Source organism: Hymenobacter sp. (genome assembly GCF_035709525.1).
Classification (GTDB): Bacteria; Bacteroidota; Bacteroidia; order Cytophagales; family Hymenobacteraceae; genus Hymenobacter.
Genome location: NZ_DASTEP010000019.1, coordinates 1 through 56,892 on the forward strand (window position 1 = coordinate 1; position 56,892 = coordinate 56,892).

Below are 56,892 nucleotides of genomic sequence, written 5' to 3' on the forward strand. Positions count from 1 at the left end.
CCCTCTCCCGGAGGGGAGGGGGCCGGGGGGTGGGGTAAGGCGGTCGGGCTCACTCCACCCGCAATTCCGGCGTATCCACGTAATTCTTCATCTCCGAAATCACGACCTCCTCTCCTACCGCCAAGCCACTGAGCACCTGCACGTAGTCGGCATTGCTGTCGCCGAAGCGCACCACGCGGCGCACGGCCCGGCCGCCGCTGAGCACGAATACCGGCTGCTCTTGCCCGCCCTGGTAGAAGGGGCCGTTGCGGAGGCGCGGCACGGCGCGGTGGGCCCGGGTGAGCACGAAGACATCGGCCCGCAGATTGGCGCGCAGCGCCGGGTGGTGGTCATTATTCAGAGTTGCGTAGAAGGTCACGGTGCCCTTGTCCACGGCGGGGCTGATGCTGGCTACCGTGCCGGGCAGGTCGGTGCCGGGGCCGAGGCGCACGCGCACGGCATCGCCGGGGTGCAGCTGGTCGGCGTAGGTGTCGGCCAGGGTGGCGCGCACCCGGTAGCGGCTGAGGTCGGCCACGCGGGCCAGCGCATCGCCGGCCTGCACAGTAGTGCCCAGGTTATCATTCACCCAGGTCAGCACGCCTGGCTGCTGGCTGCTGATGTCGGCCTGCCGCAGCTTGGCGGCCTGCTCCAGGATGGCGCGCTGCTGCATCGACACCGTGAAGCCCAACTCGCGGCGGTCGGCCTGGCTGGCCTGGCGCTGGTTGGCAAGCTGCTGGCGCAGGCGCTGGGCTTCGAGGCGGGCGGTGCGCAGGTTTAGCTCGGCCTGGCGCACGGCCTCGGCGGTGCCGCCGCCCACTTCGAGCAGGTGCTGCTCGTCGCGCAGCGCCGATTGCAGGCTACTGACTTTTAAATCCTGGGTTTGCTGCTGGGCTTGCAGGTCGGTGAGGCTGCGCGTCAGGGTTAGCCCCAGCTGGGCGTTTTTGTTCTGGTTGCGCAGTTGCTCATCGTCGAGCTTGGCCAGGGCCGAGGCAGCGAGGTCTTTATCGAGTTCCAGAATGGTTTGACCGGGCTGCACCCGCGCGCCCACCGCCAGCACCACCCGCCGGATGGTACTCTGAATAGGGCTCGTCAGCACTGCCTCGCGGGCCGGAATGACGGTGCCCGCCGCCGTGAGGGTAGCGTCCACGTCGCCGGTTTCGACGCGCGCCGTGAGCAGGTCGGCCCGGCGCAGACTGGGTTGTAGCACCGTACGCAAGCCCACGGCGGCGGCCAGCGCGGCGGCCAGGGCCCCCAGGCCCAGCAGCCAGGCGCGCAGCCGGCGGCGATGTTGCGTAGGGGTTGAAATGGCTCTGTCCATGAGTGGGCAGGTAGTAATGTGGTTCCTACTACCTAGGCCAAGCGACGTGCCATTTTTATAAATTATTTAAAATCAAATATTTATAGCCAAAATTCATTTAACCGCTATCACAAAAACTGTCCATTGCCGGACAGGGTGTTCGCTGGTGGACACCCACCGCACGCTTACAGCCTGCACACAGCAAGCTCCAGCCCACCGCCTGAAAATCTATGTGGTAAAGTAGTCACGAAGCGGCGAGATGTTGGTAGCAGCTAATGACAGCCCGCTAATTCGAGCCGCAAAGCGGCGGCACCCTCCTGGCTGGTGCCGCCACTTTGCGGCGCTATGCTTTCACAAGCTATTTGGCTACCAACATGCCGCTGCTTCGCGGCTGTGCCTCTAATCGCGGACTTTCAGTTTGCGCTACTGCCCGCTGCCGCGAAAAGGCGGCATCGTAGCCTCACCCGCTGCCGCCACGCCGCGCCGGCCCAGCACGCGCCCGGCCGTGCGCCAGAGAATGCGCAGGTCGAGCCAGAGGCTTTCGTGGTCGACGTACCAGTTATCGAGCTCAAATTTTTCTTCCCAACTAATGGCGTTGCGCCCGTTCACCTGCGCCCAGCCGGTGAGGCCGGGGCGCACCAGGTGGCGGCGCGCCTGCCGGGGCGAGTACAGCGGCAGATACTGCGGCAGCAGCGGGCGCGGCCCCACCAGGCTCATGTCGCCGCGCACGATGTTCCAGAGCTGGGGCAGCTCGTCGAGCGAAGTACTTCGGAGCCAGCGGCCCACGGCCGGCAGGCGCTGGGCATCGGGTAGTAGCCGGCCGGTGGCGGGGTCGCGGGCCGAGGTCATGGTTTGCAGCTTGTAGAGCGTAAACAGCCGCCCGCCCAGCCCCGGCCGCACCTGCTGGAATAGCCAGGGGCCGCCGTTTTGCCAGGCGGCCAGGGCTGCGCCCAGCACCAGCAGCGGCAGCGTAGCCACCGCCAGCGGTAAGGCCACGGCCAGGTCGAGCAGGCGCTTGCCAGGGTACATATTGGGAAGTTTTGAGTTTTAAGTGCTGAGTTTTGAGTTGGGGCCGGCCGCGCTGGCCGGGCCAGCCCGCATCGGTCAGCCCTTTTCTTTGTGCGAAGTAAGGAGCAGGTAGTTGAATGTGCTGGCAAGTCTGGCCCGACTCAAAACTCAAAACTCAAAACTCAAAACTCCCTTTGCTCATCTTTCCCAACGCCAAGCTCAACCTGGGCCTGTACGTGACGGCCAAGCGGCCCGACGGCTACCACGCGCTCGAAACCGTGTTCCTACCCCTGCCCTGGGCCGACGCGCTCGAAGTACTACCCGCGCCCAAAGGCCAGGCCGCGCCCAGCCTCACGCTCACGGGCCGCCCCATTCCCGGCGATGTGGCTACCAACTTGTGCCTCAAAGCTTATGAGCTACTAAAAGCCGATTTTCCGCAGCTACCAGCCGTGCAGATGCAGCTGCACAAAATCGTGCCCACCGGGGCGGGCCTGGGCGGCGGCTCGGCCGACGCGGCGTTTGCGCTGCGGGCGCTCAACGACTTGTTTGCCTTGCATTTGACGGTAGCGCAGCTCGAAAGCTACGCCCGCCGCCTGGGGGCCGACTGCGCCTTTTTCATCGAAAACCAGCCCCGCCTGGCCTTGGAGCGCGGCGACATATTCGAGCCCATCGGCGTGGATTTGCGCGGCACGGCCTGCGTGGTGGTGTATCCGGGGCTGCACATCAGCACGGCACAGGCGTTTGCGGGCATCGTGCCGCAGGCCCCTGCCGTGCCGCTGCGCGAGGCGCTGGCGCAGCCGCTGGCCACCTGGCGCGACACGGTTTTCAATGATTTTGAGAAATCGCTGGCGCCTACCTACCCGGTTTTGGCCGACATCAAGCAGCAGCTCTACGCGGCGGGCGCGGCCTACGCCAGCCTCTCGGGCTCGGGCTCGGCGGTGTATGGGCTGTTTCCGGGCGCGGCCGAGGCCCCGGCGCTGCCCTGGCCCGGCGAGTACCTGGTGTGGCGCGGGCAGTTGTAATTTCTGTCCTTGCGAGCGCGTAGCGAAGCAATCGCACCAAAATGGCGCGGCTCAACAGGTGCGATTGCTTCGCTGCGCTCGCAATGACAACCGTTACACTACCGCGTCGGCGGCCGCCTGCTTGCGCGCCCGACGCTGGTTCCATTGGTCGAGCACGGGGTGCACGAGCACGCTGGCTAGTATCAGCACGGTGCCCAGGTAAAAGCCGCCCGACATTTTTTCCTGCCCGAAACCCGGCACGCCCAGCACAAACAGCGCCTGCGCCAGCACGATGCCGTAGACCGGCTCCAGGTTGATGGTGAGGTTGACGACGAAGGCCGAAAGCCGCTTCATCAGCTCGACCGAAACCGAAAAGGCAAACACCGTGCACACGCCGGCCAGCAGCAGCAGCCACAGCCAGTCGAGGCCGTGCCAGGTTAGGCGCACGCCCTGCCCCTGCGTGAAGTAGCGGCCGTAGACGGGCATAAACAGCGCGATGCTCAGGCAGGCCCCCGACATCTCGTAAAACGTGAGCCGCATGGGCGCGTGGCGCTTGACCAACTGCGAGTTGAGCACGCTGAACAGCGCCGACAGCCCCGCCGAGCCCACCGCCACCAGCAGCCCGGTGAGCTGCGTAAACTCGGCCTGCGAAATGAGGTACAAGCCCGCCATCGCCAGCAAGCCCAGGCCCACCTCATAGGGCCGCACGCGCCGCCACAGCACCAGCGGCTCCAGCAGCGAGGTCCACAAGGCCAGCGTGGCCATGCCGGCCAGGCACACGCTCACCGACGACAAGCGGGCGGCCAGGAAAAACGTAATCCAGTGCGCGGCTACTATCGCGCCCACGCCCAGCAGCCGCAGGGCTTCGGCGGGGGCCACGCGCCAAGCCGCACGCCGCGCCAGTAGCAGCCCCGCCAGCCCCACGCTGGCCAGCCCCGTGCGCCAAAACACCAGCTCGACCGGCGGCACTGTGAGCAGCTTGCCCAAGATGGCTGTGAAGCCCCACAGCAGCACGATAAAATGAAGTTTGAGGTAGTCTTTTAACATAGTGCTTAGTGCATAGGATTTGGTGCTTAGGTTGGTATTTACAGACTTACCTGCACGCTACACATAGAACCCAGGCACCAAGCACTATGCACGAGGCACTAAAAACTACTTGGGCACCACCCGGTACAGCCCCAGGCCGATGGCTGTGAACACCAGCCCCGGAAACCAGGCCGCCAGCAGCGGCGGCATACTGCCCACCTGCGCCAGGTTGCGGCTCAGCATCACGAAAATGATGAAAATGAAGGCCAGCACGAAGCCCAGCGCGATTTGGCCGCCCACGCCGGCGCGGCTTTTACGGGCGCTCAGCACCACCCCGATAAAGGTGAGAATGAGGATGTCGAAGGGGTAGGCAAAGCGCTCGTATTTCACGCTCGTGTACTGGTCGGTGTCGTCTGCCCCGCGCAGGATTTTATTGTCAATCAGCGCGTCGAGCTCGGGCGAGGTCAGGGTTTCGGCCAGGCGATAGGTGTTGGCGAAGTCCTTGGGGTAGAGGTTCATCGTGGTGTCGCGGGCGGGCAGGCTTTTCAGCGTCTCGTCTTTGGTGCCCACGAAGGTGCGCACGAGCTGCGGCGACATGTGCCAGGCGTGCTTGGTGCTGTCCCAGGCCAGGTTGTCGGCCGTCATGCGGCGGCGCAGCACGGTGCCGTCGAAGGTTTCGAGCGCGAAGTGAAAGCCCGTGTTGTTGCCGCTGCTGTAGCTCTCCAGGTACACGTAGCTCTTGGGCGAGATTTTCATGTGCACGTTGCGCCCCTCGAAGCGAAACGGCTCCTTCACTACCACCGACTCAAACGCTACTATCTTCTTGGTACCCTTCGGAATAACCCAGCCCACCAGGTAAAACGTGAACGCCCCAATAATGGTGGCCCCCATCAGGTAGGGCACCAGCAGTCGCCGAAAGCTCACGCCGCTGGCCAGAATGGCCACTATCTCGGTGCGCGCCGCCAGCTTGGCCGTCACAAACACCACCGCCAGAAAAATGGTAATCGGCGAGAGCAGGTTGGCGAAGTACGGAAACAGGTACACGTAGTAGTGCGTGAAGACGTATCCAATCGACAGATTATGGTGAATAAAATCGTCGTTTTTCTCGGTGTAGTCAATCACGCAAATCACCGATACCAGCATCACCACCGTGAAGAAAAACGCGGTGAGAAATTTGGTAATGATGTACTTGTCTAAGAGCTTCATGAATAGTTAGTCGTGTCTGTCATGCTGAGCGCAGCGCAGCGCAGTCGAAGCATCTCTATCGGTGAACTAACCTTTTCGTCAGCAACGAAGCGGTAGAGATGCTTCGGCTCCGCTACGCTGCGCTCAGCATGACAGGCGTTTTTCCAGTTACAGGCGACGCATCAGTTTTTCGACCATGCCCGGCTTCCAGGCGCTAAACGTGCCGGCCACGATTTGCTTGCGTGCTTCCTTCACCAGCCACAGATAAAAGGTGAGGTTGTGCATCGAGGCGATTTGCGCACCCAGAATTTCCTTGGCTTGCAGCAAGTGCCGCAAATACGCCTTGGTGTAAAACGTGCTGGCGTAGCCGCCGAGTTCGGCGTCGATGGGCGAAAAATCGTCGGCCCACTTCTTATTGGTCACGTTGATAATGCCCTGGGTGGTGAACAGCATGCCGTTGCGGGCGTTGCGGGTGGGCAGCACGCAGTCAAACATATCGACGCCCAACGCAATGTTTTCCAAGATATTGGCCGGTGTACCCACGCCCATGAGGTAGCGCGGCTTGTCCTGCGGCAGGATGTCGCAGACGAGCTCCGTCATCTCGTACATCAGCTCGGCGGGCTCGCCCACGCTGAGGCCGCCGATGGCATTACCGGCCCGGCCCTGCTCGGCGATAAACTCGGCCGACTGCCGGCGCAAGTCTTTGAAGGTGCTACCCTGCACTATCGGGAACAGCGTCTGCTCGTAGCCGTAGAGCGGCTCGGTAGTGTCGAGGCGCTGGATGCAGCGCTTCAGCCAGCGGTGCGTCATGTCGAGCGAGCGGCGGGCGTAATCGTACTCGCAGGGCCAGGGCGTGCATTCGTCGAAGGCCATGATGATGTCGGCCCCGATGCGGCGCTGAATATCCATCACGCCCTCGGGTGAGAAGAGGTGCTTCGAGCCGTCGATGTGCGAGCGGAAGGTCACGCCCTCTTCCTTAATCTTGCGCGTGCCACTAAGCGAAAACACCTGGTAGCCACCACTATCGGTGAGAATGGGCCGGTCCCAGCCGTTGAATTTGTGCAGGCCGCCGGCGGCCTCCAGCACCTCCAGGCCGGGGCGCAGGTAGAGGTGGTAGGTATTGCCGAGGATAATCTGGGCCTGCACGTCGTCTTTCAGCTCGCGCTGGCCCACGCCCTTCACCGTGCCGGCCGTGCCGACGGGCATAAAAATGGGCGTTTCGATGGTGCCGTGCGCCGTGGTGAGCAGCCCGGCGCGGGCTTTGGTGCCCGGGTCTTGGGCTAGTAGGTCAAAAGTCATAGCTGGCATTGACGGGCAAAGTTACGGCCGGGGGTGCGCCGTAAGGGAGTGTGCCGTAAGCTTTAGCTTGCGAGCGAGCGCAGCGAGCAGTTGCGCTCCCAAAAGTCCGCTTACCCCCTGCTCGCTGCGCTCGCTCGCAAGCTGAAGCTTACGCTACAGTACCTTTGCGGCTTAGTCCCGTGTTGTTGCCCGCCTTACCACCTTTGCCCCCCGCCCTCTTGCTGCTGCCGCTGCTGCTCGTGCAGCTTTGGTACTGGGCGCGCTATTTTGGGCCCTTTGCCCGCCGCCCGCCCGAGGCCCCGGCCACCGAGCCCGGCCCCGACGCCGAGCCCGTTTCCATCATCCTCTGCGCCCGCAACGAGCTCGACAATCTGCGCGAGCTGGTGCCGCTGCTGCTAAGCCAAGACTACCCGGCCGGCTTCGAGCTGGTGCTCATCAACGACCGCAGCCATGACGAAACCGAGCTCTACGCCCAGCAGCTGGGCCAGTACTACCCCGGCCGCTTCCGGCTGGTGTCGGTGTCGCACACGCCGGCCGGCTTCGCGCCCAAGAAGTACGCCCTCACGCTCGGCATCAAGGCTGCCCGCCACGAGCGCCTGCTGTTTACCGACGCCGACTGCCGTCCTGTCAGTGCCGACTGGCTGCGCCTGATGCAACGCGGCTTTGCCCAAAAAAACGGGGCCGACCTCGTGCTAGGCTTTTCGGGCTACGCCGAGCGGCCGGGGTTGTTAAATAAACTCATCCGGTATGAAACCTTGCTCACGGCCGCGCAGTACTTAGGCCTGGCCTGGGCCGGCAAGCCCTACATGGGCGTGGGCCGCAACCTGGCCTACACCCGCGCTACCTTTCACAAAACCAAGGGCTTTGCCAGCCACATGCGCCGCCTCTCGGGCGACGACGACCTACTGGTGCAGGACGCCGTGGCGCGCGGCGCCCGCGCCGCCGTGGTGGCCGACCCGCCCGCCCAAACCACCAGCGAGCCCGCCGAAACCTGGGCCACCTGGTGGCACCAAAAGCGGCGGCACCTCTCGGCTGGCAGCCGCTACCGGCCCGCCGACCGCTGGCGGCTGGCTATATTTATGGGCTCCAATTTGTTTTTTTATTTACTTACGCCCGTACTTTTGGCAGTATCATTATCCCCCGAGAATTTAATATCTTTGGGAGTAATCTGGTTGGCGCGAACATTGTTGCTACTGGCAGCTTATATACCATTGGCCCGCCGCCTGGGCCAGGCACTGCCGCCGGCGGCCCTGCCCTTTCTCGATTTTCTGTACCTAGTTTTTTACAGCGCCTGGGGCCTTTCGCTCCTGGTGCGCCGCCCGCTCCAATGGAAGTAAACTCCGCTGATATCCAGAAACAGTTTTCGTCGAAAGCCCGGCACGATTTCAAGCTGATTCGGGCCGCCGTGGACAATGACGACCAGGGCGCGTACGCCGAGCTGATGCAGATTTACAAGAAGCCGGTGTTTCACGTGGTGCTCAAGATGGTGCGCAACCCCGATGATGCCGAAGACCTTACCATCGAGGCCTTCGCCAAGGCGTTCAAAAACCTGCACAAGTTCAACCCCGAGTTTGCGTTCAGCACCTGGCTATTCCGCATCGCTACCAACAACTGCATCGATTTTATTCGCAAGAATAAAATCAAGACGATGAGCATCGACTCGGCGGTGAAAATGGGCGACGGCGACGAAATTCAGCTGGAGTTCCGCGACAACGACCTGAACCCGGCCGACACGACCATCAAGAATCAGAAAATCGAGATAATGCGCCACGTAGTGTCGCTGCTGCCCGACAAGTATCAGCGCCTCGTGAGCCTCCGCTACTTCGACGAGCTGAGCTACGAGGAAATCGCCACCGAGCTCAAAGCCCCGCTCGGCACCGTGAAAGCCCAGCTGCACCGCGCCCGCGAGCTGCTCTTCGACATGGTGAAGGACAAGAAGGAGTTTATTTAATTGTTATTAGCACGACAGGATAACGTTGTCATGCTGAACGCAGTGAAGCATCTCTACCGCACCGTTGGACAAACCCAAACGGTGCGGTAGAGATGCTTCACTGCGTTCAGCATGACACACTTGCATCACACTTCACTCTTCTGATGAGCCTCCTCACCAAATATTTCCCCCAGCTCACCCCGCAGCAAATCAAGCAGTTTGCCCTGCTCGAAACCGAGTTTAAAGCTTGGAACGCGCAGATAAACCTGGTGGCCCGCACCGACACCGACAACCTCGTGGAGCGGCACATTCTACACTCGCTGGGCATTGCCAAGGTGGTGCAGTTTCCGGCAGGTAGCGCGGTGCTCGACGTGGGCACGGGCGGCGGCCTGCCGGGCTTGCCGCTGGCCATTATGTTCCCGGAGGTAAAATTTCACCTGGTCGATAGCATTGGTAAGAAGATTAAGGCCGTGCAGTTTATGGCCGGCGCGCTGGGCCTCAGCAACGTCACGGCAGAGCAAACCCGCGCCGAGCAGGTGCGCGAAAAATTCGACTTCGTGGTGAGCCGCGCCGTGGCCCGCCTCGCTACCTTCCACCCCTGGATACTGCACAGCTACAAAAAGCACCCCGCGCCGGGAGCTGGGCTCTACTACCTAAAGGGCGGCGACCTGACCGAGGAAATCGCCGAAAGCGGCCTGGTAGCGCGGGTAGTTGACCTGCCGGAGTTTTTTGAGGAAGCGTTTTTTGAAACCAAAAAGGTGGTCGTGGTGCCCGTGTAAGGCGAGGTGAGCGGTCCCTGGCGGCAGTCTTAGCCGCGCAGCGGCGCGACTGCCAGCCACAACGACGAGTGCAGTCTCCAGACTGCCGGAGTAGCACGCTTCATAACGTATCTAATCCGGTAGTCTGGAGACTGCACTCGTTTGTCGGCCAGCAGTTGCGCGCTGCGCGCTAAACTGCGGCCAGCGTCCCAGCACCTAGCCGCTTGGCTTACGCTGCCTTTTCTTCGCTGGCAAAAAACTGCTGAAGCTTCTCCATCAGGCGGTTGCGCTCAGCATCTTCCTGGCCAGGCTGGGTATAGGCGCGGAACGCAACCGTGAGGCTGCCACCCGGCTTTAGCGACACAATATTGACTTGCGGGGCGGGCACATCAAGGGTTTGCTCTTCTTGTTCTAGCATGGGTAGGGCGCGCCGGCGCAGGGCCGCGAGGTCGGTGTCGGCGGGCAGTTCCAATTGTATTTCAACCAGCGCGCGCTTGGGGTGAGCCTTGTTGACGATGACGCCGTTGGAGGTCGCGCCGTTGGGCAGAATGACGGTATCACCTTGCGAAGTGAGGAGCAAAGTATTGAAAATCTGGATGGCCTGCACGGTACCGGTGCGGCCCTGGCTTTCAATGACATCGCCCACGGTAAAGGGCTTGAAGGCCAGTATCAGCACCCCGCCCGCGAAGTTGGCGAGCGTGCCTTGCAGCGCCAGCCCTACCGCCAGGCCGGCCGCCCCCAGAATGGCCACAAACGAGGTAGTCTCGAAGCCCACCATGCCCGCCGCCGAAATGAGCAGCAGCACTTTTAGGGCGATGTTGAAGAGGCTGGTGAGAAACGAGCTCAGCGACACGTCGAAGCGCGACGTAGCCGTATTTACGAGCCGGCTGACCCAGCTGATAACCCACCAGCCCACCACCAGCAGCAGCACCGCCGAGAATACCTTGGGCAAGTACAGCACCGCCAGGTCTTGCAGGCGTTCGAGGTAGTAGCCGAGGTCGTGAAACGCAAGGAGCAGTGTAAGGAGCATGGTAGTGATAACAGCTGACGAAAGCTGTTAGCAACGAGCAGACCAGCCGGTAGGTTGACCCCTATCCTTTTAAGTCTTGCTGGCTAGCATTTTGCAAACAACAGCCGCCGCCCGGCTAGCGCGCCGCTTCGGGAGCTGGCGGGCAGTAGTATAGCTTCAGGCCCGGCGTGACGCGCCAGTAGGCCAGCAGCTCGGCGCAGGTCACTGAGCTAAGGGGCTCGGTGATGGGCTGCCAGCTCAGCACGGTGCAGCTAACGGGCAAGCGCACCACGGGGGCCGGGCCGGCCTGCGCCAGAGCGGCCAGCGCTTGCCGCTCACGGCTGTTGTTGTCGGGCGGCACAAGGCGGCGGTCGGCATTGAGGTAAACAAAGGCGATGGCCAGCGCCGCCACGCAGTACCAGCGCTGTGCGCGGCCGCGCAAATGCAGCAGCAAGTAACTGGCCGACAGCCCGTAGAATCCCACCAGCGCAATGATAATCGGCAGCACCGAGTCGTGATTGAGAATATACGGGCGGTAGGGCCGGTAGCCGCCCAGCGGCAGCAACAGGCTGTATACCAGCGCAAAAAGCCCTATCCAGCGCAGGGTGCCCGACATGCGTACCCCCAGCGTGGTAGGCGGCAGCAGGCGGCGAATAAGCTGCACGTTGGCCAGGCAGCCCAGCACCAGCAGCCCCAGCCCCAGGCGGTCGGTGAGGGCATGAAACACGCCGAGGGGCAGCAGCTGGTACCGCTCGCTCAGCGTTCGCATAGAGGTAGTCAGGTTCTCGGAGTTGTAGCGGCCGATGTAAAGCGAATACAAACACAGCGCCCCCAGCCAGGCCCACAGCAGCACCAGTTGCCAGGGCAGGCCGCGCAGCCACTCGGCCGCTGGGCACCGCAGGCGCTGCCGCACCAGGTGCAGCTCGGCCCCCAGCACCAGTACCAGCACCGTGCCCGTGATGATGGGCCCGTTGAAAGCCAACACCACGCTCAGCAGCAGCATGGCGGCCAGCTGGTGCCAGGCCAGCCGCACCGGCTGGCCCTGGCTGGCGGCCCGGTACAGCGGCCACAGCAGCACCAGCAGCAGCGCCAGCGGCAGGGCGTAGAAGAAGTTATAAGTAGCCGAATTATCGATAATCCCCATCTGGCTGTAGTAGCCCGTGGTTTGGAAAAAGGGCAGCATCAGGGCCATGGCCAGCCACAGGCGCAGGCTGCTCAGGCGGCGCGTGCCGCTGGCATACCAGCCCAGCACGTAGAGCAGCAGCGCCTGCACCAGCACATTGAAGCCCGCCACGGCGGCGTACAGGCTGTCGATGGGTGGCAAAAAGGCTTGCAGCGCCAGCGGCACGTGGCGGAAATACAATACCATGCCCAGGTGCGCAAAAAAGCGGTTGGGCCCCGCGTAGCTGCGCTGGTGCACCAGGGCCTCCCACCCAAAAGGGTCTTGCAGCACGTGCGCGTAGTCGGCCCGCGGCCCCACGATGGGCGCAATGTCGCCATCGAGCGGCACGTGGTACTTGCGAATAAACGTGAGCCCCAGCCCTACCCCCACGGCCAGCATCAGCGCCAGCAGCACCCACGGCCGCGCCGGGCGCGGTGCCCGGGCGGGTAGCCGCGCAGCCACCCGGGTGGCCGGCCGCGCCGCCACTCGCTCGGGTAGCACCGCCGTGGCCGCCAGCACCCGCACCGCGATAGCCACGCGCTGGCTAACAGTTTTATAGATAGTACTGGTAGACATCCTTTTATCAGCTAGTGAACCCCGGCCCGCGCTGCAACAGCTGAGCTGAACCAAGATACCGACGGCTGGCTATTACGTCGTTTCCTCCCAAAGCACCAGCCCAAACCGGCCGGTCCTCTTCTAATGCTTCTAGAGTCAGTACACTCTTAAATGGTTGCTTTGACTTGTTTTTTCTTTAAATTTTTCAATTTGCAACGCTCAGCGAAGATACGCCGCCGCTCGAAGCCGGCTCGTATGGGCCCGGCCAAGCGCTGTGCAATACCCAGCCGCGCAGGCCCGGCCAGGCTACTGGGCCGGGTAGTAATACAGCTTTTGCCCCGGCGTGATGCCCCAGTAATGCAGCAGCTCCGCATTGGTAACCGACTCGCTGGGGTTGGTAATGGTTTCCCACGACAGTACGGTGCAGTCTTCGGGCAGGCGCACTACGGGCTGCGCGCCTGCCTTGGCCAGGGCGGCCAGGGCCCGGCGCTCGCCGGCATTGTCGTGGTGCGGGTAGAGGCGGCGGTCGGCGTACATAAACACGAACGCCACCACTGCCACGCCCAGCCCAAACCAGCGCCGCGCCCGCCCCCGCAGCTGGCGCAGCAGGTAGCTGGCCGACAAGGCATAAAACCCGACCAGCGCAATCGTGACGGGCATTATCGAATCGTGCCGCAGAATGAGCGGCCGGTAGGGCCGGTAGCCGCCCAGCGGCAGCAGCGCCACGTATACCAGCGCAAACCAGCCCACCCAGCGCAGCACCCGCCCGATGGCGGCGGCCTCGGGCGTGGCGGGCACCGCCCGGCGCAGCACCCAGGCATTGAGCAGGCAGGCCAGTACCAGCAGCGGCAAGCCCAGCTTCATCGTCAGCTCGTCGTAGATGCCGTAGGGCACCAGCTGGTAGCGCCGCAGCACGGGCATTATTACGGCCAGGTTCTCCGTATTGTGCCGGCCGATATACAGCGAATACACGCACCACGCGCCCAGCCAGCCGCACACCGCCAGCGCGGGCCAGGGCAAGCCGCGCAGCCGCTCGGCGGCCGGCCGCTGCCAGCGCTGGCCAGCCAGCCGCAGCCCCAGGCCGACCAGCAGCACCAGCACCGCCCCCCCGATGATGGGCCCGCTCAAAGCCAGCACCACACTCAGCAGCAGCATGGGCAGCAGCTGGTACCAGGGCAGCCGCAGCGGCTGCCCGCGCCAGGCCGCCCGGTGCAGCGGCCACAGCAGCAGCAGCAGCAGCAGCAATGGAATGGCGTAGAAGAAATTGTAGGTAAACGAGTTATCTACAATAGCCATCTGGCCAGTGTAGCCCGTGGTTTGGAAAAAGGGCACCATCAGGGCCATGGCCAGCCATAGGCGCAGGCTGCTCAGGCGGCGCGTGCCGCTGGCGTACCAGCCTAGCACGTAGAGCAACAGCGCCTGCACCAGCACGTTGAGCAGGGCCATGGCGGCGTACACGCTCGCGATGGGGCTGGCCACGGCTTGCAGCGCCAGCGGCACGCGCAGGCAGTACTCGCGCATGAGGAGGTGCGAAAAAAACCGATTGGGGGCCGCGTACCAGCCATCGCCCAGCAGCACGCCCAGCCCCAGGGGGTCGTGGAGCACGGCCGCATAGTCGGCGCGCGGCACCACGATAGCCGCCAAATCCCCGTCGATGGTCAGGCGCAGGTTTTGGGCATACGTGAAGGCCAGGTCGGCGAGGACGGCCAGCACGAGGCAGGCGAGTAGCCAGGGTTTCTTCATTTCTTTTTCGGGGCCCGCGCGGGCGGCGTTGGGCGGGCAGCAAGTAGCGTAGCGGCCGTGATGCGGTCGCCAATATCGAGGCGCTGCACCACGTCGAGGCCACTTACTACCTGCGCAAAAATCGGGTAGCGGCCGTCGAGGTGCGGCGTGGGCTGGTGCGTGAAGAAAAACTGGCAGCTCTCGGTATCCTTACCGGCCGAGGCCAAACCCACCGCGCCGGCCCCGTAGACCAGCGGCCCCAGCTCCGAGCGCAACGTGTAGGGCGTGCTGCCCGAGCCATCGCCGCGCGGGTCGCCGCCCTGGGCCACAAAATTGGGCACCACCCGGTGGAAATACAGCCCGTCGTAGAAATGCTGCCGCACCAAGCTCACGAAGCTGGCCACCGCGCCGGGCGACTCGGCCACCTTAAGTTCCAGTTCAATAACGCCCTGCGTGGTAGTGAAGCGCACGCGCTGGCCCACCGGCACGCTTTGCACCACAGCCCAGTCGATGGGGTGCTGGCTGGCCGTGCCGCGCGGCACGGGCGTGGGCGTCGGAGCTTTTTCGAGCTTATCCAGCGTTTGTTGCAGCGCAATCCAGGGCTCTATCTCGCTGGGTAGTTTCAGCTTGTCGCGGGCCTGGCGCAAGGCGCCTAGGTCGGCGGGCTGGGGCGCGGGCACCAGCTTGGGGTCGGCGTAGGCTTCGGCGGCGGTGCTGAGCTGGGCCACATCACCGCCCGCCAGCGCCCGCCGCAGCGCGGCCGCAAAGTCGGCCGCGCGGGCGGCGGGAAAATTCTTGCTCCCCCGCATAGATACCAACGCCGCCAGCGCGGTGCCGGGCACCACGGACGGGCCGGTGGTCAGGGTTGCTTCTTGGGCCAGAAAATCAAACTGCGCCGGGTCTTCGCCGAGGGCGGTGAGCAGGGCGGCTTTTTCGTATTGGTTACCCGTGCGCTGGTAGCGGCGGCGAATGGTGTCGGCCACGGCCGGGCGCTGGGCGGCGGGCGCGTGGCGCAACGCTAGCTGTAGAATAGCCGCGCGTGAGCGCCAATGAGAAATGCCCTGGGCAGTCTTTACTATTTGTGCTACCTTTTTATTTATTTCTATAGTATCGATGGGCATTCTTAGTAGCCACTCAGCCGCCGTGAACGATTCTTGCGGGAGGGGCTTGTTTAGTGCGCCTTGCACTACGGACGCCGTTCCAAAGCTTCCCCGACACTCACTTGGCTTATTGCAAGGCAGCACCCGTAGCGCAGCTATCCGCACCCGAAAATCAGCATCAATAGTAGCACTCACTAATGTACTTGCTGCCACCGGCCGCGCCACGCGCCCCAGCGCCGTGGCGCAGTTGGCCCGCACGAAATAATCCGGGTCGCTACCCAGCGCTTTCAGCAGCACCGGCAGCGCCACCCGCGCCAGCGTCGAGTCCTGCCCGCGCATCCGCGTGAGCGCCGCCGATGCGCCCTGCCGGGCGGCTAACACCTGCTTAGGCTGGCCCAGCAGCTTGGTAGCCTGGCTTACGGCCTCGGCCGGGGCCAGCCCGCGCAACGCGGCTCGGTACAAGCCCCAGGCGCGGCCGGGCGCGGTGGCGCTGTCGGCCCCGGCTATTTTCGGCTGCCACAGCTGGGCTACCGAATGCCGGGTGACGCAACGGCTCAGCGCCTCATAGGCCGTGCGGCGGGCCAGCGCGTTGGCCTCGGGCTGCGCGAGGCGCTGGCTGAGGGCGGGCACGGCCGTGCTATCGCCGGCTTGGCCCAGGGCGTAGGCGGCGGCGCGGCGCACGGCGGGGGCGGCATCGTGCAGCAGCGGCAGCAGCGCGGGCACGGCGGCGCGGTCTTGTACTGAGGCCAGGGCCTCGGCGGCAGCGGCGCGGTAGGCGGAGTTTTTATCGGTGAGGTAGGGCAGCAGCGCGGCGGTGCGGCGCTCGTCCTGGGCGGTAGCGATGCGGCGGCGCACGGCATCGGCGTAGGGGTGCGCGGGCGGGGCCTGGGCCAGCGCGGCCAGCGGCAGCAGCCCCAGTAGCAGGCGAAAGAAGCGCGTCATAGGCAAGGAATGGAGTTGCAAGTTCGGCTTTAATCGCCCGACTACCGCCGCCCGGCCCGCCAAAGCATCGGCCCGCACCCGACCTTTGCAGCAGTTTTTACTTCTATTTATCCTATGGCCTCCCCCACCGCGCCCGACCCGCACCAACTCCGCATCCAGGATTTTCGCTACGACCTGCCCGCCGAGCGCATTGCCCCCGAGCCCCTGCCCGACCGAGCCGCCAGCCGCCTGCTCGTGAGCCGGGCCGGCGTCATCACCGATAAGACCTTCCGCGACCTGCCCGCCGAGCTGCCGCCCGATGCGCTGCTCATCTTCAACGACACGCAGGTGGTGCGCGCCCGCCTGCTGGCCAAGCGCCCCACGGGCGGCGTAGTCGAGCTATTTTGCCTCGAGCCGGTGGCCCCGCACCGCGCCCTGGAGCTGGCCTTGCAGCAAACCGAAGCCGCTACCTGGCGCTGCCTCGTGGGCAACGGCCGCCGCTGGAAAGACGGCCCCGTGCAACTCGATTTTTCCTTCGCCGGGAAGCCCGCCACGCTCTGGGCCGAGCGGCAGGCCGTGGAAGAAGGCGGCGACAACCTGATAAATTTCCGGTGGCAGCCCGCCTCGCTGCCGTTTGCCGAGGTGCTGCGGGCGGCCGGCCACCTGCCTTTGCCGCCCTACCTGCACCGCCCCGACACCGCCCTCGACGCCGTGCGCTACCAAACCGTGTACGCCGCCCACGAGGGCGCCGTGGCTGCCCCCACCGCCGGCCTGCACTTCACCCCCGAGTTATTACAGGAACTGGCGCAGCGCGGCATCGCCACCGGTCGCGTGACCCTGCACGTGGGCGCGGGCACCTTCCAGCCGGTGAAGGCCGACACGATGGACGGCCACCCCATGCACGCCGAGCCCATCATCGTGCAGGCCGGCTTGCTGCGGCAGCTGCTCGCGCACCGGCCGCGGCCCGTTATTGCGGTGGGCACTACTAGCCTGCGCACGCTCGAAAGCCTCTACTGGCTGGGGGCCAGCCTGGTGCGAGAGCCGGGGCAGGAAACGTTGCAGGTGGCGCAGTGGCAGCCGTATGAGGAAAACGCGCCCGACATCAGCCCCAAGGCGGCGGTGGAGGCGCTGCTGGCGCACCTCGACGCCACCGGCACCGATGCGCTGGAGGCCAGCACGCGGCTACTCATCGCGCCGGGCTACCGCTTTCGGCTGGTGCAGGGGCTGATTACCAATTTTCACCAGCCCGAAAGCACGCTATTGCTGCTAGTGTCGGCGCTGCTGGGGCCGGGCTGGCGCACGGTGTATGAGCACGCCCTTGAGCACGGCTATCGGTTTCTGAGCTACGGCGATAGCTCTTTGTTATTACCCGAATGAACCGTGCAGGTTAGTCGATTTTGGCACGGGCTTTGAAAGATTGGTCGCGCCGGGCCGCTGCGCGCTCACAACCCTACTTTCGGGGCCGCGTAGAAGGCCAGGGAAACAATTACTCTCCCCCTCTACATCATGAAAAACGCAATTCTGCTGCTCGCCGCCTGCGCCTTTACCACTGCTTCGTTTGCCCAAACCCCCGAAACCACGGTGAAGGTGCGCGACAACGGCACGAAAAAAATCGTGACCGAAAAAGGCGACATGAAAACCGTCACCAAAACCGGCAAAACCAACACCGGCAAAGCCCTCGAAAACACGGCTGATGCCGCTGGCAACGTAGCCGAAAAGGCTGGCAACGGCATCAAAAAAGGATACAACAAAACCAAGCGCGCTGTAAAGCGTGGCACCCAGAAAGCCGGCAAGAAGACCGTGAAAGCTACCGAGAAAATGGAAGCTAAATCGGAATAGCTTACCCTGGCTTTTCGCTCTTAGCACATAAAAAAATCCCCGGCCAGCCGCCGGGGATTTTTTGCGTTTAACCCAAGCCGTTGCTTACGCTGGCTCGGCCTGGTCTTTTTCTTTGAGCTGATAGAGTACGCTTTCGGCTACGCCGTGGCCGAAGATGCTGACGCCCGCGTTGAGCACGACCAGCGCGGCGGTGCCGGCCGGCACCCACTCTTTGGCGGGCGCGCCGTGGGCCTTTAGGGAGCCGGCCCAACTCACGAGGCAGGCCCCGGCTCCGATGGCCATCAGCCCCGCCGGGGCCAATAGCAGCCACTTGGATTTATGCGTCATAACAAACACGAGGGCAACGGGAAAGGAGTGAGTAGCAGGCCGCTGCCTGGCATTTTAACCGGCTTTTTGAGCCTAGAGTTAGCTTTTATTCGCAAAAAAAAACTAGCGCCAGGCTACACAGGGACTTATTTACCCAAACGGTTGGCCTTGTGCGTATTGACCAGGGGCAGTAGGCGTGGCGTGGGTGTAGCTCAAAAAAGCTACCCTGGTCGCCGCTGGCAGCTTGTAGGCAAGTGTAGAGACGCATACTTGCGTCTCACGTCATTTAGCCCGTCCGACGCGAGACGCAAGTATGCGTCTCTACACTTGCCACATGCTAATCTAAAATATCTACTTGACAACTACCTGCTTGGCAACGGTAGTGCCGCCGGCCTGCACGCGCAGCACATACACGCCCGCGGGCAGCCCGGCCACGTCGAAGCCGGCTTGCTCACCGGCGGCGGGCAGGGCTAGCGTGGTTTCGCGCACGGTTTGGCCCAGCACGTTGCAGAGCGCCAGCCAGGCCTGGGCGGCCCCGCTCACGCCGGGCACCAGCACCGTTAGCTGGCCGTGGGCGGGGTTGGGGAATACGCTGACGCCGGCGGCCGTGAAGCTGGCCTGCGTGGCCAGCGCCGGCGGCCCAAAGCTCAGGGAGAAGCGCCCGGCCTGCGCGCCCGCGCTGCCAGCCACGAACGAGTAGGCGCTTTGCTGTTTGAGATTAACCTGCTGGCCAGTAGCGGCATCAAGGAGGTACACCGCTGTGGCGTTCAGGTTGGCCAGAGCGGCGGCTTGCAGCACGTAGGGGCCCGCTGTGGGCACGCTCACCGCCAGGGGTACGGTAGTGGGGCCGCTCAGCGGCGGCAGGCCGTTGATAGCCTGGCTGGTGCCGGCCGCTACCGAAGCCAGGTTGAGGCCGGTGGGGTTGGTGAGCTTTTCGGCATCATAGGCGCTATCAAAATCAGCGGTAGCGCCCTGCTCGAAGTACACGGTGGTTTCGTCGAGCAGCGAGCTGCCGGTGCCCTGCAAAGTCAGCTGCACCAGCGGCCGAGTATCGGCGGTGGGGCGCTGCAAGGTGGCGGTGCTGGGCGCGGTGAGGCGCTGGCTGTTGCGGAACGTAATGGCCCCGTTGGCCCGGCTGGCTGCTATGCGCACAAAAAATGCCTGCCCCATTGCCACGGTCGGGTTGCCGATGCGGTTGACGTAGCTGCGGTATTGGCCCACGTAGGGGCCGGTGCTGCTGTAGGTGTACATGGCGTTTTCGAGGTTGTACATCTCGAAGGAAAGCTGGTTCAGATTCAGCGGCGAGGGGTACGGGTTGCCGAGCAGCCGCCAGCCGCCATCGGCGTAGGTGGGCCGGCTGCTGAGGATGGACACCACGAAATCACCAGTATTGAGCGTACCCTGAAAATCGACTACCTCGCTGGCTGCAATATTGGCAATGAAGCCGTTGCCCGCCATCAGCAGGTCGGTAGGGCTGGTAGGCGACACCCAGCCTTTGTCGAAGCCGCTCAGGTTATTGGCCTGCCCCAGCAGATTGTTGTCGTACTTGAACACCGTGGGAAACGGCGTCACGTTGGCCGGCACGGCCGCGCTGTTGTAAGCCGGGTTGAGCACGGGCACGAAGCTGCCGCCCGTGGCCGTAGTGGCTAGGTCGGCCACGGTCGTGTAGTTCACGGGCGGGCTGAAGTGGCGGTAGCCCAGGCCGGGGTTCAGGCTGGGGTCGATGGCGCGCTGCACGGTGGCCGTGCCCACTACCCCACCGCCGCTGTTCACTACCAGCGCGTCGGTTACCACACCGCCGCTCACGCTAGAGCGCAAAGTCAGGGGCTGGCCGTTGGTGGTCAGGTCGCCGGTCAAGGTCAGCGTACCGACCCAGCTGGCCGGCGCGCCGAGGCCGGCCCCGGCCGCGCCGATGGTCAGGTTTTGCAACGCCAGCGCACTGCTACCGCCCAGCATTTGGGCGGTGGTGCCGGTGGTAGCCACCGTGCCGCCGGTGGGCGCAAGGGTGCCGTTGGCCAGCAGATTACCCGCCAGGCTCAGCGTGCCGCCGCTCTGGCTCAGCGTCGCGCCGCTGGCAATGGTAAGCCCAAAGGCCGAGGCCGTGCCGCCAGCCAGGGCGGGGTAGGTAGCACTGCCCGTGCCAATGAGCGCGTCGGTTTCGCTGGTAGGCACGCCGGCCGACCAGTTGGCCGCCGTAAACCAGTCGCTGCTCGCCGCACCCGTCCAGGTAGTGAGCGGCCGCGACACGGCAAACGCCGTGGCCGACGTAGCCACGCCGCCGGGCGTAGTCACGGCCAGCAGCCCCGAGCTAGCGCCCGCGGGCACGTTCACGGTAATCTGGGTCGGTGAATTCACTACGAAGCCCGAAATCGGGCTGCCGTTGAGTGTTACGGCCGTGGCCCCACCCAGGCCGGTGCCCATGAGCACGATGCTCGTGCCCACCGGCCCGGCGGCGGGCGAGAAGCTCGTTAATGTCGGCAGGGCAGCCAGCTCAACTTGGCTGGTGGTGCTGCAATTACTGCTCGGGGCCGACACTACCACCGAGTAGGTGCCGGGCGCCAGGCCTGTGAGGTCTTCGGTGGTGGCCGTGAAGCCGTTGGGGCCGGTCCAGGCGTAGGTGTAGGCCGCCGTGCCGCCGCCCTGGGCCATCAGGTTGATGGCCCCGTTGGTAGCGCCGGCCGCCGTGGGGCTGGTGAGGCGGGCGCTGGTCGTCACGTTGCAGGGCAGCGTGGTGCCGCGCACGTAGCCTTTCAGCCACGTGAGGGCGGGCCGCTCGGCCCCGTTGGAATACGCTATAAAGGAGTTGTCGGAAGTGCCCGGCAGGTAGCCGAATAGCGACACGCCCTTGATAGTGGGGTTTTCCCAAAACAGTGGAAACACGCGCTGGTACTCGGCCAGCTGCGCAGCATCGTCGTTGCCCGAGCCGTCGCCGTGAATATCGAGCTCCGTAATGTAAAGCGGCAACCCGCAGGTAGCGATGGTATTGATGCTATTCGTGATGGTGGCGCTGGCCGTACCATACGTCGAAAACGAGTGCCCCTGAATACCAATGGCATCAACCAGGTTTTCGCGTTGCAGCAGCTTGATGAGGGCCAGGTAGCGGCCGGCGCTGGTCAGCGAATTTTCCACGCTGTAGTCGTTCAGCATCAGGCGGGTATTGGGGAAATACTGCCGGGCCAGCCGGAAGGCCGTCAGCACCCAGTCGTAGCCGGTAGCGCCGTTGCCGCCCAGCGCGTTCACGTAGTCGCCGCCGTTGCTGGAGGTTCCAGGCGGCTGGTGCAGGGGCTCGTTCACTACCTCCAGAATATCGATGCCGGGGTAGCGCTGCGCCACGGCCGCGTACCACTGCTTGATTTCGATGAGCTGGTCGGCCGGCGAGAGCTTGTCCATCCAGGTGGGCTGCTGCGCGCCCCACGTCAGCACGTGAAAGCGGAACGGAAAGCCGTTGTCCTTGGCCAGCTTACAGGCCGCGTCGAGGTCGGTCCAGTTGAACACGTTGCGCGTTACCTCCACGCTGCCCCACTTGCCCACGTTGCTGGGCACCACCTGGTTCCAGTAGGCCGTGAAGTTGTTGAGTTGCGCGGGGCTCCAGATGCCCCCCAAAAACTTCGGTTTGCCGGTGGCCATCGGCGGCCCGGTGGGTACGTAGGGCGCGGGCGGCGGCGTCACCGAGCCGGGCTGCCCGTTGTCGAGGCTGGCTACCGTATAGTACTCATTGGTAGGCGCAAAGGCGAGTTTATCGAACTGCAAGCCGTCTTCGCGGGCCCCAATCTGGAAGGTTTGGGTGAGGCCGCCGGCGGGCACCACAAACGTGATGGGCGTTTCGCTGCCGCTGCCAGCCAGGCCGAGCTTCGAGAGGTTTATCCACTTCCAGACCAGCGTGCCGGCCGTGCCCGCGCCCTGCACGATGTCGGTAGCGGCCGTGTAGCCCGCCGCAGCCAGGCCATTGGCCGTTATCCAGTTGGCATCCACGGCATTGGGCTGGCTGCCGAAGCCGTTGCCGTAGAAAAAGCTGTCGTCGCCGAAAGCCCCCGAGCCGACCAGCACGCGGGCGTAGAGGTCGTAGGTGCCCGCCGCCGGAAACGTGACCGAGTAGCTAGCCACCCGCGCCGCCGAGCCGGGAGCCCCCGCGTTGAGCGTGGCCGAGGGGTTGACGGTGATGTAGGTAACGCCAGCGCTAGTAGCGGTGCCCCAGTCGGAGCCCAGCGTGCCGGCCTCGGCCTGCACCGTAGTGGCCACGGTTTGGGCGTGCAAGGTGTGGGCGCTCAGCCCGAGTAGCAACCCAGGTAGCAAGTGAGTAAAATGCCTCATAAGTAAGAGATTGGGTGGGAAAAAGAAAACGAAACCTAGTGATAATGCTGGTAATGATGGCCAGCCACACCTGCAAACTGCGCTCGGCACTTCGCCGGCAGCCGATAGTGATAAAATTCTATTTCGGTGCATTGGCGTGGTTCGCCAAGACAGCCGAAACGCCAGTAGCCGAAGCAGCCGCAAAAGCAACGTTATCAGTTAAGGCAGTGCTCGCGCAACTCACCGCAGGCCAATCGCGCCTGCCAAAACTTGAAAACCATATCGGTATCGATTGCGCAATCGATACCGATATGGTTTTTGTAAGCTATTATTTTCAATAGCCGCCTAACTAATTCTGTTCTTGGTGAGTGATTACCTACTTACAAGTTTTGAAGCACTGCCTAAGCCGACGGCACTCTGCACGCAGCCAACACAGTTATTTATTGGCATAATCATATTCAGCAAGTTCAGGTAGTTACTGCACCGAGCCTTGAGTAGAACGTTTCGCACGGCTCCTGGTGGCACGACGCATCTTATGCGAGAAATGGCGACTCACTGCAAATAGTACCCATTCACTAAAAATACCCCTTGCATTAAAGGTCATTTCTGGTAATTAATCATAAAAAAAGCTGCTACCCCCTATCTTCGTGCAGGTCATTTTGCTAAAACTGTAATTATGCCGCGCAAGATTTTATTAGCACGCTTATCTCTACTCCTGCTGTTGGTGCTGGCGTGCCTGGCCGCCTTCGTGCCCCTGCACCACCCCGAGGCCGCCCCTAATACCTTTCAGCCCGCAGACCTGGCCTGGATGCTCACGGCCTCGGGCCTGGTACTGTTTATGACGCCGGGGCTAGCGTTTTTCTACGGCGGTATGGTGAGCCGGGGCAACGTTATTTCGACCATGCTGCAAAGCTTTATTGCACTGGGAATCATTTCGGTGCTGTGGTACGTGGTGGGTTTCTCGCTAGCCTTTGGCGACGACATCGGGGGCGTGATTGGCGACCCGCGCACGTTTTTTATGTTTAACAACGTGGGCACCGCGCCGCACCCGCGCCTGGGGCCGACTATGCCGCTGGTGCTGTTTGCGGCGTTTCAGCTCAAGTTTGCCATTATCACGCCGGCGCTCATCAGCGGGGGCTTTGCCGAGCGCATCCGGTTTTGGGGCTACCTCATTTTCATCTGCCTTTTTAGCCTGCTCATTTACTGCCCGTTGGCGCACTGGGCCTGGCACCCCGATGGTTTCCTGGCGCAGTGGGGCGTGCTTGATTTCGCGGGCGGCACGGTGGTGCATATTTCGGCGGGCTTTGCGGCGCTGGCGGGCGCGATGGCCATCGGCCGCCGCCGCGTGCACCTCGACGGCCACGCCCACGTGCCGGTGAATGTGCCCTTCGTGATTCTGGGCACCGGGCTGCTGTGGTTCGGCTGGTTTGGCTTCAACGCCGGCTCGGCCTTCGGGGCCAATACCACGGCCGTGCAGGCTTTCTTCAACACGCACTTAGCCTCGGCCGCCGCCATGCTCACCTGGATGCTGCTGGAGTCGGCCCGCGGCGAGCGGCCCACGGCCATGGGCGCGGCCATCGGGGCCGTGGTGGGGCTGGTGGCCATTACGCCGGCGGCGGGGCTGGTGGCCTACGGGCCGGCGCTGGCCATCGGCATCCTAGCCTCGGGCGTGAGCTTCGCGGCCGTGAGCGTGAAAAACCGCACGACGCTCGACGATACGCTCGACGTATTTCCGTGCCACGGCGTGGGCGGCATCGTGGGGATGCTGGCCACGGCGCTCTTTGCCCAGAAGGGCGGCCTCTTCACGGGCGGCGGGCCGCACCTGCTGCTGATGCACCTGCTCACGCTGCTCCTCGTGGGCGCGTTTACCTTTGGGGGCTCGTGGCTGCTCTACCAGGTTACGAACCTGATAGTGCCCATCCGGGTAAATGCTGAAAACGAGGCCCATGGACTCGACACCAGCCAGCACGGCGAAACGATACTAGTAGTGTAAGTTCTTACGCAATAAGCTAGTAGCAGCGCGCCGGGCTCGGCGCGCTGCTTTTTTATGACCGAGATTTTCTTTCCCGACTACGCCGCCGATAGCCCCGCCCCCACCCGCCCTATCGTTATTTTCGGGGCCGGCGGCCTGGGCCGCGAGGTGCTGGTGCTGCTGCGCCAGCTAAATGAGGCCGGGGCCAACTGGGACGTGCGTGGCTTTTACGACGACCAGCCGCCCGCCGCGCCTACCATCGCGGGCCTGCCCTACCTCGGCACCAGCGCCGACCTCAACGCCACTGCCGAGCCGCTGGCCGTGGCCGTAGCCATGGGTAGCAGCCGCAGCCGGGCGGCTGTGGTGGCCCGGCTCACGGCGGGGCTGCTATCGTTTCCGGCGCTGGTGCACCCGGCCGTTGGACTATCTATCTATCAGGGTATTAACCTGGGTGAGGGCTGCATCATCCAGCAGGGCTGCATTCTGACTTGTGATATCACGCTGGGCCGCTTCGTGCTATTGAACCTGGGCTGCACGGTGGGGCACGATGCGGTGCTGGCAGACTTCTGTTCGCTGATGCCGCACGTTAATATTGGAGGCGGCGCGCAACTCGACGCGGGCACTTATTTAGGCACTAATGCTACCGTTATCCACGCCGTGCAAGTGGGCGCGGGCGCTACCATCGGGGCGGGCGCGGTAGTGGTGCGCGACCTGCCGGCCGGCGTCACGGCGGTAGGCGTGCCGGCGAGGGCAAAAACCAGTGAGTGATTATCCGACTTCTACACAGCTCTTTGCAATAATTCTATCAGCTCCTTGGAGCTACAGCCAATTGTTTAGCACGCCTTGTGCGTTGGCTACTAATAACTGCTAACCGATTATTAACCAGTGGACCGTATCTATCTATCGCCGCCGCATTTGGGCCGCCACGAATTAAATTATTTACACAAAGCGGTCGAAGACAACTGGGTAGCGCCCACCGGCCCCAACCTCACGGGCTTCGAGGCCGACCTGTGCGCCTTCACGGGCGTGGCGCACGCCGTGGCCCTGACCTCGGGCACGGCGGCCATCCACCTGGGGCTGCGGCTGCTGGGCGTGGGGCCGGGCGACGAGGTGCTGTGCCCGTCGTTCACCTTTGTGGCTACCGCCAACCCAATTGTGTACTGCGGGGCCACGCCAGTGTTTGTCGATAGCGAGGCTGACACCTGGAACATCTGCCCCACGCGCCTGCGCGAAGCCATCGCTGACCGTATTAGGCTGGGCAAGAAGCCGAAAGCCCTCATTTTGGTGCATCTCTACGGGATGCCCGCCAAGCTCGATGAGCTGCTGGCCGTGGCGCAGGAGTACGGCATTGCCGTGCTCGAAGACGCGGCCGAGGCGCTGGGCGCGCGCTACCGGGGCCAGCCGCTGGGCAGCTTTGGGCAGGTGGGTGTGTTTTCGTTTAATGGCAATAAGATACTGACTACCAGCGGCGGTGGCGCGCTGCTTACGCCCGATGCGGCATTGGCCAAGCGGGCACTGTTTCTGGCTACCCAGGCCAAAGACCCCGCCCCGCACTACCAGCATTCTGAAATCGGCTACAACTACCGCCTCAGCAACCTGCTCGCCGGCATTGGCCGGGGCCAGATGGAGCTACTCGAAGACCGGGTGAAACGCCGCCGCGAGATTTTCAACTGGTACCGCGAAACCCTCGCGGGCCTGCCCGGCCTCGCCGTGGCCCCCGCCACCGAGCCCGCTGGCAGCCACGCCAACCGCTGGCTCACGACTGTGCTACTCGACCCCACCGCCACGGCGGCCACACCTGAAAGCCTGCGCCAGCACTTAGAAACCAAGAAAATAGAAAGCCGGCCGCTGTGGAAGCCGCTGCACTTGCAGCCACTTTTCGCGAGCGCGCCCATGTACGGCGGCGCGGTGTGCGAAGACTTATTTAGTCGCGGCCTGTGTTTGCCCAGCGGCACGGCGATGGGCGACGAAGAACTGCGCCGCGTGGCTAAGGCCGTGCGTGAGGCTGTTAGTCAACCACTCCTAGTTGCGTAGCGGTTGGCATCGCAAAGCCAGGAGCGTTTTGATAAGCCTCGCCTACCGAGGGCGAGGACAGCGTAGCCGGGCGGCCAAACCAGCGCCGCAGCAGCAAGTGCGTGGGCAGGTAAAAGACTACAAACAGCGTCAGCATCCAACCTAATAGATATACTGGAGCGGGCAGCCAGCTCTGGGGCTTGGCATCGTCGAAGCCGAAGACGTAGTTGATGTTAACCGGAATTTTGGGGTCGGGTAGCACGGTGCCAGCGGGCGGCAAAAAGAAATAGGCCACCAGGCACAAACCCCAGCCCAGGGCCGTCCAGGCTAGCAGCGCCCGGCGGTCGTAGCCCAGGCGCCGCAGCAGAAACAGCAGCAAAAACGGTAGCCAACCGTGAAAGAATGAGAGCCCGCGCAAAAACAGCGAGCGGTTGGGGTCAAACATATAAGCGGTCAAACCCACCAAGCGCACCCCCACCAGCTCGCCCACAAAATCGAAGCACCACAACGCCTGCGGCAACAGAATGCCCACCGCCGCCATCGACGCGAATAGCGGCTGTTCAGTCCAGACGCTAACCACGCACAGCAATAGGGCTACATCGCAGAAGTACAGAAAGTTGGTCGGCCCGTAGTAGTAGTAATACACTGGTACCAGCACCGCCACAAATGCCGTGACGGAAAGCTTGAGCAGGAGCGGCAGACGCGATGAAACGACTAGCATAAGAACCAAGGATAAAGAGATTGAGCCTTGGGCTGCCCGTCGAATACCGAGGGCTAACCCTCTGCGAAATACGCCACGCTACGCTGAGCCAGCAGAGCTAAATCATGGCTTACCAGACTTTTATTCATCCTATTCGTACTATGCAACTAACTTTCGCACAAGCTATTAATCCGACAACATCAGACTTTCCATCTTGCTTCACAGCTGCTGCCCGCTTGCTGGCAGCCTGGGGTTTGAAAGCCTGGCTACCCAGGCCTCACAGGCAGTACACTGCCAGCTCAAGTGGCCTGGCTAGTGGCACGCACTCTTTTTCTTGAACTACTAGCGCTTACTAGCCAACGATTTACGGGCTTTTCAAAACCAAGGTATACTAGCACGGCCACCAGATTGAGCAGCCCAAACTGCACCAACCGGCTGGCACTGACGTAGCGGTGCAGCAACTCGGTAAGCAGGCCGGCGTGCAGGAGGTAAAAAGCGTAGCTGGCCTTGCCCAGCAAGCCAAACAAGCGGCTGGCCAGTAGCCGGCGCAGCACGCTGGCCTCGTGCGCCAGCCCATAGAGCAACAGGCAAAAGCCCGGCACCAAGCCTACGTTGTTGAGAAAAATCCGCAGCAGCCGCAGGCCATCCAACTGGTAGCCGGGCGCCCAAACGCCCCTCGCCTGCACCGTTGCCATGGCCGCCATGCCCACCAGCCACCACACCAGGCCGAGAATGGTGCAAACCGGCCAACGGGCGCGGCCCGCCGGCCGTGCCGCCAGCCACCAGGCCAGATACATGCCGCCCAAAAACTCGATGCAGCGCCCCGGGAAAGTGCCTTCCAGCATAAAAGCATAGGAGCTAAAGAAGCCAAACCGATGCCAGGGCGCCGGCAGCAGCACCAGCGCACAGCCTAGCCCCAGCAGGCCTACCGCATACGCCAGCAGACGGGCCGGCCCATGCCGCCGCAGCCCCCGCAAAAGCCACGGGGCCAGGGCATAAAAACTTTCCTCCGCCGTGAGCGACCAGCTCACCATCAGGCCCGTGAAGCGGTATTCGCTGAAAAAACCCTGCACCAGGAAGCTATTCAGGGCCAGCAGCAGCAGCCGTCCTTTATTGGAGTACGGCAAATAGCGGCCGTCAATATCATACTGGTTGCTAACCTGGTACACAACCACCGTCAGCACGGTCAGCAAAAAATAGAGCGGGTAGATACGCGCCCACCGGCGGCGAAAAAACGGCACCAGCTCGTGGCTCGTGGGCTGCAAGCGGCCCAGGTATCGGCTAGTAATCAAGAAGCCGCTGAGCACGAAAAACAGCCCCACGCCACTGCTAAACTGCTCGGCCAGCCACCAGCCCGCACTACCCCGCCCAAATGGGTTGAAGTGAAACACGAACACCAGCCAGGCGGCCAGCGCCCGCAAGCCCGTGAGGGCGGGGTAGTAAGGGGCCGCGCCGGGGCCAGGCACCGCACTTGCAGCTGGCATCTAGTCGAGCGCCTGCGCTAGGTCGGCCAGCAGCTCGGCGGGCTCCTCAATGCCCACGCTCAGGCGCAGCACGCCGGGCGTGATGCCTAGCGCCTGCCGCTGCTCCTCGGTGAGGCCGCGGTGCGAGGTAGCCGTGGGGTACGAGCACGACGAGGCCACGCCCGCCAGCGAGGGCGCGAGCGGAAACAGCTGGCTTTGCTGAATAAACCGCTCGGCCGCCGCCACGGTGTCGTCGGCCAGCCGCAAACTCAGCATTCCGCCGTAGAAGCCATTAAGCAGCTGATTTTCGGCCAGTTCGTGACCGGGGTGGGTTTCGAGGCCGGGGTAGAATACCTGCGCCACGGCCGGGTGCTTGGCCAGAAAGCGCGCCACGGCCAGCGCGTTTTCGGAATGCTGGCGCATGCGCAGGCGCAGGGTTTTGAGGCCGCGCACGGCCAGCCAGCTATCGAGCGGAGCCAGCATGAGGCCCAAATTGGTAGCAATGCGCCGCAGATGCTGCCCGATTTCGGGGTCGCGGGCTACTACTACGCCGGCCGTAAGGTCGGAGTGGCCGCCCAGGTATTTGGTGGCCGAGTGCCACACCATGTCGGCCCCCCAGTCGAGCGGCCGCGTGAGGATGGGCGAAGTAAACGAGCTGTCAATCAGCAGTAAAATACCCTGCTCGCGGCAGGCCTGCGCCAGGCGCGGGCCATCCAGCACTACCAGCAGCGGGTTACTGAGCACCTCAGCCAGCACCAGCTTGGTAGTGGGCTTGCGGTGGCGGGCCACGTCGTAGAGGTCGGCCAGCGGCACGTAGCTGGTTTCGATGCCGAGGCGGCTTAACTCCTTGCTCAGCAGCACCACCGAGCCACCATAGAGCTCGGCTGGGCACAGCACGTGGTCGCCGGCCTGGCACACGGCCAGCACGGCAGCCAGTAGCCCGGCCAGGCCCGCGCCGGTGGCTACGCCGCCGCCGGCGGCACCTTCGAGGCGGGCTACTTCGGCTACCAACTCGTCGGAATTAGGGTGTTCGGAGCGCGAGTAGCCGTACATGCCGCCGTGGTCGGGGGCGGTGTAGTAGGTTTCCAGCTCGGCCAGCGAGGCAAATTTGAAGACCGATGTCTGGTATATCGGGGTGACTTTGGGATGAATCGGGGTCAGGTCCATAGGGCGACGAAGGTAGCGCCCACGCCCTTAGCCGGCCCGCTACTTGGTGCGGCGCACCTCCTCGGCCTCATCGCGCGTCTCTACCGCTTTGTCGATTATCTCCTCGGCCTTGCCCGTCACGGTATCGGGCATGAGGTGCAGCAGCACGCGGTTTTCGCGGGCGAAAACCTGCATCAGCACAATGAGATACGAGAGCAGCAACGGCCCGATTACCAAACCTACAATGCCGAAAATATCGACGCCCAACGTGAGGCCCACCAGCGTTACCCAGGGATGGATGTCGCCCATGTACTTAGCCATCCAGATGCGTAGCAGGTTGTCGATGTTGATAATCACGACCACGCCCACAATCAAAATGCCCAGGCCCTGCCCCGTATGCCCTTGCGCAAACTGGTAGAGCGCGGCCGGCCCCCAGACAAGCGGCGTACCCAACACCGGAATGAAAGCCATGAAAAACGCAATTACCGTCCAGAAAGCCGGGCTGGGCACCCCGAATATCCACAGCGTAGCACCCGTGAGCAGGCTCTGCACCAGCGCTACCACACCTTGCCCCAGCACGTTGGCATTCACGTTATTGCGCAGCGAGTCGCTAAGCTCCTCCAGCGTCTTTTCGCGGAAGGGCAGGTAGCGGCGCAAACCAGCCAGAAACGTTTCTTCCTGCATAAAGAGGTAATACATTGTGAAGAGCATCAGGCCCACTATCACAATGACATTCAGCACGCTGCTCGCCAGGGTAGGTATCCACTGGCTTACTTTGGTAGCGCCTTGTTGCAGTAATTGCCGCACCTGCGCCTGGTCGGTTACCTGCATCCCGAGCTTGCGCTCGATGCCCTGCACGGTAGCCAGAATCTGGTCGGTATTCTGAGCCGCTATCCGCACCTTGTCGATTAGCAGCGAGGTGAGGGCAAAAAACGGAATGATGAGCACCACCAGCGCAAACACCAGCAGCAGCACCGTCACGAGCGTGCGGTTCCATTTGCGCTTGTGTACCAGCGCCGTAAACCACGGGCGCAGCACCACATACAGGATGCCTGCCCCCAAAAAGGCCGTGAGGTAACCCAGCAGACCGTAAAACGTGAGCAGCCCCAGCAGCACCACCGTCACGATGAGCAGCAGGTAGCGTTGGCGGGGCGAGTAGATATTGGTTTCGAGCGGAAGCGACATGAGGCGCGGCAAAGGCCGGTAAAAATGAATATTACCCGCTGAACGAAAACGGCTCCAAAAGGCTGCCTTCGCGGCCATAGAAGCCCTTTTTTAACCGAAAAAGCGCCCGCTCCGGCCGAAGCCAGAGCGGGCGCTCCTTTATCTATTAGGCGAAAAGCTTAGGCTGAAGCCGACTCAGCCAGCACGACTACGTTGTTGCGCAGCACCTCTACGATGCCACCGCTGATGTGAAACGTGCCGCCGCCCGCGCCCGTCACCGTCACGTCGCCTTCCTTGAGGGCGGCGATGAGCGGGGCGTGGTTGTTGAGCACTTCAAACGAGCCGTCGGTGCCCGGAAAGCGCACCGAAGTGGCTTCGCCGTCATACACCTTGCGGTCGGGGGTGATGATTTCTAGATGCATGGTTTTTAGTGCTTGGCGCTTAGTGCCTAGTGCTTAGTTGTTAGGAAAAACCTAAGCTCTAAGCACCAGGCACCAAGCACTATACTTACTTGGCTTCCGCAATCAGGCGCTCACCCTTGGCTACGGCATCTTCGATGTTGCCCACCAGGTTGAAGGCCGACTCGGGCAGGTGGTCGTACTTGCCGTCGATGATTTCGTTGAAGCCTTTGATAGTGTCCTTGATATCAACCAGTACGCCTTGCAGGCCGGTGAACTGCTCGGCCACGAAGAAGGGCTGCGACAGGAAGCGCTGCACGCGGCGGGCGCGGTTTACGGTCTGCTTGTCTTCTTCCGACAGCTCGTCCATACCCAGGATGGCGATGATGTCTTGCAGCTCTTTGTAACGCTGCAAAATCTCCTTCACGCGCTGGGCGGTGTTGTAGTGCTCGTCGCCGAGGATGGTGGCGTCGAGGATACGCGAGGTCGAGTCCAGCGGGTCAACGGCCGGGTAGATGCCCAGCTCGGCGATTTTGCGGCTCAGTACCGTCGTGGCATCCAAGTGAGCAAAGGTGTTGGCCGGGGCCGGGTCGGTCAAGTCATCGGCCGGCACATAAACAGCCTGCACCGAGGTAATCGAGCCACGCTTGGTCGAGGTGATGCGCTCCTGCATGGCACCCATTTCGGTGGCCAGCGTGGGCTGGTAGCCTACGGCCGACGGCATACGCCCCAGCAGAGCCGATACCTCCGAACCCGCCTGCGTGAAGCGGAAGATGTTGTCGATAAAGAACAGAATGTCGCGGCCAGCACCGGTGCCGTCGCCATCGCGGAAGCTCTCGGCGATAGTCAGACCCGACAATGCCACGCGGGCGCGGGCTCCGGGGGGCTCGTTCATCTGGCCGAACACGAGGGTAGCCTGCGATTTTTCCATCTCGGCCATGTCCACTTTGCTCAGGTCCCAGCCACCCTCTTCCATCGAGTGCTTGAAGGCGTCGCCGTAGCGGATGATGTTAGCTTCGATGAATTCGCGCAGCAAGTCGTTGCCCTCGCGGGTACGCTCGCCCACACCGGCAAATACCGACAGACCCGAGTAGGCCTTGGCCACGTTGTTGATAAGCTCTTGAATCAGAACGGTTTTGCCTACGCCAGCGCCACCGAACAGACCAATTTTACCGCCCTTTACGTAGGGAGCGAGCAGGTCAATTACTTTGATGCCGGTGAAGAATACTTCCGACGAAGTAGCCAGTTCCTCAAACGCCGGAGCGTTGCGGTGGATGGGCAGGCCGCCCGTGCTCACCGGCTGCGGAATACCGTCAATAGCCTGGCCGATAACGTTGAAGAGGCGGCCTTTCACGCCGTCGCCGGTAGGCATGGTAATGGCGTGGCCGAGGTTGCGCACTTCGGCACCGCGGGTCAGGCCCTCGGTCGAGTCCATGGCGATGGTGCGGACCCGGTCTTCGCCCAGGTGCTGCTGGGTTTCCAGCATTACCACCTGGCCGTTTTCTTTGGTTACTTCCAGGGCGTCGAAGATGTTGGGGAGGCTCGCTTCGCCCGCGAAGCTCACGTCCACCACGGGGCCGATAACCTGGGTGATTTTGCCCGAATTCGCCATTTGGTTTTGTTTTACTAAGTTAAGTTGCTTTTGAGGGTGCAAAAGTACGCCGAAAACGGGGCTTTACCAAGCTGCGCGCTCTTTGGCCCGCCGCGGCCCAATTACCCCAAACGTCGCCCCTACTCGTCCTCAAGAGCCAAAAATATTTATCCCAGCCGCCCGCTGCCAACCGCCGCTAACTCAGCCACTAAGCACTTAGCGGCTGCCTGAGCCGCAAAAAAACTTGAAAAATTTTACACCTATCTCTTGCCTTGTAAGCTTCTTTTTCTACCTTTGCAGCCCCGAACAGCACATCGCTCTACGATAGCTCTACGGGAAATTGTCCGATGGTGTAACCGGCAACACGCTTGATTTTGATTCAAGAAAGTCCAGGTTCGAGCCCTGGTCGGACAACTCCCCCTCGCAAAGCGCCCCTTTTCAGATTCTGAGAAGGGGCGTTTTTGTTTTTTGGTCCGACCAGGGCTTGAACCTGGACTTTTAACCGCTAGTAGCTGAGCTGGCTATCTTTGCCTTGCACGGTTATCCCACCTTGCCTCGGCTCCTTGGAAAAGGAAAGCCCCGGCTGGTGACACAGACGGGGCTTAAAAGAAGAAGGTGGCTAAACACCTAATTCTCCCTGCAATGAGAAATAAGCGTGTAAAAACGGGGGCTAAGCTCAGGCTTGACCTCCGGCTATCCGAAGAGCTAATCAAATGGCTCATCGGGCTTGCAATTGGTAGCGGTGCCCTCTCAGCGGCCGTTCACTACTTGTAAGAGCGGTAAGGTGCTGGGCTGAAAGGCTCGGCACCTTATTTTTTGCCTCTATAACGACACAAATTTAAATTGGGTTTGCAGATTTCCGACAGCCTGTGCTCAACTATTTTATTGGAGCTAAAACAGGATTTCTACCACAATTTCGTAAACCTATCGCAACTTTGCAGTCGCAAACCGCCACCCGCCGGCGGCCCCGCCAAGTTCGACTGTATGAGTAAGCAGCCCCCGCAGCCCCTGGCCCCCCGGACGCCCGACCTAAGTAGTGGGGTGCGGACGGAATGCCCGGTGAATGGGCGGCCGCAACGATTTTTAGCAATTCGGGAAAAACGGCGGCCGCAAGACTGCGCTACGGTTTTCCCGCCCCTTGATTTTTATAAAGGCGCTGGCTTCTCCCCTACCGGGAGCAAGCCGGCGCCTTTCGCTTTTTGGTCTTGTGCGGTAGGCTTCAGCTTGCCGTTTAGCGCTTTATTTTCTCTGACACCTTTATCCACGGCGAGCTAACGCTTACCCTACACTTGATGGAACCGATTGTTAAGATATTTGCGGGCAGCGCCTCGCAGGAGCTGGGCCGCAACATTGCCGAGTGCTACGGCCAGCCGCTGGGCGACCTCACCGTACAGCGTTTTGCCGATAACGAGCTGGGGCCCAGCTTCAATGAAAGCGTGCGCGGCTGTGAGGTATTCCTTATTCAAAGCACCTTTCCTCCCTCCGAGCACCTCATGGAGGCCATGCTGATGGTGGACGCCTGCAAGCGCGCCTCGGCCCACAAAGTGAACCTCGTGATGCCCTACATGGGCTACGCCCGCCAGGACCGCAAAGACAAGCCCCGCGTGAGCATCGGGGCCAAGGTGGTGGCCAACATCATCCAGAGCGTGGGCACCGACCGCCTCATGGCCTGCGACCTGCACGCCGGCCAGATTCAGGGCTTCTTTGACATCCCGGTCGACCACCTCGACGGGGCCACTGTTACGGCACCCTACATCAAGAGCCTGAACCTCGAAAACCTCATCTTCGCCTCGCCCGACGTGGGCGGCGTGGTGCGGACGCGGGCCTACGCCAAGAAATTTGGGGCCGAGATTGTAGTCTGCGACAAGATGCGCCTGCGGGCCAACGAGATTGCCTCAATGCAGGTAATCGGCGACGTGAAGGGCATGGACGTAGTGTTCGTGGACGACCTTGTGGACACGGCCGGCACCATTTGCAAAGCCGCTGACCTCGTGATGGAGCGCGGCGCGCGCTCGGTCCGCGCCGTTATTACGCACCCGCTGCTGAGCGGCCCGGCGCACGAGCGCATCCGCAATTCGTCGCTCACGGAACTGATTACGACGGATACGATTCCGCAGCGCGAGGTGAATGACAAGATTCGGGTGATTTCGGTAGCGCCGCTGTTTGCCGCTGCTATTCGCAACGTGGTGACGCATGACAGCATCAGTTCGCTGTTCATTTAAGTATTGCACGGACTTTGTAGTCCGCGTCCGACTGGCTGCCCGCTAACGGACGCGGACTGCAAAGTCCGCGCAACTGCTTTGCTATTCCCACCCCAAACCCGTACCTTTGCGGCCCGTTTGGCAAAGTATGCTAGGCGGCTAATTCATTCCAAACCAACTTCTTTTATGAAAAGCCTGGAGATTGTAGGGTTTAAAAGAGCGAATCTCGGCAAGACGGACGCCAAGGCACTGCGCCTCGACGCCCAAGTGCCTTGCGTACTGTACGGTGGCCAAGACACGGTGCACTTCTCGGTGCCCGCCATCCTGTTCCGCGAGCTGCTGTACACCCCGGAGGCCCACATCGTGGACCTGAACGTGGAAGGCACGCACTACCGCGCCATCGTGCAAGATGCTCAGTTTCACCCCGTGAACGAGATGCTGCTGCACGTGGACTTCCTGGAATTGCAGGAAGGCAAAGAAGTGAAAATGGACATCCCCGTGAAATACGTGGGCGTATCGCCGGGCGTACTCGCCGGTGGCAAGCTCGCCAGCAAGCTGCGCAAGCTGAAGGTGAAGGCTACCGCCGAAAACCTGCCCGACTACGTGGAAGTTGACATCAGCACCCTAGAGCTCGGCAAATCGGTGAAAGTAGGCGCGGTGAAAGCCGAAAACTACACCATCCTCACCAACGCTCAGGCCCCCATCGCCACCGTTACCATCCCGCGTGCGCTGAAAGGCGAAATGGCTGCCAACCGCGGCTAAGACCGCAGATTCAAACGGATTTTTAGGATTCAACGGATACGCCCGCTGCGCGGGCTGACTATTCGGACGCGGTCCTTGCCGTTGTGTATTCTTTGGCGCTGTGGCGTTGTTTTGCAAAAGAAAAAGGCTGCTTTTCAAGCAGCCTTTTTCTTTTGCAAAATTCTGCTACATAGTTCTTTACACTACTAGCCCTGAATTAACTACCCGAAAAATACCGAGTAGCCAGCTCGCGCAGCGGGCGTATCCGTTAAATCCTAAAAATCCGTTTGAATCTGTGGTCTTTCTAGTTCTTGCCCTGGGCAACATCGGCCCCGAATACGCCGACACGCGCCATAACATCGGCTTTATGGTGGCCGACTACCTGGCCGCAAAATTTGACGCACCGCGCTTCGCGCTTGGCCGCCACGCCTTCACTACCGAGTTCAAGAGCAAGGGCCACACCTACGTACTGGTGAAGCCTACTACCTTCATGAACCTCAGTGGCAAGGCTGCGCAGCACTGGCTGAGCGCGCTCAAAATTCCGATCGGGAACATGATTGTTGTCACCGACGACCTAGCCCTGCCCTTCGGCAAGCTGCGGCTGAAAGGCCAGGGCTCGGCAGGGGGGCACAACGGGCTGAAAGACATCCAGGCCACGCTCGGCACCGACGTGTATGCGCGGCTGCGCTTCGGCGTCGATGCCAATTTCCCGAAGGGCCGGCAGGTCGATTACGTGCTCAATCCCTTTTCGGCCGATGAGCAGCTTGACTTGCCACTGCGCATCGAGAAAGCCGGCGAAGCGATTTTAGCCTTCGGCGCTATGGGGCTGGAACGGGCCATGAACGTGGTAAACGTGAAGTAGTAACCGCTGGCTTGACCGGCTTTATAAACGCCAAAACCGGCTGTCATGCTGAGCTTGCGAAGCATCCTAGCACGCTCGAATAAACGTGCTAGGATGCTTCGCGAGCTCAGCATGACAGCCGGTTTTTAGCGCTTACGGGCTACCTAAAGCTGCTACAAAATGCTACTACCGTTGCGCACGGCGCTCCCGGGCTGCATCAGCGCCAGGGTGCCATCGGCGTTTTCGGCCAGTAGTAACATGCCCTGGCTTTGAATACCTTTTATCTCGCGGGGAGCGAGATTCAGCAGCACCATCGCCTGCTGGCCAATGAGCGCTTCGGGGATAAACGACTCCGCGATGCCGCTCACGATGGTGCGCTGGTCGAGGCCGGTGTCGATGGTCAGCTTGAGCAGCTTTTTGGTTTTGGCGACTTTTTCGGCGGCGATGATGGTGCCCACGCGGAGGTCCATTTTGCCGAACTCCTCGAAGCTCACGTTTTCCTTGGCCGCCGTTACGGGCGCGTTGGCCAGGGCGTTGGCTTGCTTGGTGTCGAGCAGCTTTTGCACCTGCGCATTCACTACCGCGTCTTCGATTTTAGCAAACAGCAGCGCTGGTTCCTGCAACTGATGGCCGGCCGGCAATTGCTCGGCGCGAGTTGCGCTCGGCCAGTCGCCGGGCTGGAAATTCAGCATCTTGGCCAGCTTTTCGGCCGACTCGGGCAGGAAGGGCGTGAGCAGCGGCACCAGCGCGGCGGCCACTTGCAGGGCCACGTGCAGCACCGTGCCGGTGCGGGCGGCGTCGGTTTTGATGAGCTTCCAAGGCTCGGTTTCGGCCAGGTATTTATTGCCGACGCGGGCCAGGTTCAGCACCTCGGCCAGCGCGTCGCGGAAGCGGTAGTTTTCGATGAGGTCGCCCACGCGGGCCGGGAATTCGGCTACCTGGCGAAACACCTCTTCGTCAATGGCTTGCAGCTCGCCGCGCTCGGGTACTTGGCCCTCGAAAAACTTCTGCGTGAGCACGGCGGCGCGGTTCACGAAGTTGCCCAGGGTAGCGACCAGCTCGTTGTTGTTGCGCGCCTGGAAGTCCTTCCAGGTGAAGTCGTTATCCTTGGTTTCGGGCGCGTTGGCGCACAGCACGTAGCGCAGCACGTCGGCCTGACCGGGAAAATCCTGCAAGTACTCGTGCAGCCACACGGCCCAGTTGCGCGAGGTGCTGATTTTGTCGCCTTCGAGGTTCAGAAACTCGTTGGCCGGCACGTTGTCGGGCAGGATGTAGTGGCCGTGCGCTTTTAGCATTACCGGGAAGATAATGCAGTGAAACACAATGTTATCCTTGCCGATAAAATGCACCAGCTTGGTGCCGGGGTCCTGCCAGTACTTCTGCCAGTCGTCGGGGAAGCCCTCCTTGGTGGCCGAGATGTAGCCGATGGGCGCATCAAACCACACGTACAGCACTTTACCCTCGGCGCCGGGCACCGGCACGGGTACGCCCCAGTCGAGGTCGCGGGTTACGGCACGGGCGTGCAGGCCCTGGTCTATCCACGACTTGCACTGGCCGTACACGTTGGTTTTCCAGTCGTTTTTGTGGCCCTCGATTATCCATTCGCGCAGCCAGGGCTCGTACTGGTCGAGGGGCAAAAACCAGTGCTTGGTTTCGCGCAGCACCGGCGTGTTGCCGCTCAGCATCGAGCGCGGGTTGATGAGCTCGGTGGGGCTGAGCGAGGTGCCGCAGCGCTCGCACTGGTCGCCGTAGGCGTTTTCGTTGCCGCAGTTGGGACAGGTGCCCACCACGTAGCGGTCGGCCAGAAACTGGCCGGCCTGCTCGTCGTAGAGCTGCTGCGTGGTTTGCTCAATAAATTTATTATCAGCGTACAGCTTCTTGAAAAACTCGCTCGATACCTCAGCGTGCGTTTCGGAAGATGTGCGCGAATACACGTCGAACGACACGTTAAATTCCTTGAACGAGTCGCCGATAATCTTGTGGTATTTGTCGACCACCTGCTGCGGCGTCACGCCCTCTTTCTGCGCCCGAATAGTGATGGGCACACCGTGCTCATCGGAGCCACAAATGAATTTTACGTCACGGTTTTGGGCGCGCAGGTAGCGCACGTAGATGTCGGCGGGCAAATACACGCCGGCCAGGTGCCCGATGTGGACGGGGCCGTTGGCGTAGGGCAGCGCCGCCGTAACGGTATAGCGCTCTGGGAGTAAGGTCATCTTTGCAAAAATAAAAACGTGGGTCGCCGCTGGCTGGCCGCAGGTAGTGAGCGGGCGGCGCGGGCGAGCAATCCAATTGATTCAGAAAGTAAATGCTGCTAACTAAATAGCTGTTTATTCGTTTGCCAAGCTGGCAAATTACCTTTGGCTCAGCCTCTAGCAAGGCCTACTTTTCACCTTTCAATTCCCAATTTCACACATGGCTAAAAAGAACGAGACGGTAGCTGAGGCTCCGGCAGTTACCACCAAACGCACCCCCGAAGAAAAGGCCCAGCGCAAAGCTGCAAAAGCCAGTCGTCAGGCCAGCAAAAGCCTCGAAAGCGACCGCGCCGAGCAGAAGGCCAGCCAGAAGGAAACGCTGAAAGCAGCGGCCAAGCAGCTGCAAAAAGAGCTGGACGGCCGCATGAGCGAAATGGTAACGCGCATCCGCAAAGAAACGAAGGCCAAGCTGAAAGAAGTGGTGAAAGAGGCTACCCGCCGCCTCGACGTGGACACCGAGCGCCTCTTCGAGCAGGCCCTGCACACGATAGTGCGCCACTACGACTCAGTAGCGCCCGGCCGTAGCAACGACCTCAACTTCCCGGCCCCGACCGCAGCTGATACCAGTGAAGAATCTGATAGCAAGCCTATTATTACCCCCAGCCGCAAAGCCAGCGCCGGCAAAAATGCTGCGCCGCGCAAGCCGGCCGCAAAGCCCGAAGCCGCGCCAGCCGCCGAAAAGGCTAGCGCCAAACGCCCCGGCAGCGCCGCTCCCAAAGCGGCCCCCGCCGCCCGCGCGCCCAAGCGCCCGGCCACGCCCAGCCTGAACACTCCCGAAGGTACCACCAACGACAGCGTAGCGGTAGACAACGTTTAGTCGTCCCTCAGCCGAGTCTTTACAGCTAAAAAAGCGGCCTGCTTTCCTATCCGGAAGCAGGCCGCTTTTTTAGCTGTACAAGGTGGCTTGTTCGGTACTTCCGGTGCGGACAGTTGGCGAAGAAGCTGGCAATTCGCACCCTTAAACATCAGAACGGGTTAGGCACTTACGGCCGGCGCAGGGTATCGGCAATCGGCTGGTCGAGGCGGCGCAGGCGCGTCTCGGGCGTCGTGATGTTGGCGTCGTTGGTGTTGAGCGTTTCGGGGCGCTTGGCGCGATTAATATCGGAGGCGTCTTCGCCAAGGCGCATCACGTTGGGCGTGGCATCGGGCACGGGCGCGCCAGCCCGCACGGCAGTGCCGTTGGAGTTGTAGATGGCTCGGCGGTCAGCGTCGGAATTTACTTCGGTGGGCACGCTGCGCGGGGCCGCGCTTTCGGCGGTTTGTTCAGTGGTGCTACAGCTGGTCAGCAGGGCCGGCAGCGCCAGCCAAGCCAGGCGGGAAGGAGTATGAAAAGGCATGATTATCAAAAGAAAAGGCGACCCTGCGCGGGCCGCCTTCCTTAAACGCAGGTTGGATTTTGGGGTTCCAACTTATTTCTTTTCAAAGACCAGCGCGTTGCCGTCCATGCAGTAGCGCTGGCCGGTGGGCTTGGGGCCGTCGTCGAAGACGTGGCCGAGGTGGCCGCCGCACTTAGCGCACACTATTTCGTCGCGGCTCATGCCAAAGCTGTTGTCCGACTTTATTTTAACGCTACCCGCCGTAGCGGGTGCGAAGAAGCTGGGCCAGCCGGTGCCCGAGTCGAACTTGGTAGCGCTGGAAAACAGCAGGTTATGGTCGGCGGCGCAGTAATAGGTGCCGGCCGCGTGGTTGTCGTGGTACTTGCCGGTGAAGGGCCGCTCGGTACCCTCTTGGCGCAGAATGTAGTACTGGTCGGGCGTGAGCAGCTTTTTCCACTCGGCATCGGTGTGCTGCACCGGAAACTCGCCGGGCTTGCCGGTCACGGGCTGGGGCTGCGGGTATTTGGCAGTGGTGACGGTGGCACCTTTGGGGCCGGCAGGTACCACGCCAGCCACCGGCTTATCGGCGCGGGTTTGGGAGCAGGCGGGAGTGAAAATAACGACGCTCAGCAGGAGCGAAAGCAAAGAAAGACGCATGGGTGAAGGACTGCTAGTTGGAGGGCTAACAAACGCAAAAAGCCCGGCGTTCGGATGTAGCGCCCAGTCGGGTTAAAATAGTTGAAATGGAATTTTTGCGCCTTGCCCGCTGTCCGTACTCCGGCTGGCTAGTAATTAGATAATTAGGGCGATGGCGTTTTTCTGCCTGATTACCCGTACCTTTGCGGCCGCAAAAACTTACGTATGACTCAGAACATTCGGAATATCGCCATCATTGCCCACGTTGACCACGGCAAGACGACTTTGGTGGATAAGATTATCCACGCTTCTAAGATTTTCGACGCCCACCAGCAGTTCGACGACCTTATCCTCGACAACAACGACCTGGAGCGTGAGCGTGGCATTACCATCGTATCGAAGAACGTATCGGTACGCTACAATGGCGTGAAAATCAACATTATCGACACCCCTGGTCACGCCGACTTCGGCGGCGAGGTAGAGCGCGTGTTGAAAATGGCCGACGGCGTGCTGCTGCTCGTGGACGCCTTCGAAGGCGCCATGCCGCAGACCCGCTTCGTGCTCAGCAAGGCTCTCGACCTGGGTTTGAAGCCCATCGTGGTAGTAAACAAGGTAGACAAGGAAAACTGCCGCCCCGACGAGGTGCACGAGCAGGTATTCGACCTCATGTTCAACCTCGGCGCCACCGAAGACCAGCTTGATTTCGTGACCCTCTACGGCTCGAGCAAGCAAGGCTGGATGAGCACCGACTGGAAAGTAAAAACCGACAGCATCACCCCGCTGCTCGACGCCGTAATCGAGTCGATTCCGGCTGCCCCCGTCAACGAAGGCACCCCGCAGATGCAGGTTACTTCACTCGACTACTCGTCGTTTGTGGGCCGCATCGCCATTGGGCGCGTGCACCGCGGCACCCTCAAGGAGGGCGCTAACATGAGCCTGATGAAGGCTGATGGCAGCGTGAAGAAAGTAAAAATCAAGGAGCTGCAAGTATTTGAGGGCCTGGGCCGCACGAAAGTAGCCGAAGTAAGCAGCGGCGACATCTGCGCCGTAACCGGCATCGAAGGCTTCGACATCGGCGACACGCTGGCCGACGCCGAGAACCCCGAGGCACTGGAGCGCATTGCCATCGACGAGCCGACGATGAACATGCTGTTCACCATCAACAACTCGCCGTTCTTCGGCAAGGAAGGTAAGTTTGTGACTTCGCGCCACTTGCGCGACCGCCTCTTCAAGGAAACCGAGAAAAACCTGGCGCTGCGCGTGAAGGAAACCGACCGTGAAGACACCTTCCTGGTGTTTGGCCGGGGCATTCTGCACTTGTCGGTTCTCATCGAAACCATGCGCCGCGAGGGCTACGAGCTGCAGCTCGGCCAGCCGCAGGTGCTGTACAAAGAAGACGAAAACGGCAACCGCCTGGAGCCTGTGGAGCACCTGGTAGTAGACGTGCCCGAGGAAACCGCCGGTAAGGTTATCGAGCTGGTAACCATGCGCAAAGGCGAGCTCAGCATCATGGAGCCCAAGGGCGACTTGCAACACCTGGAGTTCAACATTCCGAGCCGTGGCCTCATCGGCCTGCGCAACAACGTGCTGACCGCTACCGCCGGCGAAGCTATTATGAACCACCGCTTTGCCTCGTATGAGCCGCACAAGGGCGCGATTCCGGGCCGCATCTCGGGCTCGCTGATTTCGCTGGAAAGCGGCCCCGGCACGGCCTACACCATCGACAAGATGCAGGACCGCGGCGTATTCTTCGTAGACCCGGGCGAGGAAGTGTACGGTGGCCAGGTTATCGGTGAGCACACCCGCCCCAACGACCTGACCATCAACATCCAGAAGGGCAAGAAGCTGACCAACATGCGCGCGTCGGGCTCGGACGACAACGTGAAAATCGTGCCCAAGCGCCAGTTCTCGCTCGAAGACGCGATGGAGTACATCCAGAAAGACGAGTACCTGGAAGTAACGCCCAAGTCGGTGCGGATGCGCAAGATTTACCTCGACGAAAACGAGCGCCTGCGCTACGCTAAGACCGCCGACGCCCAATAATCGCAGATTCAAACGGATTTTTAGGATTGAACGGATACGCCTGCTGCGCAGGCTGGCTATTCGGGAGATACGGGAAAGGCTGCCTCTGGGCAGCCTTTCTTTGTTTTTAGTAGAATATGTTAGCTTAGTTTTAATTTCTTAATTTATGGATTCTTTGAACGCTTTTGTTCAGCTTTTTACGCTGGCTGATACTGACGCTACCCAGCGCGTTACCGAACGTCTTTCGCTGGTGCTGCGCGACCCAGCCGCCTACCAGGAGGAATATGCCGAAGAACTGGCCGAGCGCGGCATCGAAGCGGCGCTGCCCGCGCAGGAGCTGCGTGATGTGGCCCTCATTGACGCGCTGCTGAGCGAAGAATTGCTGTGGGAGGCCGACTGGACCGACCCGGTAGCCGACCTCGCCTACGGCCTCAATGAGACCCTGGCGCAGCAAGGCCGCTCCGAGCGGCTGAATGAGCAAGGCTTTGCCAGCCGCGCCACTACCGGGCCCGAAGCGCTGGATGCCTTGCAGGAAGCGCTGGAGCCGCTGGGCCTGGCCCTGGTGCTGCTGCCGCTGGACAGCGACTCGCACGCGCTGAGCGTGGTAGCCGAGGTGCAGGTAGAGGAAACGCGCCGCTTGGCCCAGCAGTTGGGCTTTGGCTTGAAAGTATACTGATACTGCAAGACGTTGAGCGGGGTAGAGACGCAATATTTTGCGTCTGGCGTTAGGGAGGTTTGCTCAGCAACGCTAGACGCAAACTATTGCGTCTCTACTCTATGTATGCAAAACTGAGCCTTATCCGCGCTGGCGCACGGCCTCGAACGTGAGCACGGCCGCCGCCACGCTCACGTTGAGCGAGTCGAGCACGCCGCGCATCGGGATGATAACCGTTTCGTCGCAGGCTTGGCGGGTGGCGGGCGTGAGGCCGTCGGCCTCGGTGCCGAGCACCAGCGCGGTGGGGCCGCTAAAGCTGGTGGCAGTGTAGCTTTTGGCCTCGTCGGCCAGCGCGGCGGCGAAGGTGCGAATGCCTTTTTCTTTCAGAAAAGCCAGAATTTCTGGCATGGGTGCGGCCACAGTGGGCACCGTGAAGATGCCGCCCAGGCTGGCCCGGATGACGTTCGGGTTGTAGAGGTCGGTGCGCGGGTCGCCCACCAGCACGGCGTGGGCGGGCGCGGCATCGGCCGTGCGCAGAATGGCACCAAGGTTGCCGGGCTTCTCCACTGCTTCGAGCACGATGATAAGCGGGTTCGCGGGCAAATTGAGGTCGGCCAGCGTGCGGCTGGGCGTGCGCAACAGCGCCAGCACGCCGTCAGAGCGCTCGCGCACGGCCAGCTTGGCGAATACCGTGGGGCTCACGGGTAGCAGCTCGTAGGGGCGCGGCACGAGGTGCGTGGGCGCGGTCAGCTCCTGGGTTATCTCGTCGCCGGCCAGCTCGGCGCAGAGTAGCAACGTGGCCAGCTGCCAGCCGGCCTGGCGGGCGTTGGCCAGCTCGCGGTAGCCTTCCACCAAAGTCAGGCCCTGGCGGCGGCGCTCGGCCGACTTGTCTTGCAGGCGCAGTACCTCCTTGATGCGCGGGTTGTGCAGGCTGGTGATGCGGTCGGGCTGAGCAGGGCGGGCGGCGTACATGGCTGCGAAGGTACGGTTGGCGGGCGGTGGGCGTGGCAGGTGAAAAGGTGCCCGGCGTCGAAAAGGCCTTTTAGCAACGAATAAAAAGCAGGAACGATAAAGTAGGCTTTTCTTTATGCTACTGAACGCTTAATAACGTTTGTCGTAACGAAAAAGCGATTTTTCCCCGCTCTCTCTCTTCTCTCTGCATCCGAAACAGCCTAGCCCTTTCTCCTCTTCCCCTCATAACCTCCTCACCTCCTTGGGCCTCCGACTCAATACCAAGATTTTACTGGGTTTCGCCATTGCGCTGGCCGCGCTGGTGGCCACGTCCGTGATGGCGTTCGTTTCCATCCGGCAGCTGAGCCGCTACACCGAGCTGGTCGAGCACTCTTACCAGGTGCTGCAACAAACCGACGACGTGCGCATTGCCATCCGCGACGCCCAAACCGGCATGCGCAGCTACCTGCTGGTGGGCGACCCCTACTACCTTGACCTCTACTACCGCAACGCCTTGCTGATGCGGCGCAAAGCCGTAGCCTTGCAGCACCTCGTGGCCGACCGGCGCGTGCAGCACCAGCGCGCCGATACGCTGCGCCAGCTCATTGAGGGCCAGGAGCAAGAGCTGGAGCTGTTCAAAAACTACGACCCCTCGCCCGAGGCGGCCCAGGTGCTGCTACTGCGCGAGCAGCAGCCGCTGCGCACCTTCAAGGGGGTAGTGCTGCGCCTGCGCCAGCACGAAGAATACCTGCTCAAAAGCCGCAACCAGCGCCAGAAGCTGTTTCAGAAACTGGTGCCGGCGGCCATCGTGCTGTCGGCGGTGCTGGCCATCGTCATCGTGCTGTGGCTGTTTGGCCGCATCGCCGACGAGCTGCGCGCCAACGAGCACCTGCGCCTCGAACTCACCCGCACCAACCAGGACACGGCCCGGCGCATCAAGGGCATCGAGCACCTGGCCCGGCAGGTAGTGCAGGGCGATTATAAGGTTAAAATTCAAGACGATGGCGCCGACCGCCTGGGCTCGCTGGCCAAGCTGCTCAACCAAATGACGCAGGCCTTGGACGAGGCCTTCGGCGAGCTCGAAAGCCGCAACCAGGAGCTCGACCAGTTTGCCTACGTGGCCTCGCACGACCTGAAAGCCCCGCTACGCGGCCTGGGCTCCATCGTGAAGTGGATAGAAGACGAGCAGGCCGACGAGCTTTCGCCCGCCCTGCGCACCTACCTCACCCAGATGAAGGGCCGCCTGGCCCGCCTCGAAGACCTCATCAACGGCCTGCTGGCCTATGCCCGGGCCGGCCGCACCGAGCATCCCACCGAGCAAGTGAGCGTGGCGCAGCTGGCCCGCGACGTAGCCGACCTCGTGGTGCCGCCCGACTTTACTTTGGAACTGGCCCCCGGCCTGCCCACCTTCCACACCGACCGGCTGGCCTTGCAGCAAGTGTTCACCAATCTGTTCAGCAACGCCGTGAAGTACCACGGCGCGGGTGCGGGCGGCCGCATTTGCCTCAGCGCCCGCGACGCCGGCCGCGCCTACGAGTTCAGGGTGCAAGACAACGGCCCCGGCATCGCGCCCGAGCACCACGAACGCATTTTCCGGCTGTTTCAAACCCTGCGCGACCGCCACACGGCCGAGAGCACCGGCATCGGCCTCAGCATCGTGAAGCGCCTCATCGACAACCAGAAGGGCAGCATCCGGGTCGAGTCGGAAGTAGGGCACGGGGCCGCTTTTATCTTTACCTGGACCAAGTAGCCGCGCAGGTTTTTGGGCGGGGCGGGGCCGACCCCGCTTCATTTTTTCGATTGATTTACATCACTCGGCCAATCCAGCACGGTAGCCGGGGCCGTTATCTACGGTGCAGCTTATTAGCTTTACTCTTATTCTTAATACTATGCGTTCGGTTTTACTGGTTGAAGACGACATTTTTGACACGATGATGGCGCAAAAGACCTTTGCCAAATTCAACGTGCCGCACCAGCTCCACACCGCCTTCAACGGCGAGGAAGCGCTGGACCTGCTGCTGGGGCGCGGCGGGGTAGCGCCCATCAGCCCCTTGCCCGAGGTAATCTTGCTCGACCTGAACATGCCGCGCATGGGTGGCCTCGAGTTTTTGGCCGAAATGCGCGCCACGCCCGCCCTGAGCGACATTCCGGTGTATATCACTACTACTTCGGACATGGAGCACGAGCGCGCCGCCGCCGCCAACTTGGCCGTGAGCGGCTACATCCTCAAGCCCCTCGATTTTGAGTCGGGCCACAACATGGTCGACAGCCTCAACCTGCTCGAAAAGCTGCTGAAATAGCGGCGGGTAGCGTTTTGGGCGGCCGGGCACTTTTGGGGCGGCCGGGCTCGTTGCAGGCGCACCGGCCGGCATTGGCTGGTTTCGCTTTTCTTTGCTCGCATGAAACCCGTGATTATCGCCGCGTTGGCCCTGGTGGGGCTGGGCGTGGCCAGCCAGCCCGCGCTGGCCCAGGATGATGCCCCCCGGCAGCTGGGCGGTGCCCCTACCCTGCCCGCCCCGGCCACCCGGCCCGCCGCCCCGCCCCGCCAGCAGCTCGACGTGGTGCCCGCCCCGGCCCCCGTGGCCCCTGGCCAGGTGGCCACGGCTCCCGATTCGGCGCGCCAGCCGGCCGTAGTGGCCGAGCCCGTGGCCCCGCCGCCCGCCCCGGCCGCTGGCACCAGCCCCTTTGGCCGCCCCTACGTGATGGCTGGCCCCACCCGGCCGACGCTCTTTCAGGTGGGGCTCAAGAACGGGCAGGTGTACAACGTGGCCGACGTGGAGGTGAAATCGCCGCTTTTCGGCCACTCGCACCTGCTGCTCGACGGCCGGCAGCGCATCGACCTCGCCGACGTGGGCTTCTACGAAGACCAGACCGGCCACTACGTGCGCACCACGCTGCCCAACTCAAACCGCGAAACGACCCTGCGCCGCGAAAAAACCGGCCGCATCAGCCTCTACGCCACCTATAATACCTCCTACGCCAGCTCGCCCTACGGCATGGGGATGGGCATGGGAATGGGCGGCTTTGGCTACGGTGGCTACCCGTATGGTGGCTTCGGCAACCCCTACGGCGGCTACCGCACCACCAAAACCGAGTATTTCTCGAAAGACAATGGCCCGGTGCAAAACCTGAACTTGCGCAACCTAACCGTGGCCACGGCCGAAAACCCCGGCGCGCAGCAGCTGCTCAGCAATGCCCGGCGCTACCGGCAGTCGACCGTCGCGGCCTACGTGGTGGGCGGCGGCCTGCTGGTGGCCGGCCTGGTGCAATCGACGCGGCCCACGGGCAGCCCCGGCATTTCGCCACTGTTCTACGCGGCCATTCCGGTGCTCATCGTGCCGCTCATCTTTCAGAGCAAGCAGGCCGAGGCCCAGCGCCAGGCCATCGCGCTCTACAACAGCGGGCGGTGAGGCGGATGAGTGAATGAGTGAATGAGTGAATGAATGAGTGAGGTACTGCGAACCTGGCGCGCCGGTTTGCAGTACCTTTTTTCATGCCTACCCGCCGCGCCGCTCCTGCCCTGTCTACTGCCGATTTTAGTGCCCTGCGCGAGCTGGCACTGCTGGCCCACTGGCGGCTGTGTGCCGAGTACGGCGCGCCGTTCTTGTTTTTCAGCACCAAAGACCCGCTGAGCGAGCTCATCAGCGCGCTGCTCTCGCACCGCACCAAAAATGCTGACTCGCACCGCGCCTACCAGCAGCTGCGGGCCACCTTCGCTACCTGGGAAGAAGTGCGCGACGCGCCCACCCTCGACGTGCAGCGCGCCCTGAGCGCCTGCACCTGGCCCGAGCAAAAAGCGCCCCGCATCCAGGCCGTGCTGCGCGAGATAAGCGCCCGCTGCGGCGACGAAAACCTGCCGCCCTGCTCGCTCGATTTCCTGGCCGATAAGCCAATCCCGGAAGCCCGCGCCTGGCTCGAAAGCATTTCGGGCGTGGGGCCCAAGACCAGCGCGGCCACGCTGCTGTTCAGCAATTTGCGCTTGCCCGCCATGCCCGTCGATAGCCACCACCACCGCGTGGCGCAGCGCCTGGGCCTCATCGGCCCGAAGGTGGGCGAAGGGCCGGCGCACGCGCTGCTGGCCGCCCTGCTGCCGCCCGACTGGACGGCCCAGCAAGTGTACGACCACCACGAGGCGCTCATGTTTCATGGGCAGAAGTGCTGCTACTTCTATAACCCCGCCTGCCAGCGCTGCGTGCTACTCGATGTGTGCCCGGTGGGCCAGGCCAAAGTAGATAAAGCTCAATCCGAATAGCTTTTGCGCAATGTTTCGGAATGTTAAAAACTATGACCATTCACCTGCACGCCAAGCCCAACGCCCGCCGCAGCCAGCTGCTGCCCGGCCCCGATGGCCGCTGGCTGGTGCGCCTCGCCGCCCCGCCGCAGGATGGGCAGGCTAACGCTGAGTTGATTGCTTTTTTGGCCGAAGTATTCGGCGTACCCAAGCGCGACGTGCAGCTGCTGAGCGGCCATACCGCGCCCTTCAAAAAGGTAGAAATAAGCGGCGTGAGCGACGAAACCGGGGCCGCAATTTTAGCGCGCTACCACGCCTGAGTGAGCGCTTTGCGCCCGGTGCGGACAGCCGGCTCAACGTCGGCAGTCCGCACTGAGTGCTATTTCTTCCGCTTCCAGCAATAGTACTTGCGGTACCAGGTAGCGGTTTTTTTGAACAGGCTACCCGGCGTTTCGTGCGGAAACATATTGATGCGGAAAATCTGCATCCGGTCATCTTCGAGGTGCAGGCCGCCCGTGTCGGTAGCCACGGCGTAGGTGAAGCCGGCTTGCTGGGTCAGGGCTTTTACCTCCTCGTTCAGCGCGCCGTAGGGGTAGGCGAAGGAAATAATTTCGGTGTTCAGGGCTTCTTCCAAGGCGGCTTTGCTGTCGCGCATCTCGGCTAGCGCGGTGGCAGCGGGCAGCTCGGGCAGCTTGGCGTGGCTCATGGTGTGCGCGCCGATTTCCCAGCCCGCCGCCACGAAGGCTTGTTTTTGGGCGCGGTCCATGATGTCGGCGCGGGGCTCGGTGAGGTCGGTAGCGAGGTCCCACTGGTTGTAGCGAATGTCAAAATCGCCCAGCAGGTAGAGCACGCCCCGGTAGCCGTACTGCTGCATCAGGGGGAGCAGGTTGGTGTAGTTGTCGGTGTAGCCGTCGTCGAAGGTCAGGATAACGGGCCGGCGCGGAAACCCGGCCAGCGAGCGCCGGCCGCTGGCAAACTCCTGATAATCGCGGAAGGTGATTGGCGTAAAACCGTGCGCGTTGAAGTACGCCAGGTGCTTTGCAAAATCCGCCCGCGTCACAAAAATCTGGTGCTTGCTGGCCAGCGGCGCATCAGGAATCTTGTGGTACATGAGCACCGGAATGAAATCCGGCACCGCCTTTTTCATCCGCGCCGATTCGTACACCGCCAGCACCCGCGCCGCGATAGCGGGCAGGTCGTAGTCGGCGCGCACGCGCTGCTGCAAGGCGGCGGACACCCGCGTCGGCGCTTGCCAGAAGGCCCGCGCCTCGCCCAGCACCAGTTGCCAATCGACCGCCTCCGCGCCCTGCCGCGCCAGGATATCGCCGAAGTTGGAAGCCGCCGCCGTGGTGTAGGTCTCTTCCGTGACGCGGCCGGCGTAGCAGGCTTCGCCCAGCGCCAGCACCGCCCGGCCCGCGCCCAGCGCCTCGATGGCCACCCGGCCCGCGCCGATGACGAGGTCGGTTTTGAGCAGCCAGCCGGGCACATCGCTGGTGAAACCTACTATCTCGACGCGCGCGCCAAACTCAACTTGCAGCGCGGCCAGGGCCGTTTTGCCGGTGGCGGGCAGGTGGTCCAGCTCGCCACCGATGAGCGCTACCCGCAACGCCGGAAACTCGCGCAGCAAGGGCGGAAAGACGTGCTCGAAAAGCGCGGCGGCGCGCTCGCCTTTCGGGCCGTTGAAGCGGCCGATGAAGGCCATGCGCCCGCTGGGTGAGTTTTGAGTTTTGAGTTCTGAGTTCTGAGTTGCGTCGGATTGCGCGTTATCCAAACTCAAAACTCCATCAAACCCTACCCCATTGGGCACCACCGCAATCTTACCCAGCTCCATCTTCACTTCCTCACGCAGATGCGCGGCCAGGTTGCCGCAAATGGCAATCACCTTATCGCCGTACACATCAAACAGCGAGGTAGAAGCGTGCAGGTGCTGCCGCCCGTGTACGGTGCTCACCAGCGGTACCGGCCGGCCGCGCACGGCGAAGTAGCTCACCCAGCTCGCCGCCCGCGAATGGGCGTGCACCACGTCGATTTCGTTTTCCTGTATCAGCCGGCGCAACGCCTGAATATTACGCCAGCGCTGCTTGTATTTGCGCTGGCTGATGGGCAACTGCACCACCGTAGCCGCCGTGGGCAGCGTGGCCGCATCAGAAGCCAGCCACACCTGATGGCCCTGCTGGCGGTGCGCCTCGGCTAGGGCCACGGCGTAGGCAACGGAGCCGGCGAAGAAATTGGCGGAAAGGACGTGCAGAATACGCATGAGGCGCAAAGGTACCGGGTGGGGTAGAGACGCATTAGCTGGCGTTTCTACCTCGTCATTCGGCAGGCGCAGCGTTCGTCTAAAAGAAAACCCTGCGAAACCCCGCGCCTACCCCTGCGAAACCCTGCGGGAAAGACTGTTAGCCAAATTTTAAAACCGCCAAAATCGCGTGAACAATAGCTGTTTTTGACCGCCCGCCCGCTACCTTTCCGGGCCGTTTTTCCCGGCCTCTTTATGCGCCCCTGTCGCCTGCTGCCGCTGCTGCTTTTGCCGCTGTTCGCCACCTTTTCCTGCTCCAAAAAAGCCGACCAGGAAACCCAAACCACCACTAGTAATCAGGCCGACGGCGAGGAAATCGACCCGTACCAGAACATCTCCTTCGCCTTCGACGAGCCGGTGGCCCCGGCCACGCCCGAGGGGCAATGGGACACGACGCGCTACGTGCAGTTTTCGCCCGCCATCAAAGGCAAATTCAAGTGGACCAACGAGGGGCGCGAGCTGGTGTTTTCGTCCTACGAGCCGCTGCCGCCGAGCACGGTCATCGAGGCCAGCCTGCGGCCGAGCGCGCTGCCCTCTGGCAAGCAAAGCCTGAAGCTCGACCGCAGCAAGTTTCATACGCCGCTGGTGGCCATGAGCAGCCCGCAGGTATTTTACGGGCGCAGCGAGCAGGCCGTGGGCACGGCCGAGCTGCGCGCCAACCTGGTTTTCAACTACCCCGTGCGACCGGCCGACCTGCGCCCGCGCCTCTCGCTGAGCCAGAACGGGCGGCCGGTAGCCTTCACCGTCACGGCCGTGGAGCCGGACAAGACGCTAGCTGTCAATATCAACCAGGAAGTGAAGCCCGGCGAGCCGCTGCAAGTCACGGTGGCGCCGGGCTTGCAGGCGGTGGCCGGCAGCCGGGCTACCACCGCGCCGCTGGTGGCCTCGGCTACCGTGCCCGAGCAGGAGACGCTGCAAGTGCGCGAGCTCACGGGCTCGGTGCTGGAGGGGCAGCCGGTGGTGACGCTGCTCACCAACCAGCCGGTGTCCGTGGCCGACATTCAACCGCTGCTGAAGGTGGAGCCGCAGGTGGCATTTTCGATTGAGGCCCAGGAAAGTGGGCTGCTGCTGCGCGGCGGCTTCGAGATTGGCAAGGAGTACCAAATCAGCATTGAGCCGGGCGTGCGCGGGGCGCTGGGCGGGCGGCTCATCGAGCGGTTTAGCCAGGGCGTGAGCTTTGCCGACGTGCAGCCGAGCATCAGCTTCGCCAGCGCGGAGAAAGCCATGTACCTCAGCTCGATAGGGGCGCGCAACCTGGGCTTGCGCCTAAGCGGCGTGGAGAAAGTGCAGGTAACGGTGGCCAAAATCTACGCCAGCAACGTGCAGGAATTTCTGCGCGGCGGCAAGCGCTACGGCTACGAAAGCGGTGGCGGCGAGGGCGAAGAGGACGGCGAGTACAGCGGCGGCGGCGACGGCGACCCCGATAACGACGGCGGCAGCGGCAGCTACCAATACTACGAGCTCGAAAACCGGGGCGACGTACTCTTTAAGCGCCGCTACACCACGGCCGCGCTCCGCAAGCAAAACGGTTTGCACCTGCTCAATCTCAACCTCAAAGACTTAGAATTCAGCGCCCCGCTCAAGGGTCTCTACGTGGTGCGCGTGCAGGATACCGAGCACCTGTGGCTGCGCGAAGAAAAGCTGGTGGCCCTGACCGACCTCGGCCTCATTGCGCGGCAAAATGCCAACGGCGACGCGGTGGTTTTTTTGAACTCCATCCGCACGGCGCAGCCGATAAGCGGGGCCACGGTGCGCTTTCTCAGTACCAGCAACCAGGTGATGGCCACCGCCACCACCAACGGCCAGGGCGTGGCGCGCTACGACAGCGTGGCCGGCTCGCGCCTGCGCCTGGGCATGGTAACGGTGGTGAAGGACGCCGATTTTTCGTTTATTAACCTGCCCCAAACGCAGGTCGAAACCTCGCGCTTCGAGGTGGGCGGGCTCACTAGCAACGCCGCGCATTACCAGGCCTTTATGTACGGCGACCGCGACTTGTACCGGCCCGGCGATACCATTTATACCAACACCGTGGTGCGCCACGACGACTGGCGCACGCCCCCGACCGGCCTGCCCGTGAAGGTGCGCCTGCTGCTGCCCACCGGCAAGGAATACGTGAGCCTCGGCGAGCGCCTGAACGCCACCGGCGCGGTGGCGTCGCGCTTCATTTTGCCGGCCAGCATCATGACCGGGCTCTACACGCTGGAGGTGCTGACCGGCAACGACGTGCTGCTGACCTCGCGGCAGGTGAGCGTGGAAGAATTCATCCCGGACCGGCTAAAAGTGACCGTTTCGGCCGCGCCCACCACGGTGCGCCCAACCGAAACGGTGAACGCTAAAATCACGGCCCTCAACCTATTTGGGCCGCCGGCGGCGGGGCGCAAGTTTGAGGTTGAGTTTTCGCTGAAAGCCAAGTCGTTTACGTCCAAAGACTACCCTGGCTACAACTTTGATATTCAGGCCGGCAGCGGGCGCAGCGCGCTGGCCGACTTGGCCGAGCAGTTTCCGCACGAGCAGCGCGAGGGCGAAACCGACGCCGCCGGGCGCGGCGCGGCCCCCTACACCGTGCCCGACGTGCGCGACATGGGCACGCTCACGGGCACGGCTTTCGCCACGATATTCGACGAAACCGGCCGGCCGGTCAACCGCCTGGCTACTTTCGAGGTGCAGACCCAAAAGGCGATGTTTGGCATCGAGCGCATCGGAGGACTAGTGGGCACGCACCAGGACTTGGATATGAAGTTCGTAGCCCTCACGCCCAGCGGCCGGCCCACGGCGGCCACCGCCCAGGTCACGATAGTACGCAAGCTCTGGGAAACGGTGCTGGAGCGCCAGGGCGACCGCTACGTGTACAACTCACAGAAGCGTGAGGAAGTACTACTGACCAAGCAGTTGCCGCTGAGCGGCGTGGACAAAATCAAGTTCCGCCCGCAGTACTCGGGCGAGTACGAAGTCCGCATCATGCGGCCCGAGGCCAGCAACTACGTGGCCGAGTATTTCTACGCCTACGGCAGCGGCGACACGGCCGGCAACTCCTTCGAAGTCAACAACGAAGGCGAGGTTATCATCGAGGCCGACAAGCCCAAGTACGAGCCCGGCGAAACGGCCCAGCTGCTGCTGAAAACGCCCTTCCCCGGCCGCATCCTCGTGACGGTGGAGCGCGACCGCGTGCTCGACCATTTCTACGTCGATACCGACCAGAAATCGGCGCGGGTGAGCATCCCCATTCGCGGCGGGCACGTGCCGAATATCTACGTCACGGCCACCGCCATCCGGCCCATTACCGACAATTCGCTGCCCCTAACGGTGGCGCGGGGCTTCGTGCCGCTGGCGGTGGAAAAGCCCAGTACGCACCTGCCCCTCACCCTGAAAGCCGCCGCGCAAAGCCGCTCGCAGGTGTTCCAGACCATCGAGGTACGCACCACGCCCGGCGCCCAGGTGACGCTGGCGGTGGTGGATGAGGGCATTTTGCAGCGCAAAGACTACCGCACGCCCGACCCCCATGCCTACTTTTACCAGAAGCGGGCGCTCGAAGTCGGGGCCTTCGACATCTACCCCTTCCTGCTGCCCGAGCTGGGCACCAGTAGCAGCGGCGGCGACGCCGGCGACCTCGGCCGCCGCACCACGCCCGTGCCTAGCCGCCGCGTGCGCCTCATGGCCAAGTGGAGCGGCATCCTGACCGCCGACGCCAACGGCCTGGTGCAGTACAAAATACGGCTGCCGCAGTTCAGCGGGGCGCTGCGCGTGATGGCCGTGGCCTACAAAGACGACGCCTTCGCCAGCGCCGAGCAGACCATGAAGGTGGCTGACCCGGTGGTGATTAGCACGGCGCTGCCGCGGTTTGCTAGTCCGGGCGATACGATTGATGTGCCGGTGACGCTGACAAATACGACGGGTAAGACGCTTGTCGGCAAACCAATTTTCAGAATGGCTCCCGGCTCCTCCAAGAGAGTGGCAGCAATTGAAGTAGTAAGCGGCCCCCTCTATCATCCAACTAGCAGTAAAAATTTGGAGGTAACTATTAGCGATACCTCCTTCTTCTTTACTACTAAAAAACCGCCACTGAGTTTCGCACTGGCCCCTAATCAGGAAATAACCCTGATGTCGAGAGTTACAGCCAGAAACAGCATCGGTACTGGCAAAGTCACAGTTGCTATTTCAATTGAAGGCGAGCCAAGAGTTTTCACCGAAATCATCGAAATACCAGTGCGCCCCGCCGCGCCGCTCGAAAAGCGCACCGGCAGCGGCGACGCCACGGCCGGCACGCCGGCCACGCTCGATTTGCGCACCGACTTCCTACCCACCTCGCTGCGGAGCAAGATGCTGCTGAGCCGCTCGCCGCTCACGCAGTTCTCCAAAAACCTCGATTACCTGCTGCAATACCCCTACGGCTGCCTCGAGCAAACCGTGTCGGCGGCGTTTCCGCAGCTGTATTTCGGCGATTTGGCGGCCACGCTCAACCAGAAGCCCGGCCCCCACGTGCAGCGCTATAACCCCAACTACCACGTGCAGGAGGCCATCCGCAAAATCGAGAGCATGCAGCTCTACAACGGCAGCCTCAGCTACTGGCCCGGCGGCGACTACGACAACTGGTGGGCCACGGCCTACGCCGCCCACTTCCTGCTAGAAGCCAAGCAGGCCGGCTTCGCCGTAAACCAGAAGCTGCTCGACAAGGTACTGACCTATATGCAGTACCGGGTGAGGCAGCGCGAAACCGACAAGTACCAGTACTTCGACGTCAGCAACATTGCCCGCGAGCGCCTCATTGCCAAGCGCGAAATAACCTACTCGCTCTACGTGCTGGCCTTGGCCGGCCGCCAGGATGCCACGGCCCTCAACTACTACAAGGCCAACCGCCCGCTGCTCACCGCCGATGCGCGCTTTTTGCTGGCCTGCACCTACGCGCTGGGCGGCCAGCAAAAGGCTTTTCAGGAGACGCTACCCCACCAGTTCACCCCCGAAAAAGCCCGCCGCGAGCTCGACGGCTCGTTCTCGTCGCCCATCCGCGACGAGGCGCTGGCCCTCAACGCCTTATTCGAGGCCGACCCCAACAACCCGCAAGTCGCCAGCATCGCCCGCCAGCTGAGCCGGCAGGTGAAGGCCGAGCGCTATATGAACACCCAGGAATCGGCTTTCGCGCTGCTGTCGCTGGGCAAAATAGCGCGCCGCGCCCGCGCCAGCACGGTCACAGCCACGCTCTCAGCGGCCGGCAAGCCGCTGGGCAAGTTCGACGGTAAAGACCTGACGGTGCAGAACGTGGCCAACTACCAGCTGCTGCTAAAGGCCAGCGGCGCGGGCCAGCTCTACTACTTCTGGGAGATGGAGGGCATTTCGGCTGGCGGGCGGGTGCACGAGGAGGATAGCTACCTCAAGGTGCGCCGCCAGTTCCTGAACCGCGAAGGCCAGCCTATCTCGCCCACCGGCATCCGCCAAAACGACCTGATAGTAGTCAAAATAACCCTGCAAGCCGCCGACGCGGCCGGCGAAGTGAAGAACGTGGCCATTACCGACCTACTGCCCGCCGGGTTGGAAATCGAAAACCCGCGCCTAGGTCCGCAGCGTGAGGTGAAAGGCACGGAAGCCGCCAGCACGCCCGACTACCTCGACGTGCGCGACGACCGGATTAACTTGTTTACGACCGCTTCGGCTACGCCGAAGACGTTTTACTACCTGGCGCGGGCGGTGAGCAAGGGCACGTTTAAGCTGGGGCCGGTGAGCGCGGATGCGATGTACAACGCGGAGTACCACTCGTACAACGGGGCGGGCGTGGTGCGGGTGCGGTAGGCCGGCAGCCCTAACGTGGGCGCCTCACCCCCCGGCCCCCTCTCCGAAAAGGAGAGGGGGAGCCTAACGACTAATCAACGACTGCCTACGTCCGCGAACGGTCGGCTCCCCCTCTCCTTTTCGGAGAGGGGG

General features: G+C 62.4%; 44 protein-coding genes and 1 tRNA gene. 23 read left to right on the forward strand and 22 right to left on the reverse strand.

What is annotated here, in order from left to right:
- Nucleotides 1–49: 49 nt before the first annotated feature.
- Nucleotides 50–1,297: an efflux RND transporter periplasmic adaptor subunit gene (locus tag VFO93_RS01505; protein ID WP_325132536.1), complete on the reverse strand. Its 1,248-nt coding sequence runs from the start codon at nt 1,295–1,297 to the stop codon at nt 50–52.
- Between the two features lie 402 nt (nt 1,298–1,699).
- Nucleotides 1,700–2,305 carry a sugar transferase gene (locus VFO93_RS01510; RefSeq protein WP_325132537.1) on the reverse strand — a complete coding sequence of 202 codons (606 nt, stop codon included), beginning with the start codon at nt 2,303–2,305 and terminating at the stop codon, nt 1,700–1,702.
- Between the two features lie 173 nt (nt 2,306–2,478).
- Here VFO93_RS01510 and ispE point away from each other — a divergent pair, with 173 nt between their 5' ends.
- Complete coding sequence (gene ispE / locus VFO93_RS01515) at nt 2,479–3,306, forward strand: 4-(cytidine 5'-diphospho)-2-C-methyl-D-erythritol kinase (protein ID WP_325132538.1); 828 nt, start codon at nt 2,479–2,481, stop codon at nt 3,304–3,306.
- 93 nt (nt 3,307–3,399) lie between these two features.
- On the opposite strand, the gene VFO93_RS01520 is transcribed toward ispE, so the two are convergent.
- The 3 genes from VFO93_RS01520 to tgt all read right to left on the reverse strand — a co-directional run bounded on the left by VFO93_RS01520 (nt 3,400) and on the right by tgt (nt 6,795).
- A complete protein-coding gene (locus VFO93_RS01520; RefSeq protein ID WP_325132539.1) occupies nt 3,400–4,332 on the reverse strand; it encodes a DMT family transporter in 933 nt (310 codons plus the stop codon).
- A gap of 105 nt (nt 4,333–4,437) precedes the next feature.
- The gene (locus VFO93_RS01525; RefSeq protein ID WP_325132540.1) at nt 4,438–5,517 is read right to left on the reverse strand and encodes an LptF/LptG family permease; all 1,080 of its coding nucleotides are present in this window, start codon (nt 5,515–5,517) and stop codon (nt 4,438–4,440) included.
- A gap of 147 nt (nt 5,518–5,664) precedes the next feature.
- Nucleotides 5,665–6,795, reverse strand: a complete 1,131-nt coding sequence (gene tgt / locus VFO93_RS01530) for a tRNA guanosine(34) transglycosylase Tgt (protein WP_325132541.1) — start codon at nt 6,793–6,795, stop codon at nt 5,665–5,667.
- 203 nt (nt 6,796–6,998) lie between these two features.
- Here tgt and VFO93_RS01535 point away from each other — a divergent pair, with 203 nt between their 5' ends.
- The 3 genes from VFO93_RS01535 to rsmG all read left to right on the forward strand — a co-directional run bounded on the left by VFO93_RS01535 (nt 6,999) and on the right by rsmG (nt 9,504).
- Nucleotides 6,999–8,132, forward strand: a complete 1,134-nt coding sequence (locus VFO93_RS01535) for a glycosyltransferase (RefSeq protein ID WP_325132542.1) — start codon at nt 6,999–7,001, stop codon at nt 8,130–8,132.
- Entirely contained in the window at nt 8,123–8,746 is a 624-nt protein-coding gene (locus VFO93_RS01540) for an RNA polymerase sigma factor (RefSeq protein WP_325132543.1), read from the forward strand. The genes VFO93_RS01535 and VFO93_RS01540 overlap by 10 nt, the downstream gene beginning before the upstream one ends.
- Nucleotides 8,747–8,889: 143 nt before the next feature.
- The gene (gene rsmG, locus VFO93_RS01545; protein WP_325132544.1) at nt 8,890–9,504 is read left to right on the forward strand and encodes a 16S rRNA (guanine(527)-N(7))-methyltransferase RsmG; all 615 of its coding nucleotides are present in this window, start codon (nt 8,890–8,892) and stop codon (nt 9,502–9,504) included.
- Between the two features lie 208 nt (nt 9,505–9,712).
- Here the strand turns inward: rsmG and VFO93_RS01550 are convergent, their stop codons facing one another.
- The 4 genes from VFO93_RS01550 to VFO93_RS01565 form a co-directional block, all read right to left on the reverse strand.
- Nucleotides 9,713–10,513, reverse strand: coding sequence for a mechanosensitive ion channel family protein (locus VFO93_RS01550; RefSeq protein ID WP_325132545.1), 801 nt, complete (start codon nt 10,511–10,513; stop codon nt 9,713–9,715).
- Between the two features lie 115 nt (nt 10,514–10,628).
- The gene (locus tag VFO93_RS01555) at nt 10,629–12,230 is read right to left on the reverse strand and encodes a hypothetical protein (protein ID WP_325132546.1); all 1,602 of its coding nucleotides are present in this window, start codon (nt 12,228–12,230) and stop codon (nt 10,629–10,631) included.
- Nucleotides 12,231–12,515: 285 nt separating this feature from the next.
- Complete coding sequence (locus VFO93_RS01560) at nt 12,516–13,952, reverse strand: hypothetical protein (protein WP_325132547.1); 1,437 nt, start codon at nt 13,950–13,952, stop codon at nt 12,516–12,518.
- Nucleotides 13,949–15,973: a peptidylprolyl isomerase gene (locus tag VFO93_RS01565; RefSeq protein ID WP_325132548.1), complete on the reverse strand. Its 2,025-nt coding sequence runs from the start codon at nt 15,971–15,973 to the stop codon at nt 13,949–13,951. Before VFO93_RS01565 ends, VFO93_RS01560 begins: the two co-directional genes overlap by 4 nt.
- A 114-nt stretch (nt 15,974–16,087) precedes the next feature.
- Between VFO93_RS01565 and VFO93_RS01570 the strand changes: the two genes are divergently transcribed.
- Both VFO93_RS01570 and VFO93_RS01575 read left to right on the forward strand, forming a co-directional pair.
- Complete coding sequence (locus VFO93_RS01570) at nt 16,088–17,329, forward strand: S-adenosylmethionine:tRNA ribosyltransferase-isomerase (RefSeq protein ID WP_325132549.1); 1,242 nt, start codon at nt 16,088–16,090, stop codon at nt 17,327–17,329.
- 129 nt (nt 17,330–17,458) lie between these two features.
- A complete protein-coding gene (locus VFO93_RS01575; protein ID WP_325132550.1) occupies nt 17,459–17,791 on the forward strand; it encodes a hypothetical protein in 333 nt (110 codons plus the stop codon).
- Nucleotides 17,792–17,875: 84 nt separating this feature from the next.
- On the opposite strand, the gene VFO93_RS01580 is transcribed toward VFO93_RS01575, so the two are convergent.
- Nucleotides 17,876–18,118: a hypothetical protein gene (locus VFO93_RS01580; protein WP_325132551.1), complete on the reverse strand. Its 243-nt coding sequence runs from the start codon at nt 18,116–18,118 to the stop codon at nt 17,876–17,878.
- 330 nt (nt 18,119–18,448) lie between these two features.
- Entirely contained in the window at nt 18,449–22,408 is a 3,960-nt protein-coding gene (locus tag VFO93_RS01585; protein ID WP_325132552.1) for an endo-1,4-beta-xylanase, read from the reverse strand.
- A 53-nt stretch (nt 22,409–22,461) separates the two neighbouring features.
- On the opposite strand from VFO93_RS01585, the gene VFO93_RS01590 reads away from it, so the two are divergent.
- The 4 genes from VFO93_RS01590 (at nt 22,462) to VFO93_RS01605 (ending at nt 26,393) form a co-directional block, all read left to right on the forward strand.
- Nucleotides 22,462–22,728 (forward strand): hypothetical protein, encoded by a 267-nt coding sequence (locus tag VFO93_RS01590; RefSeq protein ID WP_325132553.1) that lies wholly within the window; start codon nt 22,462–22,464, stop codon nt 22,726–22,728.
- 335 nt (nt 22,729–23,063) lie between these two features.
- On the forward strand, nt 23,064–24,380 hold the full coding sequence (locus VFO93_RS01595; RefSeq protein ID WP_325132554.1) for an ammonium transporter: 1,317 nt from the start codon (nt 23,064–23,066) through the stop codon (nt 24,378–24,380).
- Nucleotides 24,381–24,434: 54 nt separating this feature from the next.
- On the forward strand, nt 24,435–25,127 hold the full coding sequence (locus tag VFO93_RS01600; protein ID WP_325132555.1) for a NeuD/PglB/VioB family sugar acetyltransferase: 693 nt from the start codon (nt 24,435–24,437) through the stop codon (nt 25,125–25,127).
- A gap of 117 nt (nt 25,128–25,244) precedes the next feature.
- Nucleotides 25,245–26,393, forward strand: coding sequence for a DegT/DnrJ/EryC1/StrS family aminotransferase (locus tag VFO93_RS01605; RefSeq protein WP_325132556.1), 1,149 nt, complete (start codon nt 25,245–25,247; stop codon nt 26,391–26,393).
- On the opposite strand, the gene VFO93_RS01610 is transcribed toward VFO93_RS01605, so the two are convergent.
- From VFO93_RS01610 to atpD, 6 genes are all read right to left on the reverse strand, one after another.
- Complete coding sequence (locus tag VFO93_RS01610; protein ID WP_325132557.1) at nt 26,368–27,093, reverse strand: membrane-associated protein; 726 nt, start codon at nt 27,091–27,093, stop codon at nt 26,368–26,370. The two genes, VFO93_RS01605 and VFO93_RS01610, sit on opposite strands and share 26 nt — an antisense overlap.
- A 278-nt stretch (nt 27,094–27,371) precedes the next feature.
- Nucleotides 27,372–28,556 (reverse strand): acyltransferase, encoded by a 1,185-nt coding sequence (locus VFO93_RS01615; protein ID WP_325132558.1) that lies wholly within the window; start codon nt 28,554–28,556, stop codon nt 27,372–27,374.
- Nucleotides 28,557–29,702 (reverse strand): aminotransferase class I/II-fold pyridoxal phosphate-dependent enzyme, encoded by a 1,146-nt coding sequence (locus tag VFO93_RS01620; RefSeq protein ID WP_325132559.1) that lies wholly within the window; start codon nt 29,700–29,702, stop codon nt 28,557–28,559.
- 39 nt (nt 29,703–29,741) lie between these two features.
- Nucleotides 29,742–30,866, reverse strand: a complete 1,125-nt coding sequence (locus tag VFO93_RS01625) for an AI-2E family transporter (RefSeq protein WP_325132560.1) — start codon at nt 30,864–30,866, stop codon at nt 29,742–29,744.
- Between the two features lie 158 nt (nt 30,867–31,024).
- The gene (gene atpC / locus VFO93_RS01630; RefSeq protein WP_325132561.1) at nt 31,025–31,267 is read right to left on the reverse strand and encodes an ATP synthase F1 subunit epsilon; all 243 of its coding nucleotides are present in this window, start codon (nt 31,265–31,267) and stop codon (nt 31,025–31,027) included.
- Between the two features lie 85 nt (nt 31,268–31,352).
- Nucleotides 31,353–32,855, reverse strand: a complete 1,503-nt coding sequence (gene atpD, locus VFO93_RS01635) for a F0F1 ATP synthase subunit beta (RefSeq protein ID WP_325132562.1) — start codon at nt 32,853–32,855, stop codon at nt 31,353–31,355.
- Between the two features lie 320 nt (nt 32,856–33,175).
- Here atpD and VFO93_RS01640 point away from each other — a divergent pair.
- The 4 genes from VFO93_RS01640 (at nt 33,176) to pth (ending at nt 36,638) form a co-directional block, all read left to right on the forward strand.
- Nucleotides 33,176–33,248, forward strand: a tRNA-Gln gene (locus tag VFO93_RS01640).
- Nucleotides 33,249–34,126: 878 nt separating this feature from the next.
- A complete protein-coding gene (locus VFO93_RS01645; RefSeq protein WP_325132563.1) occupies nt 34,127–35,056 on the forward strand; it encodes a ribose-phosphate pyrophosphokinase in 930 nt (309 codons plus the stop codon).
- 165 nt (nt 35,057–35,221) lie between these two features.
- On the forward strand, nt 35,222–35,797 hold the full coding sequence (locus VFO93_RS01650) for a 50S ribosomal protein L25/general stress protein Ctc (RefSeq protein WP_325132564.1): 576 nt from the start codon (nt 35,222–35,224) through the stop codon (nt 35,795–35,797).
- Between the two features lie 274 nt (nt 35,798–36,071).
- A complete protein-coding gene (gene pth, locus VFO93_RS01655) occupies nt 36,072–36,638 on the forward strand; it encodes an aminoacyl-tRNA hydrolase (protein ID WP_325132565.1) in 567 nt (188 codons plus the stop codon).
- A 152-nt stretch (nt 36,639–36,790) separates the two neighbouring features.
- Here pth and metG read toward each other — a convergent pair whose 3' ends face one another.
- On the reverse strand, nt 36,791–38,833 hold the full coding sequence (gene metG, locus VFO93_RS01660; RefSeq protein WP_325132566.1) for a methionine--tRNA ligase: 2,043 nt from the start codon (nt 38,831–38,833) through the stop codon (nt 36,791–36,793).
- A gap of 199 nt (nt 38,834–39,032) precedes the next feature.
- Here metG and VFO93_RS01665 point away from each other — a divergent pair, with 199 nt between their 5' ends.
- Nucleotides 39,033–39,689, forward strand: coding sequence for a hypothetical protein (locus VFO93_RS01665; RefSeq protein ID WP_325132567.1), 657 nt, complete (start codon nt 39,033–39,035; stop codon nt 39,687–39,689).
- 166 nt (nt 39,690–39,855) lie between these two features.
- On the opposite strand, the gene VFO93_RS01670 is transcribed toward VFO93_RS01665, so the two are convergent.
- Nucleotides 39,856–40,209 carry a hypothetical protein gene (locus VFO93_RS01670; protein ID WP_325132568.1) on the reverse strand — a complete coding sequence of 118 codons (354 nt, stop codon included), beginning with the start codon at nt 40,207–40,209 and terminating at the stop codon, nt 39,856–39,858.
- Nucleotides 40,210–40,281: 72 nt separating this feature from the next.
- Nucleotides 40,282–40,845 carry a peptide-methionine (R)-S-oxide reductase MsrB gene (gene msrB, locus VFO93_RS01675; RefSeq protein ID WP_325132569.1) on the reverse strand — a complete coding sequence of 188 codons (564 nt, stop codon included), beginning with the start codon at nt 40,843–40,845 and terminating at the stop codon, nt 40,282–40,284.
- A gap of 204 nt (nt 40,846–41,049) precedes the next feature.
- Here msrB and typA point away from each other — a divergent pair, with 204 nt between their 5' ends.
- Nucleotides 41,050–42,867, forward strand: a complete 1,818-nt coding sequence (gene typA, locus VFO93_RS01680; protein WP_325132570.1) for a translational GTPase TypA — start codon at nt 41,050–41,052, stop codon at nt 42,865–42,867.
- Nucleotides 42,868–43,021: 154 nt separating this feature from the next.
- Complete coding sequence (locus VFO93_RS01685; RefSeq protein WP_325132571.1) at nt 43,022–43,522, forward strand: DUF6630 family protein; 501 nt, start codon at nt 43,022–43,024, stop codon at nt 43,520–43,522.
- Nucleotides 43,523–43,642: 120 nt separating this feature from the next.
- On the opposite strand, the gene VFO93_RS01690 is transcribed toward VFO93_RS01685, so the two are convergent.
- Nucleotides 43,643–44,473 (reverse strand): RNA methyltransferase, encoded by an 831-nt coding sequence (locus tag VFO93_RS01690; protein ID WP_325132572.1) that lies wholly within the window; start codon nt 44,471–44,473, stop codon nt 43,643–43,645.
- Nucleotides 44,474–44,714: 241 nt separating this feature from the next.
- On the opposite strand from VFO93_RS01690, the gene VFO93_RS01695 reads away from it, so the two are divergent.
- The 5 genes from VFO93_RS01695 (at nt 44,715) to VFO93_RS01715 (ending at nt 49,003) form a co-directional block, all read left to right on the forward strand.
- On the forward strand, nt 44,715–46,202 hold the full coding sequence (locus VFO93_RS01695; protein ID WP_325132573.1) for a sensor histidine kinase: 1,488 nt from the start codon (nt 44,715–44,717) through the stop codon (nt 46,200–46,202).
- A gap of 139 nt (nt 46,203–46,341) precedes the next feature.
- On the forward strand, nt 46,342–46,752 hold the full coding sequence (locus VFO93_RS01700; protein ID WP_325132574.1) for a response regulator: 411 nt from the start codon (nt 46,342–46,344) through the stop codon (nt 46,750–46,752).
- A 99-nt stretch (nt 46,753–46,851) separates the two neighbouring features.
- Nucleotides 46,852–47,862 (forward strand): hypothetical protein, encoded by a 1,011-nt coding sequence (locus tag VFO93_RS01705; RefSeq protein WP_325132575.1) that lies wholly within the window; start codon nt 46,852–46,854, stop codon nt 47,860–47,862.
- 83 nt (nt 47,863–47,945) lie between these two features.
- A complete protein-coding gene (locus tag VFO93_RS01710; protein ID WP_325132576.1) occupies nt 47,946–48,704 on the forward strand; it encodes a Fe-S cluster assembly protein HesB in 759 nt (252 codons plus the stop codon).
- Between the two features lie 32 nt (nt 48,705–48,736).
- A complete protein-coding gene (locus VFO93_RS01715; protein ID WP_325132577.1) occupies nt 48,737–49,003 on the forward strand; it encodes a DUF167 domain-containing protein in 267 nt (88 codons plus the stop codon).
- A 59-nt stretch (nt 49,004–49,062) separates the two neighbouring features.
- Here VFO93_RS01715 and VFO93_RS01720 read toward each other — a convergent pair whose 3' ends face one another.
- On the reverse strand, nt 49,063–50,940 hold the full coding sequence (locus VFO93_RS01720; protein ID WP_325132578.1) for a polysaccharide deacetylase family protein: 1,878 nt from the start codon (nt 50,938–50,940) through the stop codon (nt 49,063–49,065).
- A 234-nt stretch (nt 50,941–51,174) separates the two neighbouring features.
- Between VFO93_RS01720 and VFO93_RS01725 the strand changes: the two genes are divergently transcribed.
- The gene (locus VFO93_RS01725; protein ID WP_325132579.1) at nt 51,175–56,760 is read left to right on the forward strand and encodes an alpha-2-macroglobulin family protein; all 5,586 of its coding nucleotides are present in this window, start codon (nt 51,175–51,177) and stop codon (nt 56,758–56,760) included.
- The last annotated feature ends 132 nt before the right edge of the window (nt 56,761–56,892 follow it).

Excerpts from the sequence above, each read along its gene's own strand:
- VFO93_RS01710 (WP_325132576.1), top strand. The coding sequence starts at position 47,946 with ATGCCTACCCGCCGCGCCGCTCCTGCCCTGTCTACTGCCGATTTTAGT.
- VFO93_RS01590 (WP_325132553.1), top strand. The coding sequence starts at position 22,462 with ATGATGGCCAGCCACACCTGCAAACTGCGCTCGGCACTTCGCCGGCAG.
- VFO93_RS01645 (WP_325132563.1), top strand. The coding sequence starts at position 34,127 with ATGGAACCGATTGTTAAGATATTTGCGGGCAGCGCCTCGCAGGAGCTG.
- VFO93_RS01505 (WP_325132536.1), bottom strand. The coding sequence starts at position 1,297 with ATGGACAGAGCCATTTCAACCCCTACGCAACATCGCCGCCGGCTGCGC.
- VFO93_RS01665 (WP_325132567.1), top strand. The coding sequence starts at position 39,033 with ATGGCTAAAAAGAACGAGACGGTAGCTGAGGCTCCGGCAGTTACCACC.
- rsmG (WP_325132544.1), top strand. The coding sequence starts at position 8,890 with ATGAGCCTCCTCACCAAATATTTCCCCCAGCTCACCCCGCAGCAAATC.
- atpD (WP_325132562.1), bottom strand. The coding sequence starts at position 32,855 with ATGGCGAATTCGGGCAAAATCACCCAGGTTATCGGCCCCGTGGTGGAC.
- VFO93_RS01715 (WP_325132577.1), top strand. The coding sequence starts at position 48,737 with ATGACCATTCACCTGCACGCCAAGCCCAACGCCCGCCGCAGCCAGCTG.
- VFO93_RS01540 (WP_325132543.1), top strand. The coding sequence starts at position 8,123 with ATGGAAGTAAACTCCGCTGATATCCAGAAACAGTTTTCGTCGAAAGCC.
- VFO93_RS01550 (WP_325132545.1), bottom strand. The coding sequence starts at position 10,513 with ATGCTCCTTACACTGCTCCTTGCGTTTCACGACCTCGGCTACTACCTC.
- atpC (WP_325132561.1), bottom strand. The coding sequence starts at position 31,267 with ATGCATCTAGAAATCATCACCCCCGACCGCAAGGTGTATGACGGCGAA.
- VFO93_RS01580 (WP_325132551.1), bottom strand. The coding sequence starts at position 18,118 with ATGACGCATAAATCCAAGTGGCTGCTATTGGCCCCGGCGGGGCTGATG.
- metG (WP_325132566.1), bottom strand. The coding sequence starts at position 38,833 with ATGACCTTACTCCCAGAGCGCTATACCGTTACGGCGGCGCTGCCCTAC.
- VFO93_RS01565 (WP_325132548.1), bottom strand. The coding sequence starts at position 15,973 with ATGACGCGCTTCTTTCGCCTGCTACTGGGGCTGCTGCCGCTGGCCGCG.
- VFO93_RS01705 (WP_325132575.1), top strand. The coding sequence starts at position 46,852 with ATGAAACCCGTGATTATCGCCGCGTTGGCCCTGGTGGGGCTGGGCGTG.
- msrB (WP_325132569.1), bottom strand. The coding sequence starts at position 40,845 with ATGCGTCTTTCTTTGCTTTCGCTCCTGCTGAGCGTCGTTATTTTCACT.
- VFO93_RS01575 (WP_325132550.1), top strand. The coding sequence starts at position 17,459 with ATGAAAAACGCAATTCTGCTGCTCGCCGCCTGCGCCTTTACCACTGCT.
- VFO93_RS01620 (WP_325132559.1), bottom strand. The coding sequence starts at position 29,702 with ATGGACCTGACCCCGATTCATCCCAAAGTCACCCCGATATACCAGACA.
- VFO93_RS01585 (WP_325132552.1), bottom strand. The coding sequence starts at position 22,408 with ATGAGGCATTTTACTCACTTGCTACCTGGGTTGCTACTCGGGCTGAGC.
- VFO93_RS01690 (WP_325132572.1), bottom strand. The coding sequence starts at position 44,473 with ATGTACGCCGCCCGCCCTGCTCAGCCCGACCGCATCACCAGCCTGCAC.
- VFO93_RS01625 (WP_325132560.1), bottom strand. The coding sequence starts at position 30,866 with ATGTCGCTTCCGCTCGAAACCAATATCTACTCGCCCCGCCAACGCTAC.
- VFO93_RS01595 (WP_325132554.1), top strand. The coding sequence starts at position 23,064 with ATGCCGCGCAAGATTTTATTAGCACGCTTATCTCTACTCCTGCTGTTG.
- typA (WP_325132570.1), top strand. The coding sequence starts at position 41,050 with ATGACTCAGAACATTCGGAATATCGCCATCATTGCCCACGTTGACCAC.
- VFO93_RS01700 (WP_325132574.1), top strand. The coding sequence starts at position 46,342 with ATGCGTTCGGTTTTACTGGTTGAAGACGACATTTTTGACACGATGATG.
- VFO93_RS01560 (WP_325132547.1), bottom strand. The coding sequence starts at position 13,952 with ATGAAGAAACCCTGGCTACTCGCCTGCCTCGTGCTGGCCGTCCTCGCC.
- VFO93_RS01520 (WP_325132539.1), bottom strand. The coding sequence starts at position 4,332 with ATGTTAAAAGACTACCTCAAACTTCATTTTATCGTGCTGCTGTGGGGC.
- VFO93_RS01670 (WP_325132568.1), bottom strand. The coding sequence starts at position 40,209 with ATGCCTTTTCATACTCCTTCCCGCCTGGCTTGGCTGGCGCTGCCGGCC.
- VFO93_RS01720 (WP_325132578.1), bottom strand. The coding sequence starts at position 50,940 with ATGCGTATTCTGCACGTCCTTTCCGCCAATTTCTTCGCCGGCTCCGTT.
- VFO93_RS01610 (WP_325132557.1), bottom strand. The coding sequence starts at position 27,093 with ATGCTAGTCGTTTCATCGCGTCTGCCGCTCCTGCTCAAGCTTTCCGTC.
- VFO93_RS01570 (WP_325132549.1), top strand. The coding sequence starts at position 16,088 with ATGGCCTCCCCCACCGCGCCCGACCCGCACCAACTCCGCATCCAGGAT.
- VFO93_RS01615 (WP_325132558.1), bottom strand. The coding sequence starts at position 28,556 with ATGCCAGCTGCAAGTGCGGTGCCTGGCCCCGGCGCGGCCCCTTACTAC.
- VFO93_RS01525 (WP_325132540.1), bottom strand. The coding sequence starts at position 5,517 with ATGAAGCTCTTAGACAAGTACATCATTACCAAATTTCTCACCGCGTTT.
- VFO93_RS01725 (WP_325132579.1), top strand. The coding sequence starts at position 51,175 with ATGCGCCCCTGTCGCCTGCTGCCGCTGCTGCTTTTGCCGCTGTTCGCC.
- tgt (WP_325132541.1), bottom strand. The coding sequence starts at position 6,795 with ATGACTTTTGACCTACTAGCCCAAGACCCGGGCACCAAAGCCCGCGCC.
- VFO93_RS01510 (WP_325132537.1), bottom strand. The coding sequence starts at position 2,305 with ATGTACCCTGGCAAGCGCCTGCTCGACCTGGCCGTGGCCTTACCGCTG.
- VFO93_RS01650 (WP_325132564.1), top strand. The coding sequence starts at position 35,222 with ATGAAAAGCCTGGAGATTGTAGGGTTTAAAAGAGCGAATCTCGGCAAG.
- VFO93_RS01600 (WP_325132555.1), top strand. The coding sequence starts at position 24,435 with ATGACCGAGATTTTCTTTCCCGACTACGCCGCCGATAGCCCCGCCCCC.
- VFO93_RS01555 (WP_325132546.1), bottom strand. The coding sequence starts at position 12,230 with ATGTCTACCAGTACTATCTATAAAACTGTTAGCCAGCGCGTGGCTATC.